The organism is Haloechinothrix salitolerans (genome assembly GCF_042662605.1).
In the GTDB taxonomy this organism is placed as follows: domain Bacteria; phylum Actinomycetota; class Actinomycetes; order Mycobacteriales; family Pseudonocardiaceae; genus Haloechinothrix_A; species Haloechinothrix_A salitolerans.
This window is the reverse complement of record NZ_JBHSXX010000001.1, coordinates 2,225,182-2,282,852: the sequence shown is the minus strand read 5'-3', so window position 1 is coordinate 2,282,852 and position 57,671 is coordinate 2,225,182. Positions and strand designations below refer to the sequence as shown.

At 65.3% G+C, this 57,671-nt stretch carries 44 protein-coding genes and 2 pseudogenes (1 of these 46 running past the window's edge); 22 read left to right on the top strand and 24 right to left on the bottom strand.

Annotated elements, in window-relative coordinates; translation table 11 throughout:
• Positions 1 to 26: 26 nt before the first annotated feature.
• The 3 genes from ACFQGD_RS10740 (at position 27) to ACFQGD_RS10730 (ending at position 4,256) form a co-directional block, all read left to right on the top strand.
• Entirely contained in the window at positions 27 to 977 is a 951-nt protein-coding gene (locus ACFQGD_RS10740; protein ID WP_345401148.1) for an NAD(P)/FAD-dependent oxidoreductase, read from the top strand.
• A 79-nt stretch (positions 978 to 1,056) separates the two neighbouring features.
• Positions 1,057 to 2,706 carry an FAD-binding dehydrogenase gene (locus ACFQGD_RS10735; RefSeq protein ID WP_345401266.1) on the top strand — a complete coding sequence of 550 codons (1,650 nt, stop codon included), beginning with the start codon at positions 1,057 to 1,059 and terminating at the stop codon, positions 2,704 to 2,706.
• The gene (locus tag ACFQGD_RS10730) at positions 2,703 to 4,256 is read left to right on the top strand and encodes an acetolactate synthase large subunit (RefSeq protein ID WP_345401145.1); all 1,554 of its coding nucleotides are present in this window, start codon (positions 2,703 to 2,705) and stop codon (positions 4,254 to 4,256) included. The genes ACFQGD_RS10735 and ACFQGD_RS10730 overlap by 4 nt, the downstream gene beginning before the upstream one ends.
• Positions 4,257 to 4,258: 2 nt before the next feature.
• Here ACFQGD_RS10730 and ACFQGD_RS10725 read toward each other — a convergent pair whose 3' ends face one another.
• Positions 4,259 to 5,179 carry a serine/threonine-protein kinase gene (locus ACFQGD_RS10725; protein WP_345401143.1) on the bottom strand — a complete coding sequence of 307 codons (921 nt, stop codon included), beginning with the start codon at positions 5,177 to 5,179 and terminating at the stop codon, positions 4,259 to 4,261.
• A 180-nt stretch (positions 5,180 to 5,359) separates the two neighbouring features.
• Between ACFQGD_RS10725 and ACFQGD_RS10720 the strand changes: the two genes are divergently transcribed.
• The gene (locus ACFQGD_RS10720; RefSeq protein WP_345401140.1) at positions 5,360 to 5,998 is read left to right on the top strand and encodes an MBL fold metallo-hydrolase; all 639 of its coding nucleotides are present in this window, start codon (positions 5,360 to 5,362) and stop codon (positions 5,996 to 5,998) included.
• Between the two features lie 410 nt (positions 5,999 to 6,408).
• On the opposite strand, the gene shbA is transcribed toward ACFQGD_RS10720, so the two are convergent.
• Entirely contained in the window at positions 6,409 to 6,966 is a 558-nt protein-coding gene (gene shbA, locus ACFQGD_RS10715) for an RNA polymerase sigma factor ShbA (protein WP_345401136.1), read from the bottom strand.
• Positions 6,967 to 7,115: 149 nt separating this feature from the next.
• Between shbA and ACFQGD_RS10710 the strand changes: the two genes are divergently transcribed.
• Positions 7,116 to 9,056, top strand: a complete 1,941-nt coding sequence (locus ACFQGD_RS10710) for an N-6 DNA methylase (RefSeq protein WP_345401133.1) — start codon at positions 7,116 to 7,118, stop codon at positions 9,054 to 9,056.
• 84 nt (positions 9,057 to 9,140) lie between these two features.
• Here ACFQGD_RS10710 and ACFQGD_RS10705 read toward each other — a convergent pair whose 3' ends face one another.
• The 4 genes from ACFQGD_RS10705 to ACFQGD_RS10690 all read right to left on the bottom strand — a co-directional run bounded on the left by ACFQGD_RS10705 (position 9,141) and on the right by ACFQGD_RS10690 (position 11,634).
• Positions 9,141 to 9,521, bottom strand: coding sequence for a type II toxin-antitoxin system VapC family toxin (locus tag ACFQGD_RS10705; protein ID WP_345401130.1), 381 nt, complete (start codon positions 9,519 to 9,521; stop codon positions 9,141 to 9,143).
• 2 nt (positions 9,522 to 9,523) lie between these two features.
• The gene (locus ACFQGD_RS10700; RefSeq protein WP_345401127.1) at positions 9,524 to 9,781 is read right to left on the bottom strand and encodes a ribbon-helix-helix domain-containing protein; all 258 of its coding nucleotides are present in this window, start codon (positions 9,779 to 9,781) and stop codon (positions 9,524 to 9,526) included.
• Between the two features lie 15 nt (positions 9,782 to 9,796).
• The gene (locus ACFQGD_RS10695; RefSeq protein WP_345401124.1) at positions 9,797 to 11,374 is read right to left on the bottom strand and encodes a serine/threonine-protein kinase; all 1,578 of its coding nucleotides are present in this window, start codon (positions 11,372 to 11,374) and stop codon (positions 9,797 to 9,799) included.
• A gap of 71 nt (positions 11,375 to 11,445) precedes the next feature.
• Positions 11,446 to 11,634 carry a hypothetical protein gene (locus tag ACFQGD_RS10690; protein WP_345401121.1) on the bottom strand — a complete coding sequence of 63 codons (189 nt, stop codon included), beginning with the start codon at positions 11,632 to 11,634 and terminating at the stop codon, positions 11,446 to 11,448.
• A 419-nt stretch (positions 11,635 to 12,053) separates the two neighbouring features.
• On the opposite strand from ACFQGD_RS10690, the gene ACFQGD_RS10685 reads away from it, so the two are divergent.
• From ACFQGD_RS10685 to ACFQGD_RS10660, 6 genes and pseudogenes are all read left to right on the top strand, one after another.
• Positions 12,054 to 12,653, top strand: a complete 600-nt coding sequence (locus ACFQGD_RS10685; protein ID WP_345401118.1) for a hypothetical protein — start codon at positions 12,054 to 12,056, stop codon at positions 12,651 to 12,653.
• 39 nt (positions 12,654 to 12,692) lie between these two features.
• Positions 12,693 to 15,533 carry a DEAD/DEAH box helicase gene (locus ACFQGD_RS10680; RefSeq protein ID WP_345401115.1) on the top strand — a complete coding sequence of 947 codons (2,841 nt, stop codon included), beginning with the start codon at positions 12,693 to 12,695 and terminating at the stop codon, positions 15,531 to 15,533.
• Between the two features lie 16 nt (positions 15,534 to 15,549).
• A complete protein-coding gene (locus ACFQGD_RS10675; protein ID WP_345401112.1) occupies positions 15,550 to 19,071 on the top strand; it encodes an Eco57I restriction-modification methylase domain-containing protein in 3,522 nt (1,173 codons plus the stop codon).
• Positions 19,068 to 19,926, top strand: a pseudogene (locus ACFQGD_RS10670) (IS5 family transposase). The gene ACFQGD_RS10675 and the pseudogene ACFQGD_RS10670 overlap by 4 nt, the downstream one beginning before the upstream one ends.
• Positions 19,927 to 20,505: 579 nt before the next feature.
• Positions 20,506 to 21,072, top strand: a complete 567-nt coding sequence (locus tag ACFQGD_RS10665) for a hypothetical protein (RefSeq protein WP_390221038.1) — start codon at positions 20,506 to 20,508, stop codon at positions 21,070 to 21,072.
• Positions 21,072 to 22,904: a DUF262 domain-containing protein gene (locus tag ACFQGD_RS10660; protein ID WP_345399271.1), complete on the top strand. Its 1,833-nt coding sequence runs from the start codon at positions 21,072 to 21,074 to the stop codon at positions 22,902 to 22,904. The genes ACFQGD_RS10665 and ACFQGD_RS10660 overlap by 1 nt, the downstream gene beginning before the upstream one ends.
• Positions 22,905 to 23,664: 760 nt before the next feature.
• Here the strand turns inward: ACFQGD_RS10660 and ACFQGD_RS10655 are convergent.
• The 5 genes from ACFQGD_RS10655 to ACFQGD_RS10635 form a co-directional block, all read right to left on the bottom strand.
• Complete coding sequence (locus tag ACFQGD_RS10655) at positions 23,665 to 24,576, bottom strand: DNA-processing protein DprA (RefSeq protein WP_345399268.1); 912 nt, start codon at positions 24,574 to 24,576, stop codon at positions 23,665 to 23,667.
• Positions 24,577 to 24,706: 130 nt separating this feature from the next.
• Complete coding sequence (locus ACFQGD_RS10650; protein ID WP_345399265.1) at positions 24,707 to 25,546, bottom strand: hypothetical protein; 840 nt, start codon at positions 25,544 to 25,546, stop codon at positions 24,707 to 24,709.
• Positions 25,533 to 26,747: a WXG100 family type VII secretion target gene (locus ACFQGD_RS10645; protein WP_345399262.1), complete on the bottom strand. Its 1,215-nt coding sequence runs from the start codon at positions 26,745 to 26,747 to the stop codon at positions 25,533 to 25,535. Before ACFQGD_RS10645 ends, ACFQGD_RS10650 begins: the two co-directional genes overlap by 14 nt.
• Positions 26,747 to 26,971 (bottom strand): hypothetical protein, encoded by a 225-nt coding sequence (locus ACFQGD_RS10640; protein ID WP_345399259.1) that lies wholly within the window; start codon positions 26,969 to 26,971, stop codon positions 26,747 to 26,749. Before ACFQGD_RS10640 ends, ACFQGD_RS10645 begins: the two co-directional genes overlap by 1 nt.
• Positions 26,972 to 27,038: 67 nt before the next feature.
• Positions 27,039 to 27,407 carry an SAV_915 family protein gene (locus ACFQGD_RS10635; RefSeq protein WP_345399256.1) on the bottom strand — a complete coding sequence of 123 codons (369 nt, stop codon included), beginning with the start codon at positions 27,405 to 27,407 and terminating at the stop codon, positions 27,039 to 27,041.
• A 181-nt stretch (positions 27,408 to 27,588) separates the two neighbouring features.
• Here ACFQGD_RS10635 and ACFQGD_RS10630 point away from each other — a divergent pair, with 181 nt between their 5' ends.
• Positions 27,589 to 33,801: a DEAD/DEAH box helicase gene (locus tag ACFQGD_RS10630; RefSeq protein WP_345399253.1), complete on the top strand. Its 6,213-nt coding sequence runs from the start codon at positions 27,589 to 27,591 to the stop codon at positions 33,799 to 33,801.
• Entirely contained in the window at positions 33,798 to 35,969 is a 2,172-nt protein-coding gene (locus ACFQGD_RS10625) for a UvrD-helicase domain-containing protein (protein WP_345399250.1), read from the top strand. Before ACFQGD_RS10630 ends, ACFQGD_RS10625 begins: the two co-directional genes overlap by 4 nt.
• A 163-nt stretch (positions 35,970 to 36,132) precedes the next feature.
• Here ACFQGD_RS10625 and ACFQGD_RS10620 read toward each other — a convergent pair whose 3' ends face one another.
• The 5 genes from ACFQGD_RS10620 to ACFQGD_RS10600 form a co-directional block, all read right to left on the bottom strand.
• Positions 36,133 to 36,597: a type II toxin-antitoxin system VapC family toxin gene (locus tag ACFQGD_RS10620; RefSeq protein ID WP_345399247.1), complete on the bottom strand. Its 465-nt coding sequence runs from the start codon at positions 36,595 to 36,597 to the stop codon at positions 36,133 to 36,135.
• Entirely contained in the window at positions 36,594 to 36,767 is a 174-nt protein-coding gene (locus tag ACFQGD_RS10615) for a hypothetical protein (RefSeq protein WP_345399244.1), read from the bottom strand. Before ACFQGD_RS10615 ends, ACFQGD_RS10620 begins: the two co-directional genes overlap by 4 nt.
• A 262-nt stretch (positions 36,768 to 37,029) precedes the next feature.
• Positions 37,030 to 37,605, bottom strand: a complete 576-nt coding sequence (locus ACFQGD_RS10610; RefSeq protein WP_345399241.1) for a hypothetical protein — start codon at positions 37,603 to 37,605, stop codon at positions 37,030 to 37,032.
• A gap of 345 nt (positions 37,606 to 37,950) precedes the next feature.
• Entirely contained in the window at positions 37,951 to 38,412 is a 462-nt protein-coding gene (locus tag ACFQGD_RS10605) for an SRPBCC family protein (RefSeq protein WP_345399238.1), read from the bottom strand.
• 9 nt (positions 38,413 to 38,421) lie between these two features.
• Entirely contained in the window at positions 38,422 to 38,547 is a 126-nt protein-coding gene (locus ACFQGD_RS10600; RefSeq protein WP_345399235.1) for a hypothetical protein, read from the bottom strand.
• Between the two features lie 142 nt (positions 38,548 to 38,689).
• On the opposite strand from ACFQGD_RS10600, the pseudogene ACFQGD_RS10595 reads away from it, so the two are divergent.
• From ACFQGD_RS10595 to ACFQGD_RS10585, 3 genes and pseudogenes are all read left to right on the top strand, one after another.
• Positions 38,690 to 39,548 (top strand): annotated as a pseudogene (locus tag ACFQGD_RS10595) (IS5 family transposase).
• On the top strand, positions 39,549 to 39,932 hold the full coding sequence (locus ACFQGD_RS10590) for an NUDIX domain-containing protein (RefSeq protein WP_345400050.1): 384 nt from the start codon (positions 39,549 to 39,551) through the stop codon (positions 39,930 to 39,932). It abuts the pseudogene before it with no gap.
• Between the two features lie 263 nt (positions 39,933 to 40,195).
• A complete protein-coding gene (locus ACFQGD_RS10585) occupies positions 40,196 to 41,389 on the top strand; it encodes a S1 family peptidase (RefSeq protein WP_390221037.1) in 1,194 nt (397 codons plus the stop codon).
• An 18-nt stretch (positions 41,390 to 41,407) separates the two neighbouring features.
• On the opposite strand, the gene ACFQGD_RS10580 is transcribed toward ACFQGD_RS10585, so the two are convergent.
• Positions 41,408 to 42,046, bottom strand: a complete 639-nt coding sequence (locus tag ACFQGD_RS10580) for a TetR/AcrR family transcriptional regulator (protein ID WP_345399945.1) — start codon at positions 42,044 to 42,046, stop codon at positions 41,408 to 41,410.
• Positions 42,047 to 42,108: 62 nt separating this feature from the next.
• Between ACFQGD_RS10580 and ACFQGD_RS10575 the strand changes: the two genes are divergently transcribed.
• Entirely contained in the window at positions 42,109 to 43,077 is a 969-nt protein-coding gene (locus tag ACFQGD_RS10575; RefSeq protein WP_345399948.1) for an oxygenase MpaB family protein, read from the top strand.
• Between the two features lie 19 nt (positions 43,078 to 43,096).
• Positions 43,097 to 44,878 carry a hydroxysqualene dehydroxylase gene (locus tag ACFQGD_RS10570; RefSeq protein ID WP_345399952.1) on the top strand — a complete coding sequence of 594 codons (1,782 nt, stop codon included), beginning with the start codon at positions 43,097 to 43,099 and terminating at the stop codon, positions 44,876 to 44,878.
• A gap of 5 nt (positions 44,879 to 44,883) precedes the next feature.
• Here the strand turns inward: ACFQGD_RS10570 and ACFQGD_RS10565 are convergent, their stop codons facing one another.
• The 3 genes from ACFQGD_RS10565 to ACFQGD_RS10555 form a co-directional block, all read right to left on the bottom strand.
• Positions 44,884 to 45,441 carry a hypothetical protein gene (locus ACFQGD_RS10565; protein WP_345399955.1) on the bottom strand — a complete coding sequence of 186 codons (558 nt, stop codon included), beginning with the start codon at positions 45,439 to 45,441 and terminating at the stop codon, positions 44,884 to 44,886.
• 92 nt (positions 45,442 to 45,533) lie between these two features.
• Positions 45,534 to 46,754, bottom strand: coding sequence for a cytochrome P450 (locus tag ACFQGD_RS10560; RefSeq protein ID WP_345399958.1), 1,221 nt, complete (start codon positions 46,752 to 46,754; stop codon positions 45,534 to 45,536).
• 9 nt (positions 46,755 to 46,763) lie between these two features.
• Positions 46,764 to 47,087 (bottom strand): hypothetical protein, encoded by a 324-nt coding sequence (locus ACFQGD_RS10555; RefSeq protein ID WP_345399961.1) that lies wholly within the window; start codon positions 47,085 to 47,087, stop codon positions 46,764 to 46,766.
• 57 nt (positions 47,088 to 47,144) lie between these two features.
• Between ACFQGD_RS10555 and ACFQGD_RS10550 the strand changes: the two genes are divergently transcribed.
• Positions 47,145 to 47,759, top strand: a complete 615-nt coding sequence (locus tag ACFQGD_RS10550; protein WP_345399963.1) for a TetR family transcriptional regulator — start codon at positions 47,145 to 47,147, stop codon at positions 47,757 to 47,759.
• 73 nt (positions 47,760 to 47,832) lie between these two features.
• Here ACFQGD_RS10550 and ACFQGD_RS10545 read toward each other — a convergent pair whose 3' ends face one another.
• Both ACFQGD_RS10545 and ACFQGD_RS10540 read right to left on the bottom strand, forming a co-directional pair.
• Positions 47,833 to 50,001, bottom strand: coding sequence for a 3-hydroxyacyl-CoA dehydrogenase NAD-binding domain-containing protein (locus ACFQGD_RS10545; protein ID WP_345399966.1), 2,169 nt, complete (start codon positions 49,999 to 50,001; stop codon positions 47,833 to 47,835).
• 115 nt (positions 50,002 to 50,116) lie between these two features.
• Positions 50,117 to 51,328, bottom strand: a complete 1,212-nt coding sequence (locus tag ACFQGD_RS10540) for an acetyl-CoA C-acetyltransferase (protein WP_345399969.1) — start codon at positions 51,326 to 51,328, stop codon at positions 50,117 to 50,119.
• 149 nt (positions 51,329 to 51,477) lie between these two features.
• Here ACFQGD_RS10540 and ACFQGD_RS10535 point away from each other — a divergent pair, with 149 nt between their 5' ends.
• From ACFQGD_RS10535 to ACFQGD_RS10525, 3 genes are all read left to right on the top strand, one after another.
• On the top strand, positions 51,478 to 52,704 hold the full coding sequence (locus ACFQGD_RS10535) for a TetR/AcrR family transcriptional regulator (RefSeq protein ID WP_345399972.1): 1,227 nt from the start codon (positions 51,478 to 51,480) through the stop codon (positions 52,702 to 52,704).
• 361 nt (positions 52,705 to 53,065) lie between these two features.
• Positions 53,066 to 54,361, top strand: coding sequence for an acyl-CoA dehydrogenase family protein (locus tag ACFQGD_RS10530; protein ID WP_345399975.1), 1,296 nt, complete (start codon positions 53,066 to 53,068; stop codon positions 54,359 to 54,361).
• A complete protein-coding gene (locus ACFQGD_RS10525) occupies positions 54,358 to 55,566 on the top strand; it encodes an acyl-CoA dehydrogenase family protein (protein ID WP_345399978.1) in 1,209 nt (402 codons plus the stop codon). Before ACFQGD_RS10530 ends, ACFQGD_RS10525 begins: the two co-directional genes overlap by 4 nt.
• A 107-nt stretch (positions 55,567 to 55,673) precedes the next feature.
• Here ACFQGD_RS10525 and ACFQGD_RS10520 read toward each other — a convergent pair whose 3' ends face one another.
• Both ACFQGD_RS10520 and ACFQGD_RS10515 read right to left on the bottom strand, forming a co-directional pair.
• Complete coding sequence (locus ACFQGD_RS10520; protein WP_345399981.1) at positions 55,674 to 56,909, bottom strand: tyrosine-type recombinase/integrase; 1,236 nt, start codon at positions 56,907 to 56,909, stop codon at positions 55,674 to 55,676.
• An 8-nt stretch (positions 56,910 to 56,917) separates the two neighbouring features.
• Positions 56,918 to 57,671, bottom strand: partial view of a helix-turn-helix domain-containing protein gene (locus tag ACFQGD_RS10515; protein WP_345399984.1) — the 3' portion only. The gene runs 437 nt beyond the window's last position; 754 of the gene's 1,191 nt are visible here — the last part of the coding sequence; its start codon lies off the right edge, out of view — the gene reads right to left on this strand; its stop codon occupies positions 56,918 to 56,920.

Here is a 57,671-nt window from a genome sequence, read left to right as displayed (position 1 = left end):
ACAGTGGCCGCGGAGGTGGTCAAAACATGACCGATCAGCTGAACAACGGCTATGACGTGGTGATCATCGGCGGCGGCGCCGCGGGGCTGAATGGGGCGTTGATGCTCGCCAGAAGCCGACGCTCGGTGGTGGTAGTCGACGCGGGGGCCCCTCGCAACGCCCCGGCCGACGGCGTGCACGGACTGCTGGCGCGCGACGGCACGAGCCCGACTGAGCTGCTGGAGCGCGGCCGAGCCGAAGTCCTCGGCTACGGCGGGCAAACCCTAACCGGCGAGGTCGCCACCGCGACCCACCACGACACCGGCTTCGAGGTAACGCTCACCGACGGCAGGACGACTCGGGCGCGTCGACTGCTGGTCACCACAGGGCTCACCGACGAGCTACCGGACATCCCTGGTCTGCGAGCTCGGTGGGGCCGGGACGTCTTGCATTGCCCGTACTGCCACGGCTGGGAGGTCCGCGACCAGGCCATCGGCGTGCTCTCCGGCGGGCCAATGTCGGTGCACCAGGCGTTGCTGTTCCGACAGCTCAGCGACGACGTCACATTCTTCGCGCACACGCTGCCACCGTCCGGTGAACAGGCCGAGCAGTTGGCGGCGCGGGGCATCACGGTGGTGGACGACGAGGTGACGTCACTGGAGGGTGCCGACGACCGCCTCACCGGCGTCCGGCTGCGCGACGGCTCCCTGGTCCAGCGTGACGCGCTCGTCGTGTCACCCAGGATGGTCGCCCGCGCCGCATTCCTGGCGGAACTCGGCCTGAAGCCGGTGCAGCACCCGTCCGGCATGGGCGAGCACATCCCCGCCGACGCGACCGGACGCACCGACGTGCCCGGCGTGTGGGTCGCGGGCAACGTCACCGACCCGGCCGCCCAGGTCGGCGCGGCCGCCGCGGCGGGAGCGTTCGCGGCAGCGCAGATCAACGCCGACCTGGTCATGGCGGAGACCCACGACGCCGTCGCGCGACACCGGACGTAGACCCGAGTATCTCTCACCTTTCTCCGGCTACCGGTGAGTACTACGCTGCGATCAACTCCGGCGGAAGGTGAGGTGCGTGGTGGACGCGGACGTGATCGTGGTGGGTGCCGGTCTCGCTGGCCTGGTGGCGGCGGCCGAGCTGGCCGACAAGGGCAAGCGGGTCATCGTCGTTGAACAGGAACCGGAGGCGTCCTTTGGCGGGCAGGCGCACTGGTCACTCGGCGGACTGTTCTTCGTGGACAGCCCCGAGCAGCGCAGGCTGCGCATCCACGACTCCCGCGATCTCGCCTGGCAGGACTGGCTCGGCACGGCGGGCTTCGACCGCGATGAAGACCGCTGGCCGAGGCGGTGGGCCGAGGCCTACGTCGACTTCGCCGCAGGGGAGAAACGCGCGTGGCTACACGAGCAGGGCATGCGTTGGTTCCCGGTCGTCGGCTGGGCCGAGCGTGGCGGCTACAACGCCACCGGCCACGGCAACTCGGTGCCGCGTTTCCACGTCACCTGGGGCACCGGACCCGGCGTAGTCGAGCCGTTCGAACGCCGGGTGCGGGCCGGAGTCGAGCGCGGCACGGTCGAGCTGCGGTTCCGGCACCGAGTGGACGAGCTGACCGTCACGAACGGCGCGGTCGACGGCGTGTCCGGGACGGTGCTGGAGCCGAGCGCGGTCCAGCGCGGGCAGGAAAGCTCCCGTGCCGAGGTGGGCACGTTCGCGCTGCACGCGCAAGCGGTCGTCGTCGCATCCGGCGGCATTGGCGGGAACCAAGACCTCATCCGCAAGAACTGGCCCGACCGCCTCGGTACCCCGCCGAAGCACATGATCACCGGTGTGCCCGCGCACGTCGACGGCCGCATGCTCGGCATCAGCGAGTCGGCGGGCGCGAACATCATCAACCGCGACCGGATGTGGCATTACGTCGAGGGCGTGACGAACTACGACCCGATCTGGCCACAGCATGGGATCCGGGTGCTGCCGGGCCCGTCGTCGTTGTGGCTCGACGCGCGAGGACGTCGACTGCCCGTGCCGCTCTACCCCGGCTTCGACACCCTCGGCACGCTGGAGTACCTGCGCACGACCGGCCACGACCACTCGTGGTTCATCCTGACCAAGAAGATCATCGAGAAGGAGTTCGCACTGTCGGGCTCCGAGCAGAACCCAGATTGGACGGCCAAGAGCGTCCGCGAGACGGTCAAGCAGCGAGTGCTGTCCGGTCCGCCGTCCCCGGTGCAGGCGTTCATCGACAAGGGTGAGGACTTCGTGACGGCGGACAACATCCGCGACCTGGTCTCGAAGATGAACGGGCTCACCGACGAGCCGCTGCTCAACGCGGACGACGTCGAACGCGAGGTGCTCGCCCGCGATCGCGAACTGGCGAACCCGTTCACCAAGGACATGCAGATCACCGCGATGCACGGCGCGCGCAACTACCTCGGCGACAAGATCGTCCGCGTCGCCACCCCGCACCGGCTGCTCGATCCGAAGGCGGGCCCGCTGATCGGCGTCCGGCTGAACGTCATCACCCGCAAGACGCTCGGTGGACTGGAGACCGACCTGTCCGCCCGCGTGCTGCGAGCCGACGGCGAACCGCTGCCCGGTCTGTATGCGGTCGGTGAAGCCGCGGGCTTCGGTGGCGGCGGCGTGCACGGTTACCGTGCGCTGGAAGGCACGTTCCTCGGCGGTTGCCTGTTCTCCGGACGGCAAGCTGGTCGCGCGTTGGTGGAGGCGCTATGAACGGTGCGCAGTCGCTGCTCCGCACGCTGGTCGACGCCGGTGTCGAGGTGTGTTTCACCAACCCGGGGACGTCGGAGATGCACTTCGTCGCCGCGCTCGACTCCGTGCCTGACCTGCGTGGCGTGCTCGGCCTCGCCGAGGGGGTGGTCACCGGCGCGGCCGACGGCTACGGGCGCATCGCGGGCAAGCCTGCCGCAACGCTGCTGCACCTCGGTCCGGGCCTGGGCAACGGGCTGGCGAACCTGCACAACGCGCGGCGGGCGTGCACCCCGGTCGTCAACGTTGTCGGCGACCACGCCACCTACCACAAGCAGTACGACGCACCGCTGGAGTCGGACATCGAGGCGGTGGCGGGCTCGCTCAACGGCTGGGTGCGCCGCAGCGGTCACCCGGCCGACGTCGGGGCGGACGCGGCGGCGGCCGTGGCGGCGTCGATGGACGCGCCAGGCCGCATCGCGACGCTCATCCTGCCTGCCGACGTCTCCTGGGGCGACGGCGGCGTCGCGGTGGCCCCCGTACCGCCGCGCGGGCCCAGGTCGACGTCTGACGCGACGCTCGACGCGGTGGCCGACGTGCTGCGCAGCGGCGAGCCCGCGGCGTTGCTGATCGGCGGGGATGCCTGCCGTGAGCGCGAGCTACTCGCGACCAGCCGCATCGCCAACGCCACGGGCGCGCGGGCGCTGGTGGAGACGTTCCCCGCGCGACTGGAACGCGGCGCCGGACTGCCCGCGATCGACCGGCTCGGCTACCTCGCTGAGCAGGCCGCCTACCAGCTCGACGGCGTCAAGCACCTGATTCTCGCGGGTGCGAGGTCGCCGGTGACGTTCTTCGCGTATCCGGACAAGCCGAGCGACCTGGTGCCCGAGGGCGCGCAGGTGCATACGCTGTCCGACCGCGAGCACGACGTCGCCGCCGCGCTGGAGGCGGTGGCGGAGCGGGTCGCCGCGGACGTCGAGCCGACGCTGGCGCCGTCCCAGCCGCCCGCCGTGCCGTCCGGTGGGCTGACGCCGCAGAACTGGGTGGAGGTCATCGGCGCGCTTCTGCCGGAGGGCGCGATCATCGCCGACGAGGCGAACACGTCGGGACTACTATTGCCCGCCGCGACGGCGAACTCGCCCCGCCACGACGTCCTGACACTCACCGGCGGCGCGATCGGCCAGGGCATGCCGGTCGCGACGGGTGCCGCGATCGCCGCACCGAACCGGCCGGTGATCAACCTCGAAGCCGATGGCAGTGCGATGTACACGCTGTCGGCGTTGTGGACGCAGGCGCGCGAGGGACTCGACGTCACGACGGTCATCCTGAACAACAACGCCTACGCGATCCTGCGGATGGAGATGCAGCGCGTCGGGGCGGATCTTTCTGGTCCGACGGCGAAGGCGCTGCTGGACCTGTCCTCGCCGGGGATGGACTTCGTGAAGATGTCCGAGGGCATGGGCGTACCAGCGTCGCGGGCGACGACGTGCGAGGAATTGGCGGAGCAGTTCGCGCGAGCTGTGGCGAAGCCGGGCCCGCACCTCATCGACGCGACCGTACCGCCGTTGCTGTAGCGCTAACGGCGGATGGGCGTCGTAGCGCTCAGCGGTGTTGTCGGCTCCTGCTTTCGCTGGTGCGGTATCCGCGCCACGACGTCGGATGGATCACGTGCTGGGTGGCCAGCGGTGGCCGCCCGCAGCAGGTCCGCGGTCTCGGCGGCGCTCGGCCGCTCGTCGGGTGCGGCACGCAGCATGCGCATCAGGGCGGCGGTGAGCACTCCCGCGTAGCGCGGCGGCGGAACGTGGCCGACCGCGGCACGGCGCACCATGGTGATCGGGTTGTCCGTGCGGGCACCGAACGGCGAGACGCCCTCAACGGCGGAGTACAGCGTGGCGCCGAGCGAGAAGACGTCCGACGCTGGGGCCGGTTCGCGTCCGCCGGCGACCTCGGGTGCCAGATAGGCAGGCGTGCCGATCAACTCGGTCGACGGGGTGGGCCGGTCCCCGCTGAGGTGGGAGACGCCGAAGTCGACCAGCTTCACGACGCCGTCGTCGCCGACGAGGATGTTCGCGGGCTTGACGTCCCGGTGGACAATGCCGATGGTGTGCGCCGCCGCGAGCGCGTCGGCCACTCGCGCGCCGATCCCGCCCGCCTCGGTCGGGTCCTGGGGCCCGTTCTCGGCGAGGATGCTGGCGACACTTCGGGCCCGCACGTACTCCATGACCAGTATTGGAAGGTCGCCGTGGACGTCGACGTCGTAGACGACGACCGCGTTCGGGTGGCGCAGCCGCGCGGTGATCTGCCCCTCGCGCGCCGCGCGGAACCAGGCACGTTCGGCGCTGGTGGCATCGTCGTCGGGCGACACGAGCAGTTGCTTGATCGCGACCTGGCGGCCGAGACGCTCGTCGATCGCCTGCCAGACCACACCCATGGCGCCGCACCCGATGCAGCGCTGCAGCCGATACCGTCCTGCGAGTAGATCACCCACGTCGTTCATGACCTGCTCTTCCCTTGTGATCACCACCCGTTCAGGCCATTGTCGGATACCCGCATCACGACAAACTCACGCGAACCCAACGTTTCCGCTAGATCTCGGCGGCGCTCGACTCGAACCTTGACTTCGACTTAACTCGAGGTTCTAGCCTCGCGGTAGCCAGCCTACCGAGAGGGGAACGTCATGAAGCAGATCCAACCTGACCTATGGGAGACCGAGCCGGAGTTCCCGGCGCCAGGACTAAGCACACACGCCTACCTGTGGACCGCACCCAGTGGCAACGTGCTGTTCTACAACACAACCCTGGAGCACGAGATCGACGACATGGCCGAGCTCGGCGGTGTGGCTCACCAGTATCTGAGCCACCAGGATGAGATCGCGCCGTCGTTGCGCACCATCAAACAGCGGTTCGGCTCGACGCTGCATTCCAGTGCGGTCGAGGCGGATCTGGTCGCGAAGACGTGCCCACCCGACGACACGTTTGACGAGCGTCATGTGGCATTGGACGGCTTCGAGGTGATCCCAACGCCAGGGCACACACCAGGCAGCGCCTGCTTCCTGGTTCATTCCCCGCACGGCCTGACGTATCTGTTCACCGGCGACTCCATTCTCCGCGACGCGGAAGGTAAGTGGTTCGCCGGCTATATTCCCGATTTCAGCGACCGCGATGCACTGGCGGCCAGCTTGTCCGGTCTCGCCGACCTCACCCCAGATGTCGTGATCTCCAGCGGGTTCCTCGGCGATTCGGGCGTTACCGAACTCGGCGAGCGGACCTGGGCCGACTGTGTGGATGAAGCGCTGCGCTCGTTGACGGAAAGCTGAGAAAACTGTCGGGGGCGACCGCTAGGGTCGTCCCCGACAGTCATGGGCGAAGGAGACGCGGTCCGCCGCGCCGCCGACCAGGCGGTCCTCAGTATCGAACGCGAAGCCGTGGAGACGTGACGTTGGTGTCGAAGTAGATCACCAGCGCTCGTCGTCGCGCTGTTCGGCTAGCGACTCGCTCAGCCGAACAGCGCCTTCCGGCGGCTGCGGGGGTGGGCCGAGCTCAAGAAGCTTCGCTACCGGCTGCCGGTACTACCCCGCAGCCTCCAGCCGTTCCAGCGTCGAACCAGGTTTCTTGGGCTCGAGCATGAAAGCCACCTGCTTCCTCGTTCGGTGACAGTGACTCGGCTGCCAACTTTGACCATCGCCGTATACCGTGATGCATGCTCTCGTAGCTCGTGGAGCCCGCATCAGGCGAGGGTATTGCCGTCGGCATCGATAAGCCGACGGAGCGTCTTGAGCGCGCGATGCTGAGCGACCCGCACCGCACTCGACGTCGTCTCCATCACGTGGGCTACCTCCTCGGACGACAACCCCACCAGCACTCGCAGTTGGAGCACTTCGCGCTGGTTATCAGTGAGGAGCTCGAGGTAATGGTGGATGCCGGACCGCAGCTCGTTACGTACGACGTGTTCGTCCGGTCCGAGTTCGTTGTCGGTGGTGTCTGGTAGTTCTTCCACTGGGGCCGACTTATCGCGGCCGTTCGCCCGGTGAGCGTCAGCAACCTTGTGCCTGGCGATGCCGTACACGAAAGCGAGGAAGCCATCGGCGTTCCCCTGGAAGCGGGGCAGCGCGGCGAACACCGCAAGCAGGACCTCCTGGGCGACGTCGTCGGCCGAATGCCGGGCGGTCGTGATGGCGAGCCGACCCCGGCAGTACCGAATGACGGCGGGTTGGAGGTGAGCAAGCAGCCGGTTGACCGCGTGACGGTCCCCGGCAGCGGCGTCGGCCAGCAGTCCATCACCCACCGCCGGGCACAAATCCCCGTTCGATTCCGACATAACATCCCCGCATGACTTCGACGTTGACTGACCAGAGTAGAGCACAATGTGAGTTCACAGTCAACAAAGACATCTCATGATGTGCTAATCTCTGACCGCAGAGAGTCGAGGTGGGCATGTCAGAGGATTCGTTGGTAACCGCGTCCGAGGTCGCGAAGCTGGCAGGTGTCGGTCGTGCGGCGGTAAGCAATTGGCGACGTCGCTACGCCGACTTCCCCGATCCGGTTGGTGGCACCGGGAGCAGTCCAACGTTCCGGTACGCCGACGTCGAGCGGTGGCTCCGGGAGCAGGGACGACTCGCGGTCTCCCCCACCGACGAGCTGTGGCGCGCGCTCGACACCGGGCACCAGGACACGGATGTGACGACGTCGGTCGCGGGAATGGCGGCCTATCTCGCGGGCCTGACCGACGGCTCGGACCTCGACCCGCACGTCCGCGGGCAGGCGGACGCACTGGAAGGCTCGACGCGCCCGGAGGCGATCGAGCACCTGGTGGGGCGACTGTTCGAACGCCAACAGCGGCAGCACCTCACGACACCGCAAGGCCTCGCCGACCTGGTAGTGGCCCTAGCGAACCCGGTGGCGGGCATCGTGTTCGATCCCGCCTGCGGTCCTGGCACGGTGCTACGTACCGCTGCCCGGCACGGCGCACGGACCCTCCACGGGCAGGAGCATGAGCCGGACCTAGCGCAACTAGCTAGCGCCCGCCTCGCCCTGGCGGAGGCCGAGACCGCCAGCGTCGACGTCGGCGATTCGCTCCGCGCGGACGCGTACCCAGACCTGCGCGCGGACGTCGTGCTCTGCGACCCACCGTTCGGCTACCGCGACTGGGGACACGAAGAGCTGGTGATTGACCGGCGCTGGGAGTACGGGACGCCACCCAAAACCGAGCCGGAGCTGGCGTGGCTGCAACACTGCCTGGCACATACCGCTGCGGGCGGCACCGTCGTGATGGTGCTGCCCGCGGGAGTGTCATCGCGCAGGTCCGGTCGGGGGATCCGCAAAGAGCTGTTGCGTGCGGGCGCACTGCGGGCCGTGGTGGCGCTTCCCGCTGGGGTGTTGATGTCGACCGGGATTCCGCTACACGTGTGGGTGCTGCGCAATCCAGACGGCCAGGGCGCCGAGCCGGTATTACTGCTGGACACGAGCCACCTCGCGCCGGAACGTCGTGGCAAGGCCGACTGGCAGGCGATCAGAGCGGCGATCCTCGCGCCCTGGCGGGAGTTCCGCGCCAGCGGAACAGTAGCGGAAGTCGCTGGCAGGCAGCGCACCATCGACGTCATCGACTTGCTCGATGAGGACGTCGACGTCACCCCGTCACGTCACTTACCGTTGCCCGCGATGCCGCTCGACGTCAACGAGCTGCAACGAGGGAGCGCCGAGCTGGCCGCATCGTTGCGGGAGCTGGCCGCGCGACTGCCGAATACGCTGCGTGAAGGCCGACGCGGCACGAAAAGCACCACAACGATCAACGACCTCGCCCGCGCGGGCGCGATCACGGTGCGACAGGCAACCGGAAGGCTAAGCACCACAGACGATCTCGACTCCGACGGACCACTGGTACTATCCGGACGGGACCTAGCGAACGGTGTCTCGCCCTCCGCCCGGCTCGTGGAGCCGAGCGAGGATGCGATCGAGCTGCGCCGCGGCGATGTCGTCGCGGCGATGGTTGTTGCCGGTGAGCGACCGTACGCCGAGGTGATTGGTGTGGACGGCTTGGTGCTCGGCCGGTCGGTGCAGCTGCTCCGGGTCGACCCAGATCGCGTCGACCCGCACTTCCTCGCAGGGCTACTCCGGACGCGGTCGTTGCTGCGGAGCGCGACAACGTCGTCCGGCGGGCTCAGGCTGGACTTCCGCCGGGTGGAGGTCCCGGTCCTCGACATCGGCGAGCAGCGCCGGATCGGCGAACAGTTGCGCCAGGTGCACGACGTCGAGACCGGGCTGTACGACGCCGCCGAGCGCGGCAAGACGCTCGCGCAGCACCTGACCGATGGACTAGCGGCTGGAGCGGTAGAGGTCTTCGAGCACACGGATCCTGGCCGACGACTTCGCCACTAGCTTCGCCACTAGCAAGAATTCGGCGAACTTCTGGCGAGGCTCACGGGCATGCCAGTGAAGTAATGACAATTAGCTGAAACAAGCTCACACCGTGAACGGCGCCTTGAGCTCGGCGAACATCGGAAAGTGACGAACGTTGAGCGTGGCGAGCTGTAGCCCACGAACGTCCGCGGTTCCCGCGATCAGGTAGTCGGCGATGCCAATGCCGTTATGACTGCGGCGGTACTGGCGTATGAACTCGCCAGCCCGCCCAGCAGCAAGACTCGTGACCGGCTCAATACGAAATGAGCCCAGCAACCGCCAGACCTCACGCCGTTCGCCCGAACGCATCCCACCAGTGATCTCAGTGACCGACACGGCGCTGACCGCGAGCGGACTGACCTTCCGTTCCGCGTGTAGCCACTCTCTCGCGGCGTCGACACCGCGCAGGTGCGCGATCAGGACATCGGAGTCAACCAGGTACACGGCTACGAGCCGATCTCCCACATCCTGGCTAGGTGCGCCTCGCGATCCCCGGTGCCCCGCTCAGGCCAGTCGGCACTGGCCAGGACACCAAAGGACTCATCGATCGCCGCAAGGTCCGCCGCCACGTCATCTACCTCGTTGCGCAACGCGCCATCGAGCAGCCGCCGGATCATCTCGGCACGCGAGATGCCCTGGCTGCGCGCGAGACGATCGAGCAGCTCAGTCTGCTCGTCGTCGAGGTAGATGTTCGTGCGCTTCATACACCACAATATACATCACTTATCGATACGCTCCTGTTTCGGCAACGCATCGAGGATGTCGCGGATCTTGGGCACGGCCGGATAGCTCTCGCCATACGCTTCGAGCAGGTCTCGCAGCAGCTCACGTAGCGTCCGTTCAGCCTCCTCACGCTGACCCGCACTCAGCTGCCATACACCGATCTGCCTACGAAGCTCGAACGGGCGCGGATCGCGCGGCGCATACACACGCTGCTGATCGGCCAACAGCCGCCGGGCTGCGTCAATCGCCGTTGTCATGTCGCCGAGCTTGGCGTGGCACGTCGCATACTGCGCCCGGCATCGAAACACCAGCTCAGCGTCAGGGCCGTGCTGCTCCGCCAGGTCCACCGTCAGTGCGTCGTAGACGGGCGCCGCAGCCCGATAGTCCCCGCCTTCGAAAAGCACGTTGGCCCATTCCAATCGCGCGTTCATCACACCTGGATCGGTCGCCCCGAACGTGGCACTCGCCGCTTCGACGTTGGTGCGCAGCACGTCCGCAGCCTCTGCATATCGCGCCTGCTGCGCGAGCTCACCGGCTTCAGCGCGCGCTTCCTCAACATCAAGACGGGTCACCGCAGGGAGCTGAGTGTCCCTGACCGGCTCGATCTCTGGTTCGGGCGACGGAGCCGCCGCGACCGGAGTCGTATCGACGTCGAACGCCCTGCTCAGGACCGTGGCGTACATCCGGGCTGGAGTGGATACACCTGGTGGCTGTGACAGCCCCGGCATCGGACGGACGTCGGTCACGAGTGGCAATAGGCGCTCATAGACGACGTGAGCCGAGGCAGGGCGATTCTCGGGTTTCTTCTCCAGCAGGGCGAGCAGCAACTCGTCGAGCTCCGCCGGGATCTCCGCCCGATACTCACGCGCACTCTTCGGTGACTCGTCAACCTGTTTGTTCATCACCGCGTACGAGGTAGGTCCACTGAACACGTGACGCCCAGTGAGCATTTCGTACAGCGTGCATCCCAGCGCGTAGAGATCGGTCTGCGGACCGCTCGTGGCAGCAAGCGCCTGCTCCGGTGCCATGTACGCCGGGGTGCCAATGCTTTGCCCCGTCCGAGTGATCTGCGACCCCTCGGTGAGGTCGAGTGCGACGGCAAGCCCGAAGTCCAGCACTTTGACGGTCCCGTCCGGCTCAAGCATGAGATTGGCAGGCTTGAGATCGCGGTGCACGAGCGAGGCCTGATGCGCTGCGGAGAGCACCGAGCACACCTGCGCCGCGATCGCGACGGACCAGCCGATCGACAACTGCTCATTCTCTGCCAGCAGGTCGCTCACACTAGTGCCACGCACCCGCTGCATCACCAGGTACGGTCGGCCGGCCTCGTCCGTTCCGACGTCGAACACGGCCGGAACCCCAGGATGCTGCAGGCGTGCGGTGATTCGGGACTCCCGAACGAACCGTTTCACGAGCTCGTCGTCACGGACGCCGTCGTGGAACCGCACGAACTTCACAGCGATCTCGCGGTCCAGCTTGGTGTCGTGACCTTCCCAGACCTCGCCCATGCCGCCGCGCGCGAGCGGCACTCGCTGCAGCTCGTAGCGGTCGTTCATCACCTTGCGCGACGCCACGCGACCTCCCGTATACGCCTACGTCTTAGGCGTACCACACGTCGGTGCGGGAGCACGCACCGTCGAGACGATCACGACGGTGAGGCGGCGTGCCACCAGCGCGCATACTGCGGCAGGACGTCCGTCATCGAGTGCAACTCGAGCGCGCCCAGGCGGTCGTTCAGGCGCGTTGCGTCCTGGTCGGAAAGCGCTACTAACGGCCGCCGAAGCTTGATACTCCAGCTTTCCCCTAGCGCGGCGAACGTCTTGAGCTCGTCCACGACCGATGCGAGCTCAACGCCATCTGACCATCGGGCCGCTGTGCGAAACTCGACATCGCAGCCGACAGGGAACGTCCGCCCGGCGACTTCAACTGGCTCGTCCAATGTTCGCACTGGTGTGACCGCAGTACCTGACGCGATGACTCGTCCTCGATCACGTGTCGGATTCTTGAAACACCCCCGCGTTGTGTAGAGGAACAACGTGTCACCGGGCGCCAACGCTCGGACCTCGGCTCGCTGCAGGCTAGGGAACGCCATACGTTGTGTCGACAGGATCCAGCCAAGCGCTTCCCGATCACCGATGACGAGCAGGTAGTGAGCCACATCTGCACGATACGACCCAATCCGCGCGAGTAGCGACTCTGCATCAATTACCGCGATGCCGTAGCAAAGAAGCGCGATGATCCGATTGACCGAGCGTGAACCAACCCGAGCAGACCGCTACCGCCCCAGCGCTGTCAGACGACGACTGGGCGCAACTCGCCCGTGCCCACGAGGAGTACCTCACGCAGGTAAGCCCCGCCTACGACGAAGTCTTGCACCAGGTATCGGACCGTATCGGGACGTCAGGCTCGATCGGGAAAGTCGACATCGGTGCCCTGGTGTTCTGGAAGCGCCTCCAGGCGAACACCAAATGGGCTAACAGACTCGGTGCGATGCCCGACCACGACATACGCGCGGTGACCGCCGAGGCTGTCACCGTGGCCAAAGATGGCGACATCCCCACGCCACACGCTGCTGAGCGAGCGCGGGACGTATTGCGGGTGCTGCCGGGCTTCGGGAGCGGTCCAGCTCTCGCCTCCGCGGTGCTCACCGCAGCCGCCCCCGGCCGCATGGCGGTCTATGACCGGCGCGCACGGAATGGACTCACCAAGCTTGGGCTCGAGCTCCCTCGCGAGCGCAGATATGGCCACTACATGGAGCGGGTCGAACAGCTGCGCTTGTGTGCCAGCGAGCGTGGGCTTGACTGGTCAGCGCGGGATGTCGATATGGCGCTCTACATGCTCGGACGCGGTTAGGAAGTCACGATAGATGCACGCGACTTCAACCATGCGCCCATGCTCGATACCCTCGCCCAGGTGACAGGGGATAACACCATTCCGGACATCGCTGCAGGCACTCAGATCATCGTTCGGGACGAGGTCTGGCTCGTCCGCACGGTTCGGCACACCGAGCACGACGGCCGACGCATCGAGGCGACAGGCGCCTCGGAACTCGTGCGCGATCAGGACGCGGTGTTCTTCGACAAACTCGACGAGATCGAGGTGCTTGATCCGCGGAAGATGCGGCTGGTCGCTGACGACAGTCCCGGGTTCCGGCGTTCGCGGCTCTGGCTGGAATCGCTGCTGCGGCAAAGCCCCACCCCGGTAACGAACACCCACATCGTCGCAGGTCACAAGGGTTTGGCCGACCCGATGGAGTATCAGCTCCGCCCCGCCCATCAGGCACTCTCGAATCTGCGCCCGCGCATCTTGATCGGAGACGCGGTGGGTCTCGGTAAGACGCTCGAGATCGGCATCGCGTTGACCGAGCTGATCGAGCGCGGCCGTGGCGAGCGCATCCTGGTGGTGACGCCGCGAGCGGTGCTGGAGCAGTTCCAGCACGAGATGTGGACGCGCTATGCGATACCGCTGGTTCGGCTCGACTCGGACGGCATCCAGAAGGTGCGGCAGACGCTGCCCGCGACGCGTAACCCGTTCAGTTATTACCGCCGGGCGATCGTGTCGATCGACACGCTGAAGAACCCGGCCCGCTACAAGCACCATCTCGAAGGCCAGCACTGGGACGTCGTCGTCATCGACGAGTGCCACAACCTCATCAACCGAGGCACCCAGAACAACCAGCTGGCCCGGCTGCTAGCTCGGCAGACCGACGCGCTGATCCTGGCCAGCGCCACCCCGCACAACGGCAAGCCGGAGTCGTTCGCCGAGCTGGTCAACCTACTCGATCCCACAGCGATCGCCGATCCGAGCAACTACGAGGCACGCGACATCGAGCACCTCTACGTCCGCAGGCACCGCAACTCCCCCGACGTCAAGCGCGAGGTCGGGCACCGCTGGGCGCCGCGCCGCGACCCGAACATCGTGCCCGTGACGCCCACACCGGAAGAAAACGCGGTGCTGGACGAGCTGCGTGACGTCTGGCTGCACCCCGTGTCCGGTCAGGCACCCGTGACCGGCAAGGGCGGCACGCTCTTTCCGTGGACGCTGTTCAAAGCCTTCCTCTCCTCGCCGGATGCGCTGCGCACCAGCATCGAGCGCAGGCTGAAGACCGTCGCGGAGCGGACCGATGCAGGTGCCGAGATAGCCGCGTTGAGCAGGCTCGACGATCTTGCCGGGGCAGCGCAGGAACGAGGTCCGGCCAAGTTCGAGGCGCTGCTGGAGCACCTGCGCGAGATCGGCGTGGCGAAGGACGGCGACATCCGCATCGTGGTGTTCTCCGAGCGCATCGACACCCTGCATTGGCTGCGTGACCAGCTCCGCAGTCGCCTCAAATTGCCGGAGAAGGCCGTCGAGATGCTGCACGCGCAGCTCCCAGACAGCCAGGTCCAGCAGGTCGTGGAGAATTTCGCACTCGCGTCCAGCCCAGTGCGGGTGCTGCTCGCCAGCGACATGGCCTCCGAGGGCCTGAACCTGCACCGCCAGTGCCACCAACTGGTGCACTACGACCTGCCGTGGAGCTTCATCCGCATCCAACAGCGCAATGGTCGCATCGACCGGTACATGCAGGAGCACGAGCCGCAGATCACCGCTCTCGCGCTGACGGCGGATGACCCGACGACCGACAGCGACCTGCGGGTTGTCACCAAGCTGCTCGCCAAGGAGCACACAGCCAATCAGGCCCTCGGAGACGCGGGTGCGCTGCTCGACCTGCGCGATGAGCAGATCGAAGAAGACACCGTGATGGAGTTCCTGCGGCAGGGCCGTGACCTCGACGAGGCCGTGCCCGAACCGGAGCCGGAGCAGCTCAATCCGTTCGCGGCGTTGATGGCCACCGGAGGCGAGCACGAGTCCGATCCGCCGGTGCCGACCGAGCCACGTCGGACCCTGTTTGATGACGACGACAACTTCCTTGCCGTGGCGCTCGCCGAGATCGCCACCCGCAGTGAGAAACTGGACAGGCATCGCGATCAGGAGAAGGACATGATCGCGTTCAACACGCCGGAGGATCTGACCGCGCGCCTGCAGGACCTTCCGGAGACGTACCTACGGGAACAGGGCGTTGCCGAGCGCATTCGCCTGTCCGGCCAACGTCGCTTCGCCGAGGAGCGCCTCGACAAGGCCCGCGCCGACGGCGACACGCTCTGGCCGGATGTGGGCTACCTCGCGCCGGTTCACCCTGTTCTGGAGTGGGCCACCAGCCGAGCACTGGCTCGCTTCGGCCGCGATCAGGCACCAGTGATGGCCGCCGACGTGAGCGAGCCGGTGTTCCTGACCCAGGCGAGCTGGTCCAACGCGCTCGGGCAAGCCGTGCTCACCCACTGGGGTGCCGTCACTGGGCTGCCGGACAGTCCGAGTGTCGGCGACATGCGCGAGGCGCTGGAGCGCGCTGGCCTCAAGGAGGAAGCTCGCAACCCGGGTGGTGTCGGAGCATGGGTGGAACGTCTGCAGTCGCTCGTACCTGCAGCCGTGGACGCCGCCACCCATGACCTGCGCCAACGCCGGGACGAGATGGAAGGCGACCTGCTCGAACGGCTTGAGCTACACCGCAAGCGGCTGACCGCGTGGGAACAGCAGGCGCTGTTCGTCGCCGAGCACAGCAACGCTACCGCCAAACGCAAGAACGTCGTCATCACCACCCGCGACGAGACCTCCGCATTGATCGACTCGCTGGCTACTTCCGGTGAGCCGTTCGTTCGTGTCGTCGGCTTGATCGTGCCCACCGGCCAGGCCGCGTAACTGGGAGAGACACAGCATGTATGACTCCATCCGCAATGTCGGCGACTTCCTGTCCCCGCACTGGCTGTCCGAGGCTTTCCCCGGCAAGCTCAAGACGCTGACGAAGGAGTGGCGCGAGCGCACCGAGCACGGCAAACACAGCCCGCTTCGTGGCCTGACCGGAGCCACCGGGAAGTTTCTGACGGCGAAAGCTTCTCTCCCCCCGCCACACGAAGAGGGCTACGCGGAGGCCGTCACCGAGCTCCATTCGATCCTGCTGCGCGCGCTCGGCTATGACGCATCGCCAACTGAGCTGGACACCGAACACGCGGACACCGCGGTGACCGTACCGCTGCTGGCCCGTCACCAGTCGCCGACGGGCGAGGCGCTGCACGTCCTGCAGGCACGTCCGGTGCCGGACGTCGATGACTTGTTCAGTGACGAGGGGCGGCTACTAGCCCCGGTCAGGGTGCAGACCGGCAAGGAGAAGGTCGACACGATCGAGCCGGTGCCGAAAGCGGTGGAGCGGCTGTTCCTCACCGAGCACGCCCCACGCTACGTACTTGTGCTCGCTGGCGGTTGGATTCTGTTGTCCGATGTGGAGCGTTGGTCGGAGGGGCGCTACCTGGCCTTCGATGTGGACACCGCGCTCTCGCGCAAGGACGACAAAGCCACCGGCGAGCTGGCCTGGCACGCGGGCCTCGTCTCGGCCGACGTGCTGTTGCCATCCGAAGACGGCGCGAGCAAGCTGACGGAGTTCTCCGAGGACTCGGTCAAGCACGCGGTAGGCGTGAGCGAGGATCTTCGCGAGGGGCTGCGTGTTTCGGTCGAGCTGATCGCCAACGAGGTGATCGCACAGCGCAGGGCCAAGGGGGAACCGGTCGAAGGTATTCCCGAGCTGCCGCGCGAGCTGACCACCCAGTCGTTGCGGTTCCTGTATCGGATCCTGTTCCTGCTTTACGCCGAGGCACGTCCTGAGCTGGCGATCCTGCCTGTCGGTGACCCGGATTACGATGCGGGCTACGGGCTGGACCGGTTGCGGGAGCTGATCCAGCGACCGCTGACCGGCCAGTCGCGCGACGGCCACCACCTGCACGACTCGTTGCGGTTGCTGTTCCGGTTGGTCAACGAGGGCCACAACGCCGACCTGAAGACCAGCGACGGCATGGTGTTCGAGCCGCTGCGCGCCGACCTGTTCGAGCCGCGCTACGCCCACTACATCGACGACATCAACCTCAGCAACCACGTGCTACAGCAGGTGCTGGCGCTGTTGCTGCTGTCCAAGGTGTCGAAAAAGAAAGGCGAGCGGCGCGGCTACGTGTCCTACGCGCAGCTCGGCATCAACCAGCTCGGTGCCGTGTATGAGGGGCTGATGGCCTATAGCGGGTTCATCGCCGAGCGCGAGCTGGCCGAACTCGCCAAGGACGGCAACCCGGCCAAGGGAACATGGCTAGTTCCGCGGGAGAACTTGGGCCAGTACGACGAGAAGCACGTCGTGCGCCGCGAGGATCCGCTCACGGGTGAGAGGCACAACGTCGTACATCCGAAGGGCACGTTCGTCTATCGGCTCTCCGGCCGGGACCGTCAACGCAGCGCCTCCTACTACACGCCCGAAGTGCTCACTCAGTGCGTGGTGCGGCACTCGCTGGCCGAGCTGATCACTGAAGACACGCGCGCACAGGACATCCTTGAGTACCGAATCTGCGAGCCCGCCATGGGTAGCGGCGCGTTCCTCAACGAGGCGATCAACCAGCTCGCGGCTGAGTACTTGCACCGCAGACAATCGGAGCTCAACGAGACGATCGAGCCGGAGCAGTACCGCGCGGAACTACAGAAGGTGAAGGCCTACCTCGCGCTGCACCGCTGCTACGGCGTCGACCTCAACGACACCGCGCGCGAGCTGGCCGAGGTGTCGCTATGGCTAAACGTGATGCACCCGGGCTTGAAGGCGCCATGGTTCGGGCTGCACCTTAAGCGTGGAAACTCACTGATCGGTGCCCGCCGTGCCACCTATGACCTCGCCGCACTCGGTCGAGCCAAGCAGAGCTGGCTGAAGACGCCGCCCACCGATCGGCCACTGAGCGAAGGTGAGGCACCCGCGGGGGAGATCCACCACTTCCTTCTGCCGGCAGCTGGATGGGGCGCGGTCAAGGACGCCAAACAGGCCAAGGAACTGGCACCGGAGAAGGTGGAGCAGATCAAGGCGTGGGCAAAGTCCATCGCCCGCAAGCCGGGGAAGAACGAAGTCGCACGACTGCGAGGCCTCGCCCGTCGTGTCGAGCGCCTGTGGGAGCTAAGCCGACGACGCCTGGAGATCAGCGAGCGCGAAGTCGCCCGGCATATCGAGGTGTGGGGTGCTGACATTCCCGCCGACGCTTCAGCCGTGACGCGCGAACGGGTCGAATCGGAGCTGCACGACCCTGACGGGCCATACCAACGGTTGCGGCTCGCCATGGACGCCTGGTGCGCACTGTTCTTCTGGCCCATCACGACGGATGTAGAACCGCCGAACATCGACCAATGGCTCGCCGTGCTGGAAGGCCTGCTTGGTATCAACGGCAAGGATGCGCCGAGCAACCAGGTATCCCTCGTCGAGACCGTCGAAGGGTTCGATGATTTGGCTAATTTGGACGGACTCGAGAAGAGCTACTATGGCATGCGCGACGTTACGTCGCTCTTCCTCGAACACCGCTGGCTCGGCGTGGTTCGTGAAATCGCCCAGCAGGAAGGCTTCTTCCACTGGGAACTCGACTTCGCGCAGGTCTTCAGTCGGGGCGGGTTCGACCTACAGCTGGGGAACCCGCCGTGGGTACGGCTCGATTGGAAGGACAACGAAATACTCGCGGAGCGCGAGCCATTATTTGCACTACGGGAAAAGATTCCGGAAGCGACTTTCCGCAGACAGCGCTCTGATGTTCTTGACGATGAGACTTTCAAACGAATATATCTTACAGAGATAGGTTCTTGGGCAGGAGCAGTTGAGCATCTCGGTGACCCAGCGCAGCATCCGGTTCTCGCAAGCCTGAGAAGCAATCTATATACAAGCTTCATGGAACGAACATGGCGGTCCATGATAAGCACGGGCATTGTCGGAATGCTACATCCAGAGACTCACTTCACCGACCCGAAAGCTGGTCATCTTCGAGCGATAACGTACCGACGTCTACGACGACACTGGCAATTCGCCAATGAGGAGAAACTATTTGATGATATCCACAACGAGACAATTTTCGGTGTCCACATATATGGCCCCATTCAAGAGATTAATTTCCTACAAGTTGCCAACCTGTTCGTCCCAGAAACCTTAGATCGATCGCTGTCACACAGCGGGGAGGGAGATGCACCCGGAATTCAATACGTGTCGGGAGGCTGGGACCACCGGCCGCATGCATCTCGCGTGGTTCATATTACCGAGCACACACTCGGAGAGTGGGCCGCACTATTTGATGAGCCGGGGACGCCTGCCGCTCAAGCTCGCCTACTTCGCCCTCTTGTACGCGAGCAGCTAGGGCGTGTCTCCCGAATATCGGCCGGTGGTTCGCTGATGATCGGTGAATGATCAGAACTGGTGTGATCACGGACGAGTTGTGGGAGTCGATCGAGCCGGTGTTGCCGTCTGATGTTGGGCGGCGTGGTGCGCGCTGGCGTGATCACCGTCAGGTGCTGGAAGCGATCGCGTGGCGCTTTCGCACCGGATCGCCGTGGCGTGATGTGCCCGCTGAGTTCGGCCCCTGGCAGACCTTGTGGAAGCGGCATCGCCGCTGGTCAAGCGACGGCACGTACGAGCGGATCTTCGAGCATGTGCTGTCCGACCACGCCGATACGGGCAAGCTGGACTGGTTGCTGTCGGTGGACTCCACCGTCGTGCGGGCGCACCAGCATGCCGCCGGCGCGCCCTCCGCGGACCACACAGGGGGCCAGGTCGAATGACAAGATTTCCGAGCCGGACGACCACGCGATCGGTCGTTCGCGCGGCGGATTGACCACCAAGGTCCACGCCCTGGTCACCTCCGGTGTCCGCCCGGTGGCCATGCTGCTGTCCGCCGGGCAAGCCGGGGACAATCCGCGCCTGGCGCCGTTGCTCGAGGCCCTGGCCGCGACCGGGCACCGGCCGGATCGCCTGCTGGCGGACAAGGCCTACTCACACCCGTCGACTCGCCGCGAACTGCGGCGGCGACGCCTCCGGCACACCATCCCCGAGCGCTCCGACCAGGCCAAACGCCGTAAGGACAAGGGGTCCGCCGGTGGTCGGCCACCGGGTTTCGACCCCGAGCTCTACAAGCAGCGCAACACCGTCGAGCGCGGTTTCGGCCGGTTCAAGCAGTGGCGCGGAATCGCGACCCGCTACGACAAGTACGCGCGGACCTACTTCGGCGGCGTACTCCTCGCCGCCACCGTCATGCTCGCCCGATGAATCGGGAGACACGCTCTAGACGCGCTTTCGGTGCTCTCTGCTTACCCTTTGCGGATGACTAACCTAGAGTATAAATGTTCAGGGGGATGGAATGAGACACCAGCCAAAGAACTTGGCTATATCGAATGGCGTACGGAACACCCGCCGGACTGGGAAGAGGTAATTCTCCAAGGGCCGCACTTCTTTATTGCTACGCCATTCGCGAAAGAACCGAATGAAAATTGCAAGAGCAATAAGGACTACTCTAACTGGCATCTTGAGGAGCTTCCATCTCGAACCATTCCTCGTACAAACTATCAGCGCGCTTGCGACCGGGAACGCTACGTCGCTGGCCTCACACATTGGGACAGTCGACTCTACACTGATTATTATCGCCTGGCTTGGCGTCGTATGACACAAGCAAGTTCGGAGCGATCATTAATTTCCACAATAATCCCACCAGGGCCAGCTCACACGTATACAGTATTTTCCCTTTTCGTTAACGACAAGCATTCCACCGCCTCCACTGCAGGAGTATGGTCATCACTACCATTTGATTTTCTCATAAAGGTCAGCGGAAAAGCTGATGTGACACCGAACATGGTCGATCGGTTCCCTGCACCGATCGACCACCCTGTAGGGTCATATCTTCTTCTCCGAACGCTCCGTCTCAACTGCCTCACCCGCGACTACGCGACGCTGTGGGAGGAGCTGTACGAGCCCGGTTTCGCCACTGACACGTGGACCGCGCCCTTCCAGGACTGGCCGCAGCTCGGTGTCACCAAACGCGAGTGGACGTGGGAAACCCCCCTGCGTTCAGAGTTCGAACGCCGCGCAGCCCTAGTCGAGATCGACGCTCTCGCCGCGATCATGCTCGGCCTCACTGCGGACCAGCTATGCCTGATGTATCGCGGGCAGTTCGCCGTGCTGCGGAAATACGAGTACAACATGTACTTCGACAATCTCGGTCGAAAGATCGCCAAGGACCACCACGCCCACGGTGTCAAGCAGCAGCCCGAGGACTTCAAGCTCCTGCAGGCATACCTCAATGAGGAGGACTGCGGCGACCTCCTCGACCGCTACGAACCACCGATTACACCGGTCGACCGGGAGGCCGAAATGCGCGCCGCCTACGAGGACTTCATGCGCCGACTGGAGGCCGAGTAATGAAAGCAGACACGCACACCGTTGAACAGCTCTTCGGGCTGGATGTTCGATACCTGGTTCCGCTGTACCAGCGGCCGTACGTGTGGAACGAGAAGGAGCAGTGGGAGCCGCTGTGGGAGGATTTGACGGCGCTGCTGGACCACCAAGAGAACGCCGACAACGGCGAGCTGTGGTCGCACTTTCTCGGTGCGATCGTCCTGGACCAGGAGAAGACCGCGCCAAGTGAGGTGCCACGGTACACGGTCATTGACGGGCAACAACGGCTCACCACCCTACAATTGCTCATCGCGGCCGCTGCCAGGGCGATCGAAGCGGCGGGTGTGGAGAATGACGCGGAACTACTCCGCGAACTCGTCGTCAACAATCCCCGAAAGACGAAGGGCACTGAACGGTACAAAGTCTGGCCCACCAACGCGAATCGTGTCTCGTTCGCCGCCGTAATGGCACCCGACGGACCTCCGGACGGTCACACCAACGATCCGGGCAACCTAATCGACGAAGCCTTCGACTACTTCACCACCCGAATCGCGGAGTATCTCGCTGGCGATGCCGATCCGACGGACGATGCACCGGCAAACACGGACGCAGTGGCCGCGCGCAGTGAGCGTCTACGAATCACGCTGTGCGCGCTCCTCAAGGTCGTATCCATCACGCTGGAGCGTGATGACAATGCGCAGGTCATCTTCGAGACCTTGAATGCGCGCGGCACGCCACTACTGTCCCTTGACCTGGTCAAGAATGCCCTCTTCCGACAGGCCTCGGTTCAAGGTCGTGACACCGACATGCTGTACGAGCAGGTCTGGCGTCCGCAGCTCGATGACGAGTACTGGCGACAGCAACGCAGGCAAGGACGTCTCAACCGTCCCGTCGGTGAGCTGTTCCTGATGCACTGGCTGACCATGCGGCTCGAACGGGTCGTTCCCGCCACGGAACTGTTCGCCACATTCCGGCAAGGCGTGCTACAGCAGCAGAGCGACGCCGAGAGCCTTATCCGGGAATTGTGCACCGACGCGGCAGTGATGCGGTCCTTCGACACAATCGACCCGCATTCCCCAGAGGGTGAGTTCTTCGCCCGGTTTGAACCTCTCGACGCGAGCACCACGCTGCCGATCGTGCTACTGCTGTTTCGATCACCCGAGGTCACCGCCGAGCGCCGCAGGCGCTCGCTGCGCATGCTTGAGTCGTGGCTGGCGCGGCGCGGCCTGATGCGGCTGACCGCCAAGAACTACAACCGACTCGTGCCCCGGCTTGTGGCCGCCATCAAGGCCGACCTGAAGCATGCCGATGACGCGCTCTTCAGCGCGCTTGCCGGTGGCGAGGGAGCCGTTAGCCGCTGGCCGACTGACGAGGAGTTCACGGAGGCTCTCTGCACACGCCCGGCTTACAACTGGGTCTGGCGACCACGCCTCGTGATGGCGCTGGAAGCCGTCGAGGCGCGTTTACGCAGCGACGGCAGGACCGAAAACGTGCCGATCGGTGGTTCGTTGTCCATCGAGCACGTGCTCCCCCAGGGCTGGGAGCAGTCCTGGCCGCTCGCGCTGCCCGAGGGTGACGGCCCAGAGGCCGTACTACGGGCCACAGAGGAGCGCACGTCGAGGATCGACCGTCTGGGCAACCTCACGATTGTGGCGCAGCCATTGAACTCGACCATGTCCAATGCCCCGTGGGAACGCAAACGTACCGCTCTCAACCAGCACAGCGTTCTGCTGCTGAACACCCGGCTCGCGCAACGTGAGAGCTGGGACGAGTCCGCCATCGACGAGCATGGTGCGTGGCTGGCGCAACAGTTGGTTGAGATCTGGCCTGGGCCTGATCCGGAGAATTGGCGGTAGCCTGGACCGTGTCGTTAGGGACACGCGTGAGATGTCCAGGGACAGGCGAGGGGCTGGAAGTCAGGGGTCAGCCGAGTCCGTACGAACTCACGCGTCGGATCACGATCGGGCTTTAGCCACCGGGCGATCGCCAACGCCGACACCTGCGCTGCCCCGGCCTCTCGAAGTGCGAGCACGAGCGACTGCATGTGGCCACCGGACACCCAGGTGTCGTCGACGACTAGAACATGGGAAGAGGGAGGAAGCTGTTGGCCAATCCGGAAGTGTGTAGCCGAAAGACCGCGCGGGTTCTGCGTCGTTGCCGCCTCTACCGGAACTTCCGTTCCTTGCGGGAACACGGCCGCACTCTGATGTAGCGGGTGTTCGCCAGGGCGGCCATTGAGCGACGGTACCGTCGTCCAATGCGTGACTGGGCACGTTCGCAGCTTGGCTACACAGCTCGTGTGCTGGGTGAGAGCAAGACCAACCAGCAGCGAGACGATGGAGCGATGAGTCGGACCTGACAGGCGCGACTTGTAGCCATACATCAGGTGACCCGACTGGCGACCGTCGATCGCGTAGGTGCAGAAGCCGACCGCGTCGGCCAGGAAACGGCCCGCCTGCAGCCGGTGTTCGCGACACGGGTAACAGATATCAAAGCCGTCGACAGGCGTCGCACAGACTTGGCATGTCACGCGCCGCTCACGGACTGGGTTCCGCAGGTAGCCACCCGCATGGGCGCTTAGCGCGGCGGCCAGATCCTGCGGCGACAGAGCTCCGGTCATCCGGACGTCGCGGATGCCGCAAGCGTGGGCAGTGCAGCGTCCTCACGGGCAATACTCTCCACGATGTCGACAACGTCCTCGACGCGGTCTGCCACGTGGACACCTGGGCGCCCGAGCAGAGACTGTGGCCACTCGTTCCTATCCACCACCATTTGGGTCAAAATGACAGGCCGTCCGTGCTCAACCGCGATGCGGGCCTGTGCGCGTGCGCCGCTGGTTTCGCCTGCTTCGACGACGACTGTGGCGAGCCCATAGCCCGACATGGTCGCATTACGCATCAGGAAGTTCTGTTTTTGTGGCGGGGCATCCGGCCAGAACTGTGACAGCAGCAGGCCACGGTTTGCGATAGTGGCCTGGAGCTCTCGGTTCTGTTCGGGGTAAGTCTTCCTGATTCCAGTGCCGATGACCGCGACGGTGCGGCCGGTCGCATCAAGCGCTGCCGCATGGGCGGCTGTATCAATTCCCGCTGCCAGGCCAGAGGCCACCGTGAACCCGGCCGACACCAGGCTTCGCGCTGCACGGGAGGCGAATGCCAAGCCAGGCCCTGTCGCTGTGCGCGAACCGACAATGGAGACTGCCCTATCGTTTTCAACCCAGGTGCCTCGGGCGAACAAGATGGGAGGAACCTGGTGGATGTCTCGAAGTCGCGCCGGGTAATCCTGATCTAGAACCGTCACCAGGCTGAACTCGCCACTCTGCCAGCCAAGAATCTGCGTGCGCGCCTCCTCGAGAGGGTCGCCTGCTGGCTCTATGCCTGGCAGTGTCTGGGGAACATGTCGCTGCCAGACATCAACGGCACTACCAGACTCGATCACCTGGGACGTGATGGCCGACCACGTGAGCTTTCCCGGCCGAACCGTCAGCAGCGCGATCAGGGCCGACTGTTCCTCGAGTGCCGTAGTCTCCACCTGGGCAGCGTATCCGCATGCGCGGCGTGCTGCACCCACGGAACACTCAGCAACCCTGTAGAACATAGGTTCGATTATTGCCGTAGAGTGCGCCCACATGCAAGCCTGCTTGCTGACGTGTCGTTGCCGTCTAGCCGCTGAACGCCGCCGACTGCACTCGCCGTAATGCTGCGCCACTTGCGAGTTCCGTGCGAGCCTCCGGGTGCTTGCCGTAGTAAACCAACACAGCGAGCACGATGGCGGGATCCGCGGCCAGGTACTTACCCGGGATGTGAATCGCGGGTTTGCGACCACGCCCGTCGTCGCTAGGGATCTCCACGGGCTTATCAGCACGCCACAAGCGCGTGAGTTGCACCGGTTCCCATGGGGTTTCGTCGCGGGCGGTGATCAAAATGTCGGGTCCGTCAGTCTGCATCGGGTGAATCATGTCGATCCCAGACCACGGCAAAAACGACCGGAACGTCCAGCCGCGATGCAGGACGCCTTCGGAAGTGACCAGTACGTATCCCAGTGCGTACTTCCCACGTAGCAGCAGGATGGGGAAGGAACCGAAGAGGACCGCGAGAGCGCCCCAGAAGTAGGAACCATCGTCAGCGGAGTCCACGGCCGCCATCACGAAGATCAGCGCGAACGCCGACATGAGCACCGTGATAAGGATGTGGATACGCCGTGAGTACGGGATCTTCAGCCCCCGGTGACCGTTGATATCGGCCTCTGTAATGGGCTCGGTGCCGTTACGGCGGAGTCGCAGCCGAGACTCGACTCCGATCCACAGAATAAGTGCACCGAGAACCGCGACGGCTACTGCGTACCGCGCCCCTCCGTCGTTTTGCTCGGAATACAGCAACGCGGCGACTCCCAACGGAGCGACCACAAGAAGAACCGCGATAACGGCCAAGCTCAGGCGGAAGCGGGGTTCGGCCTCGCGCCGCCAGGAGTCGGGCCACAGATCGGCGTCAGAATACGGCATCCCAGGCATCCTTCACGCCTCCCACAACGGCGGACCCCGCATCGACGGCGGCTCCACCGATCGCCTGACCTACGTCCGCCACTGCCTCGGCGCCGTCCGAGATGGCACCACCGATGTCATCAATCCCATTCTCGAACAGGGAATCGACCATACCGGAAGTAAACACGCCGACCCCTGCGCCGACGATCGCACCGGCCACCGTGCCAGCAACCGGAACCGGGATGGCGCTACCTACTGCAGCACCAGCCGCTACGGAAGTTCCGAACGCCGCGGCACCGGACACAGTAGCCTGGACCGGGTCCTTGCCTTGAGAAATCTCGTAAGCTACGCCAGCGGCGGCGAAGGCTCCACCGGCCTTTAGTGCAAATCGTTCACCGAACCTGCTGGCGTTCATCGCGTCATCAGCGGCTGTCGCGGCGGCTCGCGTGGCTGACTTGGCTCGGTCGAGGTTCTGGTACATCCCCTTCCGATCGGTGACGACGCCGGTATAACCATCGTGCATCACGCTGACATGCCGCATCGCCTGGCTGGCTTCGTTGAGCAGTACTTTCGACTGATTGAGCAGGATTGAACTCTGAGCATGTGCCACGCTTGCGGCGGCTGTAGCGCTGGCGATATCCGTCACCGAAAACCAGGCCTGCGCCGCTACAGAGTTTGACTGCTGATTCAATTGCTCGACGGCGTCTGTCCATTCCGTTCGCACGTTTTCGGCCTCGACCACCGCCTTCTCATAGGCCTTGACCTTCCTGGCGTACGACTCTCCCGCAGCCACTGCCTGATCATGCGCGGCGAGGGCCGCTGGCGTCGCAGCAGCACCCGTCGGCGCAGGCCCGGCGGTCGGCGGAGCCGGTCCAGGATCCTGGATGATGTGACCAGTAACCGTAAGACCAGCAGCTGCGGCATCAGACCGGATACCCGCCATCGTTTGTTGGGCACTGCGCAGGTCAGCGGCGATGTCGTCTAACTTCTGGGCCATGTCTTTCGCGGCATCGCCAAACTCGTCGCCTTTGCGACCGGCGCTGGACAGCTTTGCCCGAAACGCCGTACCTGCTTCCCCCTCCCAGCCAGATTCGGAGTCGCTGCGCGCTCCGTAGACGTGGGTTACCGCGTCTGCGATAGCGGAAGCCAACGAGTCGCGCACCCAGGAAGCGACGGAGCTAATACTTTCCGGGCTTCCTTTGATTTCGGTGTCAATTGGCATCACCGCATCACACCTTGGCTACCGAGCGGCTGCACACGTTCGAACGTGGCACGGGCCGCTTCGTCGTCGGCCACGTATCGATCCTTGGCATCCGAAACCATCGTTGCCACTGCCTCGAGCCCAATCACCAACTGCCCAGCATTGTCGCTGAGTTGTGCCAGGATCGCGGCTATCGCAGCGGTGGCATCTCCAGCATCTGGGCTTTCGGGCAGGGTCTTCCCCACGCTGTCCAAGTCGGTGCTGGCGTTCCGGAGCCGGTCGGTTATGCCGTCGAGCACGCCCGGGTCGGCCTTATGACCTGTCATGCGAACCGCCGCCGCTCCGGAATTCTTCTGGGACGATGACATCAAGAAGCAGCAAGTCGAACGGCTGTGTCTGGTAGAGCTTGTTGAGCAACTCAGTCGGCATGATCATCCACGGTTGCTGGTCGCCGCAGCAAGTCTTGAGCCGGTCGAGCGCCGAATACACCAATAGCGCCGTACGCCCGTCTCGGGTCTGGCGGAGCTCGAGAACGGCATCCTCCGGATTCGAGACGTGCTCCGAACACGGCAAATACACGAAAGGAGGGAACTCGCGCACCGGAGTACCAGCCGTAGGCTGCTCCAGGTCTGAATCCGACATCACGCCCCTGTGACGTTCGACCGCCCGCTGCGGTTCCATGATCGCATCATGGCAGCACGTACCGCTCTCGGCCGCAACAAGGCACGGGCATCCACCCACCCGCAGTGCTCCACATGGGTGCACGAGTTCGTAGCACGAATCGGTAACGGGCCATAACACCCCGTAGTGGATGCGCGATCATCGAAGTGGGCCGGGAAGCGACCGCGGGAGGAAGTGTTTGATGTATCCGTCACTGCTGGCGGAGGAGACGAAGCGCGCGGTCACGGAGTACCTGTCGACCACGTTCGCCCTGGCCGATGACGACGCGCGCGCCGCGCTGGAAGACTTCCTGCTTGACCGTGACACCGGCATCTTTCGTGGCCCCTATCTACGCGTTCGTACGCCGTTCCATCCGGTGAAACGGGGCTGGCGGTCGCCACTGGACTGGCTACCGCAGGGTTTCCGGCCATACCAACATCAGGCGCGAGCATTCGAACGGCTCGGCACGCGCGACGGTCCAGCCGAGCCGACGATCGTCACCACGGAAACCGGCTCAGGCAAGACGGAAGCCTTCCTCTACCCCATGCTTGACCACGTCGTCCGGGCCAAAGCTCGCGGCGAAACGGGCATCAAAGCTGTTGTCCTTTACCCGATGAACGCCCTGGTGACCGACCAGGCACGGCGGCTCGCGGAACTGCTCCACGACGACCCGAAGCTGCACGGAGTGACCGCGGGTGTGTACATCGGCGGCGAAGGCAAACACACTCAGGCCACGCGCGAACACCTGGTGGATTCGCGAGGTGCCCTGCGGGACGAGCCACCGGACATTCTGCTGACCAACTACAAGATGCTGGACCTGCTGCTGCTCCGGCCCGCCGACGCATCGCTGTGGAGTCAGTCGACCACCAGCTTGCGCTACCTCATTCTCGACGAGTTCCACACCTACGACGGCGCGCAGGGCACCGACGTCGCGATGCTGCTGCGCAGACTCGGCGCCACCCTCAAGGTCGCCGAGCCAGGCCGTCCCCTCGGACGCATCACTCCCGTCGCCACCTCGGCCACCCTCGGGGGTGCTACTCGTGCGGCTGAGCTGCGCACCTTCGCCGAGACGGTGTTCGACATGCCGTTCCCGGCGGACTCGGTCATCACCGAGGATCGCCTCGATGCCGCAGACGTCGTGCCCGATGTCGACTTTGAGCTCACCACCCCCGACCCCGCATCGGTCAACGCCTATCCGATGCCGGACGCGGCCAGCCCTGATTCCTGGCAGGCACTCGCTCACGCGTTCCTCGGCGGCGCGATTCCCGATCGCCTTGGCCTCGGCCGACGACTCACCAGGAGCTATCTGACCCGTGCCGTGGTGCAGGCACTCGCGGACGAGCCGCTGGCGCTTCCCGAGGCCGTTGACGCCGTCACGAACTCCGGCGTTCTGCAGTGGGGTGTGGCGAAACAGCACGACCCGGGCAGCGTCGAGCAAGCCCTCCTGCGCTTTCTGGCCTTGCTTTCGGCAGCCAGAGTCGATGCAGGACCGGACCGCACTCGCCCGCTGCTGAACATCGAGGTGCAGCTGTGGATTCGCGAGCTGACCAGGATGCTCCGCGCGGTCGGCCCGGAGCCGCAGTTCGCCTGGTGGCACGACGGACCTTCCGAGGAGGACGTTCGCTACCTCCCCGCTGCGTTCTGCCGCGTGTGCGGACGATCCGGATGGCAGGCGCTGGCGACCGAACTCGGCGAGGATCTCGAGGGCAAGCCGGAGAAGATCTGGGGTGGCACCATCAGCGACCGCAACAAGGTCAGGACCTTGCTGCTCGCCAACCCCGACGAACCCGACGCGCGTCGCATCGATCCACACACCCTCGTCTTCTGCCGAGAGGGCGAGCCCGGCCTCCCGGTTCTTGTGACGCCCGACGCGGACGCGGCGGCGGCCCAGCGTTGCCCTTCCTGCGACAGCGATGACTCCATCCGGTTCCTCGGATCCTCGGTCGCCACCTTGGTCAGCGTCGCGCTCACCCAACTCTTCGGCTCCGACCTGGTTGCGGAGAACGAGAAAAAGACCCTCGTGTTCACCGACTCGGTGCAGGACGCCGCGCATCGGGCAGCGTTCATCGAGGGCAGGGCGTTCCAGTTCAACCTGCGGTCCGCAATCCTGCGGGCCGTCGGTACGGGGCGCAGTCTGCGAGAGGTCACCCACGAGCTCGCGGCCAGCGACACGGACGATCTCTACGCCGTCGCACCACCCGACTTCGCACAGCGGCTCGGTCTCAGCGGCGAATGGCTCGACAAGGACCCGCGAGGCAAGCTCCGGTCCCTGCTCGGAACACGCCTGGCGTTCCAGACACAGCTCGAAGTCGGGCTGCGCTCGCGACTAGGTCGCACCCTCGAACTCACCGGGTCCCTCGGCGTTGACTACGACCTTGACCTGGACAGCTATGCCGAGCTCGCGCGGGCGACGCATGAGAACCTGCCAGAGCGAGGCCTCACACTCCCGGACGAGCTGGCATACCAGCGCTGGATTCTCGGCCTGCTTGACCGCCTCCGTCGTCGAGGCGGAATCGATCACGAGTGGCTGACGTCCTATATCGCGCGCGATGGCAATCGCTATCCAATCTGGGGTGGCAGCCCCCGAGGCATGCAGAAGTTCCCCAAGGGGCGACCCGCACCGATCTTTTTCACCACCGGAACCAAAAGCGATTTTGACAGCGTGCGGCCCCGCAGCGACTCGTGGCTGACCGACTGGACCGAACGGTGCTTGCAGGTCACCTCGCAGGAAGCGAAGGCGCTTGTTGAGCCGGTAGTGCGGATGCTCACCGAAGGCGACGCGCCTCCACTGGTGCGGCGCACCTCCAGATCCGATGCGTCGGTGTTCGGGCTCGACCCCGCGTACGTACGGCTACGTCCGCTGGACGATGCCGACGTCGACTCGGCACAGCTTCGGTGTCCGCGCTGCCACCACATCCAGCCGACGGCGCCGGAACGTGCGTCGTTGTGGCAGGATGCGCCCTGCCCACGGATCCGGTGCTCGGGCAGGCTGCAACCACGTGAGATTCGCAAGGACAACTTCTATCGCACGCTCTACCGAGCTGGGCGGCTACGGCACCTTGTCACGCATGAACACACCGCGTTGCTCGATGACGCCACTCGGCAGCAGGTCGAGCGCAGCTTCGCGAAGGGGCATTCGCCCATCGCCCCGAACGTACTGACGTGCACCCCGACGCTCGAGCTGGGTATCGACATCGGTGATCTGTCCACGGTTGGGCTGGCGTCGCTTCCCCAAAACCCCGCGAGTTACCTGCAGCGGGTGGGCCGGGCAGGCCGGTCAACCGGTAATGCGCTGGTGCTCGCCACGGTGCCAAGCAGCCCTCGCGATCTGTACTATCTCTCCGAGCCGAAACATCTGATCAATGGCGAGGTCACACCGCCCGGCGCCTATCTGGCGGCCACCGAGCTGCTCTGCCGGCAATACTTCGCGTACTGCCTGGATCGCGTGGCCACGGGTGAGATCTCGCTGGAACGCGACATGCCACGCTTGCTCGGCCCGCTCTTCGAACATGGGCTCGAGGAGGACGGCTGGCTGCGGCAGTTCGTCACGACCATTACGGCACGCTCCGATGAACTCGTCGAGCAGTTCCTCGATCTGTACGGACCAACCCTCGACAAACCCGCGCAGGAGGCCGTCCGGAATTTCGCCGCGAAAGGCATCCGAGACACGCTCGGGCACGCCGTCACTGAGTGGGCCGACCATCGGGAAGAGCTGCAGCGCCGCCTGGGCGAGCTGGCGGCGTCCATTGACGACCTCAACAAGCAAGGGCATCTCGACGACGGCCAGAAGGAAGACCTCCGGCGATGGACCGGTGAGTCGAAGGCGCTGACCGCGCTCTTGCACGAGAGCTGGAGCCGCAATGCGCTCACCGGCCTTGGTGAGCTGTCGCTGTTGCCGAACTACAACCTGCGCGACGACTACACCGAACTCGATGTCTCGTTGTGGTGGACCACCGACGACGAGGGCGACAAGGGTTTGCAGGTCAGCGAGCACAGCTACGGGCGTGGCAGCAGGGCCGCGCTCACCGAGTTCGCCCCGGGCGCGGTGTTCTACGCGCGCGGCTACCGGGTTGAGATCGACGCGCTTGAGATCGGTCCGGTCGGACAGCCGCACTGGCGATACACCCGGTTGTGCCCTGATTGCGGCTGGGGAACCGAGAAAATCGACCCGGCACCAGCCGCATGCCCTCGCTGCGGCGGCGCTGCGGTTACGGATGCCGGTGCCGTGCACAAGGTGCTGGAACTGCGCCGGGTCTCTGCGGTTCACCGGCGCGACGAAGCCCTGATCGAGGACGAGACTGAGGAACGCACGCGTACTCAGTTCACCACGATCACCGGAATCGACGTCGAACCCCAGCACATCCAGCACGCCTGGCAGCTGTCCGACAAGGCGTTCGGCGCCGAGTATGTTCGGCAAGCGACGATTCGCACCATCAACGTCGGCCGCTCCGATCGCCCGGGGCCCGATGCCTCGATCGCGGGAACGAAGACGTCCGCGAGCCGGTTTACGACCTGCAGCTACTGCGGGGTGGTTCGACAACAAACTCCAGAGGACAAGGTTCGCCACCGCGGTTGGTGCTCGACCCGACGCGGAACGGCCGCCGAGTGGGATGACCTGGTGCTCTCCCACCAGATCACGACTCAAGCGGTACGCCTCCTGCTTCCGGTGTCGACGTTCCACGTCGAGTCCCGGCTGACCTCACTCAAAGCAGCACTGCTGCTGGGCCTGCGGCACGACTTTGGTGGCGATCCCCAGCACCTCGACGTCGTTACCGCTCGGATGCCCGACGAACACCGGCGACCCCGCCAGTTCCTCATCGTGCATGACACCGTGCCTGGCGGCACTGGCTATCTCGATCGCTTCGGTGATCCGGAACGGATGCGACGAATCCTGCAGCAAGCGCACGACGTACTGGTCGAATGCCCGTGCCAGTTGGAAGAACGGGTAGCGTGTCACCGCTGCTTGCTTGGCGTCGCCGGACGAGGCGAAGTCGAGCACGTTAACCGGCGAATCGCCCTCGACATGATCGCTGATCTGCTCGACGGCTGGTATGTCCAGGACATCCCCACCGTGACGGGGATTGACATTTCCTCGGTCCAGCTGTCCGAACTCGAGCTCCGGTTTCGCGAGCAGCTCGAACGTGCTGTGACGCGCAATCCAGACCAGTCGTCGACAAGCTCCCTTGGCCCGAAGGGCAGGGAGCTGGACATCCGGCTGATCGCGCCGGATGGATCGCCACGCCGCTGGACGCTGCGGCCGCTGGCGCGGGTCAAAGCGGGCAATGTCACCACGGAACCGGACTTCCTCCTCACCCGGCAGGACGCACAAGACGCGCCAGTCGCCGTTTATCTGGACGGCAGGATGTATCACGCGTCAGCGGAGAACGACCGGACCGCCGATGACGCACGGAAGCGGACCGCCCTCCGCGACGATGGTTATCGAGTCTGGTCCTTGACCTGGGACGACATCGACGACTTCGCCCGGATTCTCGATGGCTACCAGAGCAACCTGGATGAGCTGCTCGACAAGACCGCACGCAACGCCGCGCTCGCGGCGACGGCCGACAAGCGATCCTCGTTGCTGTGGGGCAACCCGATGCAAGCACTCATGGCGTATCTGGCCGAGCCGGAGAACTCGTTGTGGGAGTCTACCGCCGTTCACAGCTGTCTCAGCCTGATGCGTGCCCCGGCGCACTTCACCGCCAAACCGCTGCCATGTAAGCCAGGTCAGTTGCCCGAGGCTCTGCATGCGTGGGCTTCCGGCAGCCATCTCGACACGAGCGGCGGCAAGGTCGTGCTCGCTCCATGTGCGGGATTATCCGGTCTCCCGATCGCGGTCGTCGGCAGCGCTGAGGGCGACGCCACCAATTCAGTCGGCGCGCTCGCCGTGCTCGACGATCGGCCGAGCGAAGTCGGCGGCAGCCACCACGAGAAGCAGTGGCGAGACTGGCTGCGGTGGTCGAACCTGCTGCAGTTCCTCCGACTACCGCACCATGGCAGGACCATGGTGATGCGCATGGCCGAATGCTGGACCCGGCAGTCGCTTCCGGACTTCCGCGGTCGCGTCGTGCCACTGGCCTTGCCCGCCGTGCGGGAAGAGGTGCAGGTGGACATCAGCCACTCCGGATGGTCGATTGTCATCGAGTACACCGATGAGAGCCTTGCGCCCGTTGGGAGAAGGCTCGCCGAACTCGGCATCCCGGAGCCGGAAGCAGGCGGCGAAGTGGGCGATTCCGAACTCTGGCAGGTTGAGTACTGCTGGCCCACCGAACGGATAGCTGTGGTCGTGGACACCGATGCCGAGCGAGACGACTGGTTGAGTCGCCACGGTTGGCGAATACTCGGCCGCTCCAACGAAGACGAGGAGGCATTGGTGCAGGAAATCGTCGCGACCTTCGAGGAGTGTAGCCAGTGACAGCACGCGTTGTGATGTCGGAGCTGTTCAATCGGGAATCGTCGGGTCTCGACGGCTCGATGAAGAACCGAGTGCTGGACTTCGTCATCAAGCTCCAGGAACGTCCCGACATGCCGGGGCTGGATCTGAAAACTCCCGAGGGCGTCTCCGATCGACGAATCAAGACGGCACGCGTGAACGACTTCTGGCGCGCGGTGTTGATCGAACTCCCGGAGTCACACGGCTACATCCTCGTCGCGGTCAAACCACACGACGACGCGTACACATTCGCGGGAAAACTGCACTTCGGTGTCAACGAGGTAACCGGCGCACTCGAAGTCGTCAACGAGGCCGCGCTCAACGAAGCAGTTGCTGGGTCCGGTCGGTACCAGCGCGTCACCGAGGCCCAGCCGGTTCTCGATGGCATCCGAGCCAAAGACCTCCAACCCTTCGGTATTGCCGACGACGTCGCCGACGAGTTGGTCGCGATCACTGACGAAGACCACCTGTTAGCCGTGGCCGCGGAGCTGCCAGGGATCCAGGGCAACGCGATTCTCGATCTGGCATCCGGTCGCGCTCCTGAAGATGTCTGGGCAGACCTGGTTGCCGAGGAAGCGCGCGAGGTCGACACCAGTGACATCATGCAGGCGCTCCAGCGGCCACAATCTCGGTTGACGTTCACCGACGGCAGTCCCGAGGAGCTGCGCGCCGTATTCGAGGGCGACTTCACCGCCTGGCGGCTGTGGCTGCATCCGCTGCAGCGCAGACTCGCCTATCACGACGGATGGCGCGGCCCCTTCCGTGTGACCGGTGGGGCGGGCACAGGTAAGACAGTCACGGCTATTCATCGCGCCCGACACCTCGCCGACCGACTCGAGCGGGAAGGCACCGACGCCAAGGTTCTGTTCACGACATTTACCAAGAACCTGGCACAGAACATCGAGTCTCAACTCAAAGAACTCGCCGGACCGGAAATTCTCAATCGAGTCGAGGTACGCAACATCGACTCACTCGCCCAGCGAGTCGTCATGGCAGGCAACGATGCCAGCGTTCGGCCAAAACTTCGCGGCGACACGGACAGGGAAGTCACCGAAGCACTGGAAGCCGCGCGATCCGGAGCCGCGGAACAGTGGGACACCGAATTTCTCCGCGCGGAGTGGATTCACGTCGTGCTGGCGCAAGGCATTGAGGAGCAAGCCGACTACCTGCGTGCCTCGCGCAGCGGCCGCGGACGACGTGTCAGCCGACCACAGCGCGCTGACCTGTGGAAGATCTTCGAACGCTTCACGCAGATGCTCAACGCGCAAGAGGTCATGACGTTCACTCAGGCAGCGTCACGCGCAGCGGCCATCGCGCACCAGCTCGGATCAGAGGACGTCGACGTTGCCCACAGTGGATCGCGCAAGGCAGTACTTCCCCGGTACCGCCACGCCATCGTCGACGAAGCACAAGATCTAAACGCAGCTCACTGGCGACTACTGCGCGCGTTGATCCCAGTAGGTAACGACGACCTGTTCATCGTCGGCGACGCCCATCAACGGATTTACGGCAGGCCGCTTGTTCTTTCCCGGTTCGGGATTGAAACACGGGGCAGGTCACGCCGCCTCACCGTGAACTACCGGACATCGCGGGAGATCCTGCGCTGGTCGATGCAGGTCGCCTACGGCCAACCGGTGGACGACCTCGAGGGAGACGAGGACACGCTGCTCGGTGCGAGGTCCGAATTTGGCGGGCCAGAGCCGGAGTCGCAGGGTTTCAACTCCGCGCGGGAAGAGAAATCTGCGCTCATTGTGAAACTCCGCGCCTGGGCGGAAGCCGGAATACCGTGGTCGGACATGGCGGTCGTCGCGCGCGGCAGAAAGCAGGTTGACGACATTTATGACTATCTTGTGGGCGGTGACGTGCCCGTCGCCAAAGTCGATGCGAGCACGGACGAGAACTCTCTCGGCGACGAAGTCCGGATCATGACCATGCACCGCGCAAAGGGACTGGAGTATCGCGCGGTCGCCGTCGTGGGTGCGGGCAGCAAAGAACTGCCCCCATGGCCCATTCGCCAGCTTGAGGGCGACGAACGCGATGCGGCTTGGGCACGGGAGCAGAGTCTGCTGTATGTTGCCGGGTCACGCGCCCGAGAGCGCCTCTACATCTCTTGGGTTGGCGAGCCATCGGAACTGCTCAGTGACACGTAATTCGACGATACTTTCACCGTACCTGTAGGTTTCTCGTGAGCTTGACCGCGACACCTATAGTGTCGACAACCGGGCATTGCATAAAGCTTCCGCGCGGTGTACCCGCCCGTGGAAACCGCTGACCCGGGGTAGTCCGGCTATTTGGATATCCCTTATGCCCCTGTCAGTCCAGGCAGCTTTCCTCCTCGCCGATCTCCGATAGGACGAACGTCAACGGCTTCACATAACTGACAGAAGCAGCGATCCCCACGAACTTGTAGTCAACCGTGGCGATATTCGTAATCCCCAGTCGCTCCGCGGTCGCCAGCACCATCGCATCGACGTATCCAAACGGCGCGGACACCAACCTCTCCACCAAGTCAGCCGCGCGTCGGCGATCGCCATGGGTAGGCTCGACAATCTTCAGCCCTGTCGACTCAGCGACGATCATTCGCAACAAACGGGCCTCGTATGCCGGTCCATTCCTTACGACGTTCCGTATGAACCCACAAGTCTCGATAAGCACCGCTTCGGGCAAGAAAACCGGACCGCGCCAGTCACTGAGCAATTTCGCACAGCGCACGTGGTGGCGGTCGTCGGGAGCGTAGGTAGCGATCAGCGGTCCGGAATCGAGGATCAGCCCAGTCATTCGGCGCGGCGGATCTCGTCGATGGCATCAACGATCTCCCGGCTGACCCGGGTCTGCGCCATGATTTCCCGGTACGTCGAAGAGAGCTCGGTCTCTCCGTCGGGACCGAGCCCGACCCACGGGAACCGCGTGCGCAGCTCCTCAACGTCGTACGGCGCCTCTTCAGCCATAGTTCTCATGGTACCTGCTCCTAGCTGGGCGAACATGGATAAGCAACATCGCATCAACGATCTGGGCGCCCGCGACGGTGGCATGGCCAACGCAGCGCGTCGCCGCGACAACACCTGTTCTCCCGCGCCAGAGAGCTGCGACTACTGGAGTCGCCCTACCAGCCTATAGAACAACTGTACGAAGACCACCGACACAGATGCGAGTCGACACGCCGACAGCACTGGAAGGTGTCTGGACACCGACCGTCGACGGCTGGCGACGCTACTGCCGCTTCCACTCGGAGCACGACTGCGTTTCGAATACCTGCCCCGGCTGCAGGGTGACGGTGGCCTGGCCTCGGACAATGTTGTTGTCGATGAGCGCGGCGTCAGACCCCGTGCCACGCCTGAACGCGTAGTAGCACATGTCAATGGAGCCTCCCGCAGGACCGGAGGTCTTGTACGTCCCTGCCTTGACGTCTTCGCCGACGACGTAGACACCGTCGCCCGGGATCGTATTGTCGGCGATTCGCTTCTCTTCGGCGTTGAGCCTCTTCGCGCGCTCGTCAAGTTTCGTTTCACGGGAACTCATGCGTTCACTGCGCTTGTCGAGCGCCATCTCACGCTTGTCGAGCGATGCATTTCGTCTCTTGAGTTCGGCCTCCCGCTCGTCCAGTTCACTGGCCTTGAGCGCGAGGGCTTCCTTCTGTTCCTCGGCCTGTTCGTCAATCGTCTCCTCGCGTTGCGCCAGTTCGGCGAGGCGAGCCTGCACGACTGGGTTGTCCTCGGCTGGCAGTACCGAGTTCGCGGCGCTCACGCCGATGCCTGCACCGACGAAGAATGCGACGACAAGCCCCACGATCCAAGGAGAGCGTCTCGGCTTCCGCTTCGCCTGCTCCGCGACAACATCCTGCGGCAGGCCGTACGACGGTGGTTGGTTCGGGATAGACATGGTGCACCTTCTCGAGAGTGGCTTACCTGGACGGGCTACTCACACGACGTCGGTAAGAGCCGCACTCGCGTAACGCTCAACCGAGATTCGTGACAACACCGATGTGCCCGCCCCGACCATCCCTCGGCGCGCAAGGTGGAACACGTCACGTATTCATGGCATGGGGTCCGGCATGGACCCCGCCAGCCGATGGGATCCACGAGTCTGTTCGCATCACCACACAGGAGCGCGTCCGCCCGTATGCTGACAGGCCTACCATTCAAGGTAAGCCGCGAGATTGGCAAGCGACGACGCCAGCCCCGCCGCGTGATCCTCGGCGGAGATGCCATCCGGCACGTCCTCAGCGGTGATGTCCACACGCGTCCCGCCATCGACAGCCGTGACTTCCCACGTCATGGTCATCGTCCCAGCGAACGAGTCGTCATCGGAGACGAAGTCAATCGCCTGGACGACCCGCTCCCCAGGAACGATGTCGACATAGCGAGCCTCGACGACGTCGGAGTCAGCGGTCGATTTCCCCGCTGCCCCGGTAGCGTCGCGATAGGTCAGGACCAGCCGGTAAGAGCCGCCCGGTCGCGGATCGAACCGCTCGAACCTCCCGGTCATCCCCTCCGGCGGCAGCCACTCCGTCAATGCCGCGCGATCAATGAGCGCGTCATACACCTGCTCGAGCGGCGCGGCAATCACCCGTGATCCGGTATCCGTACGCGGCATCCTGCGATGCTACTGCGCTGCCGCCGCCCGTGGGCTGATTCGCCGGAAGATCCGCTCCAGGTGGTCGATGATCTCCTCCTCGGACATCGTGATGCGGCCACTCGCCCGCGCGACCGCGACTACGATTCGCGCCATCGACGCGGCCCGCGACACGAAAGGCACACATGAGCGCTGCCATCACTGAGATCATCGCCCGTGCCGTCATCCGCCGCGACGGCCAACTCCTCTTAGGGCGTGTCTCCCGAATATCGGCCGGTGGTTCGCTGATGATCGGTGAATGATCAGAACTGGTGTGATCACGGACGAGTTGTGGGAGTCGATCGAGCCGGTGTTGCCGTCTGATGTTGGGCGGCGTGGTGCGCGCTGGCGTGATCACCGTCAGGTGCTGGAAGCGATCGCGTGGCGCTTTCGCACCGGATCGCCGTGGCGTGATGTGCCCGCTGAGTTCGGCCCCTGGCAGACCTTGTGGAAGCGGCATCGCCGCTGGTCAAGCGACGGCACGTACGAGCGGATCTTCGAGCATGTGCTGTCCGACCACGCCGATACGGGCAAGCTGGACTGGTTGCTGTCGGTGGACTCCACCGTCGTGCGGGCGCACCAGCATGCCGCCGGCGCGCCCTCCGCGGACCACACAGGGGGCCAGGTCGAATGACAAGATTTCCGAGCCGGACGACCACGCGATCGGTCGTTCGCGCGGCGGATTGACCACCAAGGTCCACGCCCTGGTCACCTCCGGTGTCCGCCCGGTGGCCATGCTGCTGTCCGCCGGGCAAGCCGGGGACAATCCGCGCCTGGCGCCGTTGCTCGAGGCCCTGGCCGCGACCGGGCACCGGCCGGATCGCCTGCTGGCGGACAAGGCCTACTCACACCCGTCGACTCGCCGCGAACTGCGGCGGCGACGCCTCCGGCACACCATCCCCGAGCGCTCCGACCAGGCCAAACGCCGTAAGGACAAGGGGTCCGCCGGTGGTCGGCCACCGGGTTTCGACCCCGAGCTCTACAAGCAGCGCAACACCGTCGAGCGCGGTTTCGGCCGGTTCAAGCAGTGGCGCGGAATCGCGACCCGCTACGACAAGTACGCGCGGACCTACTTCGGCGGCGTACTCCTCGCCGCCACCGTCATGCTCGCCCGATGAATCGGGAGACACGCTCTAGTCCGCCAACGCGATAGCCCGTGGTCCTTCCTGCCGGGAGGCCATGTCGAGCCCGGCGAACGAGTGGAAGCCGGCTTGGTCCGCGAGCTGGATGAAGAACTCGGTGTGAACGCCACGATCGAACATTTCGTCGGCGCAGTGGAGAACGGATACATCGAAGACGGCACCGCTCGCCACGAGATCAACCTCATCTTCGAAGTCACTATCACCGACACCGACGCGATAAGCAGGGAAGACCACCTGGAGTTCCACTGGCTGCCGTTCGACCAGCTCGCCCAGGCTGACGTACGGCCCTACGCCCTGAAAGACGCACTCGCCACTACTGGGGACAACCTCACACCCTTTTGGCGCGGCTGGAACGGTTGACGGCCCACGCTCGCGCGGAAACGAGGTTCAAGGCCCGATTCACGGCTTGAGCGCGACACCGTAACGCGCCACGATCGTAGCCGACTCTCCCTACAAGCTCCGTTCGCAAGAGCCACTTCGTTGGGAGGAGGAACGTGCACTGCACGCGATGCGGTGCTGAACTGCACCGAAACGACGATCGGTTCTGCGCCACGTGTGGCGCTCCAACGTCGACACGCGGGCGGCGAACGTGGCGCGTTCTGGGAGTGATACTCGGTGGAGTAGTGCCGCTAACTGCCGCGGCGGTAGTCATCGGTATCGAGATGTTGGAACAGCCGTGGCTGCGGAGCATGGTCGTGGCTGCGGAGCCTACAACCGCGACCTCCACTAGCGACGCTCCAACCGAGACCTACACGCATCCGCCCGAAGGCGGACCAAGCGTGACGCCTGACATCGCGGAGCCAGACTTCTCCGAACTCTTCGCGGAGGTGTCTTCCGGGGTCGTGCCGATCTATGCGGTCGTCTGTGGCGGTCCAGGGTCTGGCACCGGCTTCCTCATTGACCCGAACACGGTCGTCACGGCCGAGCACGTGGTACACGGTGCCGTTGCCGCATCCGTGCAAGTGGACGGCGTCCCCTATGCCGCCGATGTCATCGGCGTCGACGTCGGCGCCGATCTCGCGGTCTTGGAACTTCGTAGTCCCGCCGCCGGGCACGTGCTGCGGTTCGCAAATGCCGACCCGGAACGCGGGGATCCCGTCGCGGCGCTCGGCTATCCGGACGGGGATCCATTGCGGTTGACGGAGGGAACGGTCGCAGCGGTCGATAAATCAGAGATGATCGAGGGGACGATGTTTCATGACCTCGTCGAATCCGACGCCACCGCGCGGGGAGGCAACTCCGGCGGGCCACTCATCGACAAGAACGGTGATGTAGTTGGCGTGCTGATCGCCGGCCAGAAACCGCCTGGCGAACGGTCACTGGCCGTTCAAGCGTCAACCGCTGAACCCACGGTCACGAACCCTGCTGGACTGCACGCGCCGGCACACTGTGACCACCAGCCGCTAGGTCCGGAGGACGAGGCGGTTGCCGGACTACCGGATGAGTCGGCAGTCGGCACCGAGATCGCCACAACCGTGGCGAGATACTTCGTCGGGATCAACACCGGCAACTACTGGCAGGCATACGAGCAACTTTCACCCCGCCTAAGGAGTGGTTCCACCTACGAGGCATTCGCGCATGACGTATCCACAAGCTACGACTACGGCTTCGAGGTTCGAGACGCCCAGCTCAGCCTCGCGCGACCCAAGGTCACTCTCGAGTTCGTCAGCCTTCAGGCTCCTGAATTCGGGCCCTCAGGCGAATCGTGCACGATGTGGCTGCTCGAGTACGAGTTCGTCCGTACCGCCAATGGGCGGTTTCTGATTGACGAGGTGAATCCTCCTGCGGATGCCACCGCACATCGGCCATGCCGGTAGGTGGGCCTTGCCTCGAACTCAACCTGCCTGCGGAGCAATCCGCCGGAAAATCCGCTCCAAGTGGTCGATGATCTCCTCAGCGGACATCGTGATGCGTCCGCTCGCCCAGGCCACCGCGACCTCCCCCACGGCCCCCGCGTACGCGTGCGCCAGCAACCGCTGGGTCTGCAGCAGCGACGGGTCCCGGTCGCGGTCGGGTGCCGCCTCGAGCCAGACGTCGATCGCCCGCTCGATGAACTGGTGCCGCTGCCGAACCAGCGCTCCGCTGTGCGTCTCGATCACCAGCAACCGCACCAGGCGTGGGTCGTCGAGCATCGCACCGATGAACGTCGACAGCATGGGCCGCGGGTTGCGCCATCCACTCGACGCGATCACCGGTACGACCCGCGCGGTCAGATCGGCCAGCACGTCTTCGACGACGGCGAGCAGCAGTTCGTCCAGCGACGAGAAGTTCTCGTAGAAGTATCGCTTCGTCAGCCCGGCTTCGGCGCAGATGTCGTCCACCCGCGTCGCGGTGATCCCGCGGGTACCGAAGAGCTCCAGCCCCGCGGCGAGCAGTTGCTTGCGCCGTTCCGCCTGTCGCTCTTCAGCGCTCATGCCGCGATATGTGCGGCGGGTCTGCGGCACGTCGTCACCTCCTCCGGGCGAGACATCCATATTGACACTCCCTCGTGTCAGATCGTACGCTGCCCTAATCTGACACGCATACGTGTCACATCATGACGGGAGGCACGACAGTGGTGGCGAACCCGGCGAGCGTTGCGGTGGACCAGGCGTTCGACGTCTTGATCCGCAGGAACTTCTTCAAAGGCGTGGCCTTCGACGCACCCGAAGGCGACCCGGGCTGGTTCGGCCCGGACAGCGCCGTCTGGTACGTGCACGAACACACGCCCGCCCTGGTTCTCGGGCTGTTCGCGTCGGCGGCGATCGAGACACTGCATCCGGACTTCGCGTGGATGGGTCAGCAGCATTCGCGCGGCGTGCGCTGGGTGAACGGCGAACCGTCAGGGCTGGACCTCAAGGGCCTACTGACCCGTGCCGGGCACTCGTATTCCTTCTTCATGGCCGTGGCCTACGGCCCGAGTCACGCCGCCGACCGCGTCGTCAGGACGGTGCGCGGCATGCACGGCACGGTCCGCGGGGAGCGCCCCGACGGCCGCGCCTACGACGCGGCCGACCCGGAGACACTGCGCTGGGCGTACGCGACCGTGGTCTGGGGCATCGCCACCGCCCACGAGCGCTACCACCCGCGTCCGCTTCGAGGCGCTGACCTCGACGTCTACTACCGGGAGTTCACCCGGGTCGGCGAAGCATTGGGTGGCACCGATCTGCCAGCGACGAAGTCCGAGGTGCGGGACTGCTTACGCGCGTCGATCCCGCTCATGGGTGTCACGATGCCGACGGTCGAGTTCCTTGCCGGGCTCGGTGGTGCGGTGTCGCCCGCCCCGCTGCGTCCCGCACTGCGAATGCTGCAGTGGGCGGTTCTCGATCTGCAACCGCGCTGGGCACAGCGCCTGCTGCGAGTACCCCGCTCCTCGTCGACGTCGATCCGATTACACCGTGCGGCGATGTGGTCAGCGCTCAACGGCATCCACTACGCGGCGGGCCCGTTGCCCGAGACCCGAGCCGCACGCGCCCGCGTCGGTTTGCCCACCACCACTCGACTGCTGCCGCGCCCGACGGCCTGACGACAGAACGGAGTGCCTGATGACCAATCCCCCGAGCCCCTGGCTACGCCGCAGACTGTCCCGGCGCGACATGCTCCGCATGTCCGCGATCGCGGGCGCGACGGCCGCTATGACCGCGAACCCGCTGACGGCCAACGCCGCGCTTCCGGGCCCCGCCAGCGCAGGACGCCGGGTAGCCGTACTCGGCGGTGGGATGTCCGGCCTGGCGGCCGCCCACGAGCTCATCGAGCGCGGTTTCGAGGTCGACGTCTATGAGGGCAAGGAACTGGGCGGGAAGGCACGCAGCATGCCGGTACCCGGCACGGGGTCCGACGGCAGAGAGCCGCTGCCCGGTGAGCACGGGTTCCGGTTCTTCCCCGGCTTCTACCACCACATCCCCGACACCATGCGGCGCATTCCATTCCGTGACCACACGGTCTACGAGAACCTCACCGACACCGCGGCTACCCGGCAGTCCTATCAGGACAGGCCAGACCTCACGGTGCCGACGCGAATGGACCCACAACTGTTGAGCGTCGACACCATCACGCAGAGTCTGCAAGCCGCGCTCGATCTCGGGACGCGCATCCCGCCAGACGAGTGGGCCTACTTCAGCAACCGCATCTGGGTCTACCTGACCAGCTGCGACGCGCGCCGCTACGGGCAGTGGGAGTACGTTTCGTGGTGGGAGTACGTCGACGCCGAAAATCGTTCAGACGACTACCAGCAACTCCTCGCCAGGGGCCTCACACGACAGTTGGTCGCCGCGAAGGAAACCCAGGCCAGCGCTCGGACGATCGGCAACATGGCGCAGGCGTTCCTGCTGAACATCATGGGACGCGGGAACGACGGCGAGCCTGACCGGCTGTTGAACGGGCCGACGAACGAGGCCTGGATCGACCCGTGGGTTGAGCTGCTGCGACAGCTCGGCGTCAGGTTCCACATGGAGCACCACATCACCGAGCTGCGTGCGCGGGACGGACGCATCGCGTCGGCGATCGCGCGGCACACCAAAGGCGGTCGCCGCCGGATCGACGCCGACTGGTTCTTCTGCGCGCTGCCCGCGGAGAAGGCACGACTACTGTGGTCGGACGAGCTGCGGGCCATGGACCCAACACTGTCCAACATGGACGGATTGTTCGTCGACTGGATGACGGGTATTCAGTTCTATCTGAACCGTCCAGTGTCGATCTGCCCCGGCCACGTCGCCTACATGCACGCACCCTGGGCGCTGACCTCGATCAACCAGGCACAGTTCTGGCCACGGCACGACTTCCCGAACGACTTCGGCGACGGCACGGTGGTCGACTGCCTCTCGGTGGACATCTCCGACTGGGACACCCCAGGCTTCAACGGCAAAGAGGCGAAGGACTGCAACGCCGAGGAGATCGCGCGGGAGGTCCTGGCGCAGCTCATGGCCAGCCTGAACGACAGCGGCGACGAGGTGCTGCGCGGGTCCGACGTCGAGGCATGGTTCCTCGACCCCGCGATCACGTGGGACGACGACGGCAGCCACAACGACGAGCCGCTGCTGATCAACACCACCGGCTCATGGGACCTGCGGCCGACCGTACGCACCGCGCTGCCGAACCTGTTCCTGACGGGCGACTACATACGTACTGACGTCGACCTCGCCACGATGGAAGGCGCCAACGAATCCGCCCGATACGCGGTGAACGCGCTACTCGAGACAACAGGATCGAACGCGCCACCCGCACCGACGTGGCAGCTCTACCAACCCGAGGAACTCGAACCGTTCAAGCGGATCGACGAGCAGCGCTACGCGGCGGGCCAGCCGAACATGTTCGAGTACGACGGGTGACCGGATCACGAACCCCAGCGAGTCCACTCCCTCGCGACATACCGCGAGCGCCACAACACGGGCCGCAGCACGAAAAAGCACACCCAGATGAGCGCGATCGCACCGAACAGCAGGAGCACATATAGCCAGTCACCGGTGTCGAACTGAACCTCGTCCCGGTACCGCTCGGGCGGTGTTGAGGCGACGAGCGCCAGAACGCCCCACGCGACGAGCCCGGAAATAGTCGACAACACCACGGCGAAAAGCAGACCCGCTCGCGTGACGCGCATGGTGTTCAGCCGAAGGTGGCCATCCGCCACGCTGCCCCGAGCAACGAGCGTGAACACGCCCGCGCCGACCAGACAGCATCCAGTGATGCCGGCGAACAATGGCACACCAAGGCGTAGCGGGTCGTCATACGGAAGCAGACCGCTCGGGATCAGCAGCAGTGCGGGGACAGCGGCAACACTGAGCACCAGGACAGTCACACCCAATGCGGTCGCTCGAGTCCTGATGGTGCGCACGAGCGGATCGGGCAACGGCACGGAATGCGTCGTGGGCGCCGTGGAATGGGGCTGGGTCACCGTGGCTCCCAGTCCGCGGGATCGGACAGGCCGCTCATGCACCCGGAGACTACAAGCTTGACCTCGCGACCGCGCGGAAACAGCGGAATGCGTCAGTGAGAGCTGACCGGCAACGTGGTCAACCCACGCAGGTTGATCCGCCCGTTCCACTCGACGTCCCCGGCCAGCTCCAGCGACGGCAGCCGCGTCATCAGCCGCTCCAGCGCCACCGCACCCTCCAGCCGTGCCAGCGCGGCCCCGAGGCAGTGGTGCGGCCCAGCCCCAAACGACACATGCCGACGCGCACCTTCTCGGTCGAGGCGCAGCTCGTCGGCGTCCTCACCCCAGTACCCGGCGTCCCGGTTCGCCGAGGCCAGCGACGCGTTCACGAACGCACCTTCAGGGATCTCGACGTCACCCACCCGATACGGCGCCAGCGTGATGCGTCGGCTGGACTGCACCGGGCTGTCGTAGCGCAACATCTCCTCGACGGCGCTGGCCGCCAGCCCCGGCTCCTCCCGCAGCCGAGCGTACTGCTCCGGGTGCCGCAGCAGCGCGTGCACGCCGTTCCCGATGAGGTTCACCGTGGTCTCGTGACCGGCGACATACAGCAGCGCGACCTGCGCGATCAAATCCTCGTCGGTGAGCTGATCGCCATCCTCCTCGGCCTCGATCAGCGCGGTGAGCAGATCATCGCCAGGATTGCGACGCTTCCACGCGATGGCTTCCGCCGCGACCTCGGCCAGTTCGGCGTCAGCCGCTTGAATGCGCGTCATTAGGTCAGGGTCGACCACCGGTTCCAGCGAGCGCACTACAGTGCCGGTCAGCTCGCGCAGCCGCACGGTGTCGACGTCGGGCATCCCGAGCATCTCGGTGATCACCGCGAACGGAAGCGGGAAGGCGAGCGCCTCGATCAGATCAAACGTCCCCGCGCCCTCGACGTCATCGAGCATGGCGTCGACCAGCGCGGCGATACGGGGACGCAGCGATTCGACCGCGCGGACAGTGAATGCCTTGGCGACCAGCCGCCGCAGCCGGGTGTGGTCCGGCGGGTCGCGGTCGAGCATGGAGCTGCCCCGCAGCTGCGGGCCGTCGTGCTGGTAGGTCGATCGGATCAGGTCCCGCATCGGGCCTTCGGCGAGGTTGTCGTCGTCGACCGAGTTGCCGGACTTCAGCAACGCGGCGACGTCGTCGTATCGGGTGAGGATCCAGAAGCCCAACGGGTGTTGATGCGCGGGCTCTTGTTCACGCAGCCGCGCGTAATGCGGGTACGGGTCGTCGGTGAACCCAGGCGCGAACGGATCGAACAGCGGAGTATCGACTGCCTCGGACATGGCGTCTCCTCACGCGGTGCTGGCAGCGGCTGTCTGGTCACGACCGGCCAGCGCGGGGTGATCGGCGAACCGCCTGAGCACCGCGCGCAACCCCGCGTTCGTGCGGCTGACCTCCGCCTCGATGTCGTCCAGCGGCCGGTCTTCCTCCATGCGCGCCACGACCGCGAGATCCCACCGGCGCCGGACATCCAGCAGAAAGGCGTCCGTGCTGCCGTACTCCGCGTCGATCGCGCGCTGCCACTCGTCCAGCGCCACTGGCCCGTGCCGTGCGACGTCGTCAGCGACGGCGTAGACGAGCTCATAGCGGCGGTGCGTTCGCTCCCACCCTGACATGACCTCCACCTACTCTCCGAATCTCACATACCTTGTGTATGTGAATATACTCGGGGTATGGCATCCGTCAAGTCACGCCGAGAGATGTACGCCGAAGCGACCCGCGCCGCCCTCATCGAGGCGGCCACCGAACTGTTCACTCGACACGGGTTCGCGGGCACATCCCTCGAAGACGTCGCCGCCGCGGCGCAGGTGACACGCGGCGCCGTCTACCACCACTTCGCGGGTAAGCAGGCGCTGTTCGAGGCGGTGCTCGACGAGCAGGAACTGCACATGACCAAGCGGATCAGCACGGCCGTCGCGCAACACGACGACCCGTGGGAGGGTTCGATCGCCGCCATCGACGTCTTCCTCGACCTCTGCTGCGACCCGGTATACAGCAAGATCGTCTGGCAGGAGGGGCCAACGGCGCTCGGCTTGGCACGCTGGCATGAATGCGAGGAGAAGTACGCATACGGCCTGGTCGAGGCCTCGATCAACGCGCTGATCGAGGCGGGTTACCTGGAACGCAAGGCCGTTGACACCACGATCCGGTTCGCCTTCCAGATCTTCGGCGCGGCGGGGATGACGCTGGCCGACACGCCCGCCGCGGAGAAACCGCGCGTCAGGGACGAATGCGCCGACGTCATGCGGCGAATGCTCGCCGGGCTGCGGGTGCCTGAGGCGCGATGACCCCTCGGACGCGCGAAGGCCCGGGCGCCCCAACCGAGGCACCCGGGCCGTACGCGACTGACCGGCTAGACGATCACTCGTAGGTCTCGCCCTTGGCCGCCTTGTCGACCAGCGACTGCGGCGGCTCGAACTGCGGGCCGTAGGCCGCCGCGAGCTCGCGCGCCCGATCGACGAAGCCCTGCAGACCGCCCTCGTACTGGTTGATGTACTGGATCACGCCACCGGTCCACGGCGGGAAACCGATGCCGAAGATCGAGCCGATGTTGGCGTCCGGGATCGAGTTGAGCACGCCCTCGTCGAAGCAACGCACCGTCTCGATCGACTGGATGAACAGCATCCGCTCCTGCAGGTCCTTGAACGGCACCTCGCCGGAGCCGGAGTTGAACGCCTCGCGCAGCCCCGGCCACAGGCCGACGCGCTTGCCGTCCTCGTCGTACTCGTAGAACCCGGCGCCAGCGGCGCGGCCCTTGCGGCCGAACTCGTCCACCATCCGGTCGACAACGGCCTCGGAGCCGTGCGGCGTCCAGGTGCCACCTGCCGCCTCGACACCAGCCCTGGTCTCCTGCCGGATCTTCTGCATCAGCGTCAGCGCCAGCTCATCCGACAGCTGCAGCGGCGGTGCCGGGAACCCGGCCTGCGAGCCCGCCTGCTCGATGCTGGACGGCTCGACGCCCTCGCCGACGGCCGCGAGCGCCTCGTTGATGAACGTGCCGATGACACGGCTGGTGAAGAAGCCACGGCTGTCGTTGACCACGATCGGCGTCTTCTTGATCGCCTGGGTGTAGTCGAAGACCTTCGCCAGCGTGGCGTCGGACGTCTTCTCACCGCAGATGATCTCGACGAGCGGCATCTTGTCGACCGGCGAGAAGAAGTGGATGCCGATGAAGTCCTCCTGCCGCTTCACACCGGTCGCGAGGCCGGTGATCGGCAGCGTCGAGGTGTTGGAGCCCAGCACGGCGTCCGGGTTGACGACGTCCTCGATCTCCTGGAACACCTTGTGCTTGAGGTCCTGGCTCTCGAAGACGGCCTCAATCACGAAGTCGACACCCTCGAACGCGTTCGGGTCCGCGGTCGGCGTGATGCGGTTCAGCAGCGCGTCGGACTTCTCCTGCGTGGTCTTGCCGCGCTTGAGCGCCTTCTCCTCGAGCTTGACCGAGTAGTCCTTGCCCTTCTCGGCGTTCTCCTGGGAGACGTCCTTGAGCACGACCTCCATGCCCGCCTTGGCCGACACGTAGGCGATACCGGCGCCCATCATGCCCGCGCCGAGCACGCCCACCTTGCGCACGGTGTGCTGCTCGTAGCCGTCCGGACGGGAGCCACCACCGTTGATGTGGTTGAGGTCGAAGAAGAACGCCTTGATCATGTTCTTCGACGTCTGGCCGGTGACCAGATCCACGAAGTAGCGGCTCTCGATGAGCTGCGCGTTCTCGAAGTCCACCTGCGAACCCTCGACCGCGGCCGACAGGATCGCGCGCGGCGCGGGCATCGGCGCGCCCTTGAGCTGCTTACGCAGGTTCGCGGGGAACGCGGGCAGGTTCGCGGCGAACTTGGGGTTCGACGGCGTGCCACCGGGGATCTTGTGACCCTTGACGTCCCACGGCTGCGCGGCCTCCGGGTTGGCCTTGATCCATTCCTTTGCCTTCGGCAGCAGCTCGTCCACACTGGACACGAGCTCGTCGACGAGGCCCTTCTCCTTGGCGTCGGCCGGCTTGCGGCGCTGGCCCTGCGCGAGCCAGTTCATCACCGCGTCCTGGATGCCGAGCATCCGCACGGTGCGGGTGACACCACCGGCACCGGGCAGCAGGCCGAGGGTCACCTCGGGGAAGCCGATCTGCACGCCCTTGACGTCGGCAACGATGCGGTGGTGACAAGCCAGTGCGATCTCAAGGCCACCACCGAGCGCGGCGCCGTTGATGGCGGCGACAACCGGCTTGCCGAACGTCTCCAGCCTGCGCAACTGCGACTTGAGCAGCGCGACGTGCTCCATGAGCTGCGGCGCGTCGTCCTTGCGTGCCTTGACCAGGTCGTTGAGGTCACCACCCGCGAAGAACGTCTTCTTCGCGGATGTGATGACCACGCCAGTGATGTTGTCCTTCTCGGCCTCCAGCCGGTCCACGATGGCACCCATCGACTCGATGTAGTCGGAGTTCATCGTGTTGGCGGACTGCTTGGGGTCGTCGAGCGTGAGCACGACGATGCCGTCGGAATCGGACTCCCAACGGATGGTCTTCGCTTCAGTCATGTTCCGTTTCCTCGGTTGTGTGAAGTCTCGTTCGCCGTGTTGTGCGCGGCGCCTCATGGTTCGGCCCTGCGAGCAGGCCGCAGCGCCCATGGTTCGGCCCTGCGAGCAGGCCTCACTAGACCCGCTCGATGATGGTGGCCAGACCCATGCCACCGCCGATGCACAGCGTCACCAGCGCGTAGCGGGCGTTGCGCCGCTCCAGCTCGTCGACCATGGTTCCGGTGATCATCGCGCCGGTCGCGCCGAGCGGGTGACCCATGGCGATGGCGCCACCGTTCACGTTGAGCTTCTCGTCCGGGATCTTCAGATCCTTCTGGAACTTCAGCACGACAGACGCGAACGCCTCGTTCAGCTCGAACAGGTCGATGTCGTCGACGCTCAGACCGGCCTTGTCCAGCACCTTGCGGGTCGCCGGGGTCGGGCCGGTGAGCATGATCGTCGGGTCGGAGCCGGTGACGGCGGTAGCCACGACGCGCGCCCTCGGCGTGAGGCCGAAGTCCTTGCCAGCCTGCTCGTTACCGACGAGCACCAGACCGGCGCCATCGACGATGCCGGACGAGTTGCCGCCGGTGTGGACGTGGTTGATCTTCTCGACCTGGTGGAACTTCTGCAGCGCGACCGCGTCGAAGCCACCCATCTCGCCGATACCCTCGAAGGCCGGGTTCAGCTTGCCGAGGCTCTCGACGGTGGTGCCAGGACGGCGGTGCTCGTCGTGGTCGAGGATCGTGACGCCGTTGATGTCCTTGACCGGGACGACGGACTTGGCGAAGTAGCCGCCGGACCACGCCGCCTCGGCCCGCTCCTGCGAGCGCGCGGCGTACGCGTCGACGTCCTCCCGTGAGAAGCCCTCGATGGTGGCGATCAGGTCAGCGCCGATGCCCTGCGGCACGAAGTAGGTGTCATACGCGGTGGCGGGGTCCATCGCCATGGCGCCACCGTCGGATCCCATGGGCACGCGCGACATCGACTCGACACCGCCGGTGATCAGCAAGTTGTCGAAGCCAGCGCGGACCTTCTGCGCACCCTGGTTGATCGCCTCAAGCCCCGAGGCACAGAACCGGTTGAGCTGCACGCCCGCGACGGTGTCCGGCAGGCCGGCCGCGAGGGCGGCAGCGCGCGGCAGCACGGCGCCCTGGTCGCCGACCGGAGAGACGATGCCGAGGATCACGTCGTCGATGGCAGCGGGGTCGAGGTTCGGGTGCCGCCGCTTGATCTCGTCGATCAGGCCAACGACGAGGTCGATGGGCTTGACCGAATGCAAGGAGCCGTTTTTGCCCTTGCCCCGAGGCGTACGGATCGCCTCGTAGATGAACGCCTCTGAACTCACGCCAATCTTTCCTTCCTTGCCGCTGGCGGAACCACACTGGCTGCATGGGTGGGGCTAATGCTCACTAACATAGTGACTGCATTTCCGCAGTTGTCAATGGGTTCGACGGGCTTGTCATACGCTTATCTCACGCTACAGTAGGTTCACCTATGGACACCGTGGAAACCGCGAACACCGCGCGGGGACGTCGCAGGAGTACCCAGCGACCCCGCAACCGCAAGGCACAGCTGGCCGCCGTCGCGGCCGAGCTGTTCTGCGCGCGCGGCTACCACGAGGTCGGCATCACCGACATCGCAGCCGCGGCCGGGGTGACCGGCCCCGCGTTGTATCGGCACTTCTCCGACAAACAAGCGATCCTCGCGCACGTCGTGCTCAGCGGGATCGACGAACTCATCGCCACCACCCAGCGTGCGCTCGATGACGCCGATAAGCCAGCCCCGGATCAGGTGGACGCGCTGCTGGAACGCCTCGCCGCGATGTCGGTGGACCACCGAGACGTCGCCTCACTGTGGCGTTGGGAACGGCGCAACCTCAGCCCCGAACATCAACGTGAAGTACGCAGACGTTCCAGCATGCTGATCGGCCGCTGGAGCACGACACTACGCACACTCCGCCCCGAGCTGGACGAACGTGACGCCGACCTGCTGTGCTGGGCCACCCTGAGCGTGTTCGGCAGCACCGCCGTGCACTCCACCCGGATCGCCAAGCGCCGGTACACCAAGCTGCTCATCGCCTGCGCGCGCGCCGTGTTGCACACCACACTGCCTACCTCACGGGGGTTGACGACGACCCAGGAGGCCGCGCGCGAGTCCGCCTTCCTGCGCACCACCCGCAAAGACGAGCTGATCACCGCCGCGAGCACGCTGTTCCAGGACCGTGGCTTCCACGACGTCAGCATGGAGGACATCGGATCGGCCGCCGGAATCAGCGGACCCAGCGTGTATCGTCATTTCCCCAGCAAGGCGGCGCTGTTCATGGCGGCGGCACAGCGGATCGCCCAACAACTGGAGTTCGGCAGGCTCGCCGTCGCGCGCACCGCGTCGAGCGAGTCCGACGCGCTGCACGGGCTGATCGCCTCCTACATCGAGACGATGGCGAGCTCGGCCGACCTGATGACGGCATCCAGCCAGGTCAGCGCCCTGTCAGACGCTAACCGCGCCGAGTTGAAGCGGGTGCAACGGGACTACGTGGCCGAGTGGACGCACCTCCTGCGCAAGGTCCGGCCCGAACTTGGCACCGTCGAGGCCAGGGTGGTCGTCCACATGGCGCTGACCATCGCCAACGACGTCATCCACACCGGGCGCCTCGCCGGACGTCCCAACCTGCACGCGGAGCTGGCCACCATCATGGCCGTGGCGCTGGGCCTGCCGTCCTGACCCGCCGCGCGAGTGCCAACCTCGGTGCGCGCGGGTGTCACAGAAGTTGATCAGCTTACCCTGCGCTGACACCGTCAGAAACGGTCAAATCGGGCGAAGAATGGTCGTAGCCCAGGGGAAGATGATCGACTCTCGGAACGCACTCGCCGGGAGTTTCACCTCCCGTCGTCATCCCAGCTCACCCTCCCGGGGCGTTACCTGCGCCACCCGAGTAGCGCGAACCGGCCCACAGGGTTTACTTTACTCACGAGTAGGTAAGCGACGGCCGCCTGCGGCCAATGGGAGAGTGACTGTGTCTAGCGCTCAGCCCGCGGGAGCGGGAAGCAAACGAGGCGGGCCACCGCCAAAGCAGCGTGATGCGATGGGCTTCGGCCTCGCTGCCCTGACCAAGATCTCGAGTTCGCAGTTCATCGACAAGATGGGGCTGCGCAAGCCGTTCGAGAAGGCGGTGACCACGTCGGTCAAGCACGGGTTCCGTGCCGCCGGCGCGGCCAGTCGCGGCTTCACACCGACCAAGAAGCTCGACAAGCCAGCTCGACTGGCCCCCGCGCAGGACACCGGGCTGTTCGACCTCGAGCCGACCGAAGAACAGCAGATGATCGTGGAGACGGTGCGCGATTTCGCCGCCGAGCAGTTGCGACCCGCCGCCCACGACGCCGACGCGAAGCTGGAGACGCCTGACGGCCTGCTCAGCCGCGCCGCCGAACTCGGCATCGGTGCGTTCGGCATTCCCGAGGAGCTGGGCGGTTTCGGCACCGAGCGCTCGGTCACCACCAACGTGCTTGTCGCCGAGGCGCTGGCGCATGGCGACATGGGCTTGGCCGTCGCGGTGCTCGCGCCGTCCGCGGTCAGCACCGCGCTCGCCCAGTGGGGTGACGCCGACCAGCAGGCGACCTACCTTCCCGAGTTCGCGGGCGAGAACGTGCCCGCCGCCGCGCTCGCGATCGCCGAGCAGCAGGCGCTGTTCGATCCGTTCAAGCCCGCGACGACGGCAAAACGCACCCCGAAGGGCTACCAACTCGACGGAGTAAAGGCACTCGTCCCCCGCGCCAGCGCGGCCGAACTGTTCCTGGTCTCGGCCAACCTGGAAGGCCGTGGTCCTGCGCTGTTCATCGTGGAGTCGTCGACGTCGGGCGTGTCGGTGGAGTCCGACCCGGCGATGGGCCTGCGTGGCGCGTCGACTGGCAAGCTGCACTTGAACAAGGTCAACGTCGGCGCGGGTGCGCTGCTCGGTGGCGGCAACGGCGAGGTATTCGCCGAGGTCGTGCGGCTGTCCCGGCTCGGCTGGTGCGCGCTCGCGGCAGGCACCGGCAAAGCCGTCCTCGACTACGTCATCCCCTACGTCAACGAGCGCGTCGCGTTCGGTGAGCCGATCAGCCACCGGCAGGGTGTCGCGTTCATGGTGTCCGACATCGCGATCGAGCTGGAAGGCATCCGGCTGTTGACGCTGAAGGCCGCCGCGCGAGCCGAGCAGGGCAAGCCGTACGCCCGCGAGGTCGCGCTCGCCCGCAAGCTGGCGACCGACAAGGGCATGTGGATCGGTAGCGCGGGTGTGCAGTTGCTCGGTGGGCACGGGTTCACCAAGGAGCACCCCGTCGAGCGCTGGTACCGCGATCTGCGCGCGGTCGGCGTCATGGAAGGAGCTGTCCTCGCATGATCAACCTCGAGGTTCCCGCCAAGGCCAAACCGCTCATCAACCAGGCGTACCAGGCCGCGTCCGAGGTCTTCCGGCCGATCTCGCGTAAGTACGACCGCGCCGAGCACGCCTACCCGAAGGAGCTGGACACCTTCGCCGCGCTGGTCGACGGGCTCAACGAGTCCGGCGAGGGCGGTGCGGGAGCATCCGGCGTCCGCCGCGACGAGAACGGCAACGGTGGCGGCAATGTCAACGGCGCCAACCTGCGCACCGTGCTCGGCACCATCGAGATGTGCTGGGGCGACGTCGCGCTCCTGCTGTCGATGCCGCGTCAGGGTCTCGGTAACGCCGCGATCGCGTCGGTCGCCAACGACGAGCAGCTCGAACGGTTCAAGGGCACCTGGTCGGCCATGGCCATCACCGAGCCGGAGTTCGGCTCCGACTCGGCGGCCGTGTCGACCACGGCGGAGCTCGACGGCGACGAGTACGTCCTCAACGGCGAGAAGATCTTCGTGACCGCCGGTGAGCGCGCCGACTCGGTCGTCGTGTGGGCGACGCTGGACAAGTCCGTCGGGCGAGCGGCGATCAAGTCGTTCGTCGTGGAGAAGTCCCGCCCGGGCATCACGGTCGAGCGGCTGGAGCACAAGCTCGGCATCAAGGCGTCCGACACCGCCGTCATCCGGCTGGACAACTGCCGGGTGCCGAAGGAGAACCTGCTCGGCAGCCCGGAGATCGACACCAAGAAGGGGTTCGCGGGGGTCATGGAGACCTTCGACAACACCCGGCCGCTCGTCGCGGCGATGGCTGTCGGTCTCGCCCGGGCGGCGCTCGAGGAGACCGCGCGGATCCTGTCGGAGGCGGGCATCGACGTCGACTACGACAAGCCCGCCAACTCGCAGCACGCCGCCGCCGCGACCTATCTACAGCTCGAGGCGGACTACGAGGCCGCGCACATGCTGACGCTGGCGGCCGCGTGGATGGCCGACAACCGCAAGCCGAACTCGGTCGAGGCGTCGATGTCCAAGGCGAAGGCGGGTCGATCGGTCGTCGACATCACGCTCAAGTGCGTCGAACTGTGCGGCACCCTCGGCTACAGCGAGGACTCGCTGCTGGAGAAGTGGAGCCGGGACTCGAAGATCCTGGACATCTTCGAGGGCACGCAACAGATCCAGCAGCTCATCGTGGCGAGACGGCTGCTCGGTAAGAGCTCATCTGAGCTGAAATAGCAGGTAGACGCACCAGGCCAGCCGCGCCGCGCGGCGACGGCGCGGCTGGCTTCGACTCACTGAGCTGCATGGACATCACCTGCTGTTCCGTCTATGTTCCGTCAGAGCTACGTTCCGGCGGCGACCGCGCGCGGCCGGAACATCCTCGTGTCGATCGCCTTCCGCGCCCGGTCGTGCGAGTCCGGGAGCATGTGCGCATAGATCCTCAGCGTGAAGCCGGGGTCGGCGTGACCGAGGTACTCGGCTAACTCGCGGATGTTCACACCGTCAGCGAGCATGACGCTGGCGTAGTAGTGACGCAGCTGGTGCGTGCCTTCCCTCCGGGTGGTCGCATACCGCTTGTGCCCGCGCTTGTCCTTCACCGGCGCCGGGATCACCCCCGCCGTGACGAGAGCTGGCTTCCAGCACGTCTCCGAGTAGGCTCGCGACGTCATGTGCCTGCCATCTCGCCAGCGCACCAACACGTTGTGCGTGCGCGGCTTGCCGCTAGGCTTCTCCCACGGCAGCGTGCACGGCTCCGGCGGGCACTTCTCGAGGTGTAGCCGAATGTTCTCCGCCGTCCAGTCGGACATGGGCACGATCCGAGTGCGGTCGTTCTTCGGCAAGGCGAACACGTACTCGCGGCCGATCTTCTTGATCTGACGCCGCACGTGGATCAAGCCCTCGTCAAAGTCGATGTCCTCCACCGCGAGCCCGAACAGCTCGCCCTCCCGGAGGCCGCACGACGCGCCGATCGTCGGCAGCAGCCGCAGCGACTCCGGGTGCGCGTCGATCAGCGCGAATACCGTGGCGTCGCCCCACGCCTGGATCTTCTCGGTGCTACCGGTGACGACCTTCTGCACAGCCTTCGACCGGGCTGGGTTCTTCTTGATCAGATCATCAGCGGCGGCCAGGTCCAGCGTGCCGAGGACGACCAACCGCGCCGTCGCCACGGTTGACGGGCCGTGCCGCTCCCCCAGCTCCGTCTGCCACGTCGAGACGTCGGAAGGCTTGATCGCCTTAATCTGCCGCTTCCCCAAGGTCGGCTCGATGTGGAGCCGGTACACCGACTCGTACCGCAGCTGGCTGGACGGATCGACCATGCGCGACGACAGCCATCTGCGCGCGAGGTCCCCGAAGAACTCCCTCCCGGCCTTCGGGTCAACGTACTCGCCGCGCTCGGCGTCGACCTCCATCTTGCGGGCGTACTTCACTGCAGGGTCGTAGGTGGTGAACGCCCGCGTCCGCTCCCGCCCGTCGACCAGCCACGCCGCGAGCCACCGCTTACCCTTGCCGTGCCGCTTGGTCGGAACCTTAACGACCTCGCCGTCGACCTTCTTCTTGGTGAACCACAGGTCTCTCACACGGGCCATTAGTTCTTGCCCCGTCGGTCGGCGCGTTGAGCAGCCACCTCGATGACCTTCTTTGAAGCATCAGCCCCGGCCTGGAGTATTGAAGCGAGTTCCTGTCCGGTCAGAGCATCCTGCTCGTTCAGCTCATGCAAATGTCGAAGTGCGCTGTCGACCTGCCAGCGCGAAAACCTCGTTGCCCGGGAAGCAGCAGCGACGCTCGGAGTCTTACCATGCTGTTCTATGTAGGAGGCGAAGTACGAAAGGATCGACGACTCGTTCCCAGACAGGCCGAGTCGCATCATTGCGCGCCGATCCTGCTCATCTCTGAACGTTTTCGTCGCTCCGTCGATCAATTTCTGTGCCACTGACTCATTCTCGGCATGAATCTTGTACGTCACTGGCTCACCCATCACATTTATACGAACATCCTGGCTGTCAGGGTCATATTCTGCGAGGATTTCCGCAGCGGCTTCATCCCAGGCGGCGCGTGTTATTCGGGGCACGAGCTGGTCTAATGACTGAGCCCTCTGAACGGGAAGCAGTCCCTTTTTCTGCAGTAAATCTACCTCACTGGCGGCGTCCTTTTTGTCGATTTCGAAATGATTGCTGATCACTTCGAGCAACGGTGGGAGACCGCGAGACTTCACCCAATCATATACAAAGTCGATTATCTGCTGTTGCTGCTTGGTTACCCAATTGCTTCTATCGGGCGCAGTAGCGGGTGCGGTCGAAATGTCTTCATCGCGCAGTTGTCGAAGATATTTGACGCGATCT

Bases quoted from the DNA above. Each gene is read 5' to 3' on its own strand.
- ACFQGD_RS10740 (WP_345401148.1), top strand. From the start codon at position 27: ATGACCGATCAGCTGAACAACGGCTATGACGTGGTGATCATCGGCGGC.
- ACFQGD_RS10730 (WP_345401145.1), top strand. From the start codon at position 2,703: ATGAACGGTGCGCAGTCGCTGCTCCGCACGCTGGTCGACGCCGGTGTC.
- ACFQGD_RS10725 (WP_345401143.1), bottom strand. From the start codon at position 5,179: ATGAACGACGTGGGTGATCTACTCGCAGGACGGTATCGGCTGCAGCGC.
- ACFQGD_RS10720 (WP_345401140.1), top strand. From the start codon at position 5,360: ATGAAGCAGATCCAACCTGACCTATGGGAGACCGAGCCGGAGTTCCCG.
- ACFQGD_RS10710 (WP_345401133.1), top strand. From the start codon at position 7,116: ATGTCAGAGGATTCGTTGGTAACCGCGTCCGAGGTCGCGAAGCTGGCA.
- ACFQGD_RS10700 (WP_345401127.1), bottom strand. From the start codon at position 9,781: ATGAAGCGCACGAACATCTACCTCGACGACGAGCAGACTGAGCTGCTC.
- ACFQGD_RS10680 (WP_345401115.1), top strand. From the start codon at position 12,693: ATGCTCGATACCCTCGCCCAGGTGACAGGGGATAACACCATTCCGGAC.
- ACFQGD_RS10675 (WP_345401112.1), top strand. From the start codon at position 15,550: ATGTATGACTCCATCCGCAATGTCGGCGACTTCCTGTCCCCGCACTGG.
- ACFQGD_RS10665 (WP_390221038.1), top strand. From the start codon at position 20,506: ATGGTCGATCGGTTCCCTGCACCGATCGACCACCCTGTAGGGTCATAT.
- ACFQGD_RS10660 (WP_345399271.1), top strand. From the start codon at position 21,072: ATGAAAGCAGACACGCACACCGTTGAACAGCTCTTCGGGCTGGATGTT.
- ACFQGD_RS10650 (WP_345399265.1), bottom strand. From the start codon at position 25,546: ATGCCGTATTCTGACGCCGATCTGTGGCCCGACTCCTGGCGGCGCGAG.
- ACFQGD_RS10645 (WP_345399262.1), bottom strand. From the start codon at position 26,747: ATGCCAATTGACACCGAAATCAAAGGAAGCCCGGAAAGTATTAGCTCC.
- ACFQGD_RS10635 (WP_345399256.1), bottom strand. From the start codon at position 27,407: ATGGAACCGCAGCGGGCGGTCGAACGTCACAGGGGCGTGATGTCGGAT.
- ACFQGD_RS10630 (WP_345399253.1), top strand. From the start codon at position 27,589: ATGTATCCGTCACTGCTGGCGGAGGAGACGAAGCGCGCGGTCACGGAG.
- ACFQGD_RS10620 (WP_345399247.1), bottom strand. From the start codon at position 36,597: ATGACTGGGCTGATCCTCGATTCCGGACCGCTGATCGCTACCTACGCT.
- ACFQGD_RS10615 (WP_345399244.1), bottom strand. From the start codon at position 36,767: ATGGCTGAAGAGGCGCCGTACGACGTTGAGGAGCTGCGCACGCGGTTC.
- ACFQGD_RS10605 (WP_345399238.1), bottom strand. From the start codon at position 38,412: ATGCCGCGTACGGATACCGGATCACGGGTGATTGCCGCGCCGCTCGAG.
- ACFQGD_RS10600 (WP_345399235.1), bottom strand. From the start codon at position 38,547: ATGGCGCGAATCGTAGTCGCGGTCGCGCGGGCGAGTGGCCGCATCACG.
- ACFQGD_RS10580 (WP_345399945.1), bottom strand. From the start codon at position 42,046: ATGGATGTCTCGCCCGGAGGAGGTGACGACGTGCCGCAGACCCGCCGC.
- ACFQGD_RS10575 (WP_345399948.1), top strand. From the start codon at position 42,109: ATGACGGGAGGCACGACAGTGGTGGCGAACCCGGCGAGCGTTGCGGTG.
- ACFQGD_RS10570 (WP_345399952.1), top strand. From the start codon at position 43,097: ATGACCAATCCCCCGAGCCCCTGGCTACGCCGCAGACTGTCCCGGCGC.
- ACFQGD_RS10560 (WP_345399958.1), bottom strand. From the start codon at position 46,754: ATGTCCGAGGCAGTCGATACTCCGCTGTTCGATCCGTTCGCGCCTGGG.
- ACFQGD_RS10555 (WP_345399961.1), bottom strand. From the start codon at position 47,087: ATGTCAGGGTGGGAGCGAACGCACCGCCGCTATGAGCTCGTCTACGCC.
- ACFQGD_RS10550 (WP_345399963.1), top strand. From the start codon at position 47,145: ATGGCATCCGTCAAGTCACGCCGAGAGATGTACGCCGAAGCGACCCGC.
- ACFQGD_RS10545 (WP_345399966.1), bottom strand. From the start codon at position 50,001: ATGACTGAAGCGAAGACCATCCGTTGGGAGTCCGATTCCGACGGCATC.
- ACFQGD_RS10535 (WP_345399972.1), top strand. From the start codon at position 51,478: ATGGACACCGTGGAAACCGCGAACACCGCGCGGGGACGTCGCAGGAGT.
- ACFQGD_RS10530 (WP_345399975.1), top strand. From the start codon at position 53,066: ATGGGCTTCGGCCTCGCTGCCCTGACCAAGATCTCGAGTTCGCAGTTC.
- ACFQGD_RS10525 (WP_345399978.1), top strand. From the start codon at position 54,358: ATGATCAACCTCGAGGTTCCCGCCAAGGCCAAACCGCTCATCAACCAG.